The organism is Paraburkholderia sp. BR13439 (genome assembly GCF_040948805.1).
Taxonomy (GTDB): domain Bacteria; phylum Pseudomonadota; class Gammaproteobacteria; order Burkholderiales; family Burkholderiaceae; genus Paraburkholderia; species Paraburkholderia youngii.
Genome location: NZ_JBFPKN010000014.1, coordinates 57,672 through 114,398, shown reverse-complemented (window position 1 = coordinate 114,398; position 56,727 = coordinate 57,672). Strand labels below are relative to the sequence as shown.

At 60.8% G+C, this 56,727-nt stretch carries 50 protein-coding genes and 4 pseudogenes (2 of these 54 running past the window's edge); 24 read left to right on the top strand and 30 right to left on the bottom strand.

The genetic code is table 11. The features are described from left to right. Positions 1–244, bottom strand: partial view of an SDR family oxidoreductase gene (locus AB3X96_RS25870; RefSeq protein ID WP_368591948.1) — the 5' end (the start) only. Its footprint begins 530 nt before the window's first position; the window shows 244 of its 774 coding nt (coding positions 1–244); the start codon lies at positions 242–244; the stop codon falls past the left edge of the window. A gap of 140 nt (positions 245–384) precedes the next feature. Between AB3X96_RS25870 and AB3X96_RS25865 the strand changes: the two genes are divergently transcribed. After that, positions 385–969 (top strand): TetR/AcrR family transcriptional regulator, encoded by a 585-nt coding sequence (locus AB3X96_RS25865; RefSeq protein ID WP_368591947.1) that lies wholly within the window; start codon positions 385–387, stop codon positions 967–969. 152 nt (positions 970–1,121) lie between these two features. Here the strand turns inward: AB3X96_RS25865 and AB3X96_RS25860 are convergent, their stop codons facing one another. From AB3X96_RS25860 to AB3X96_RS25850, 3 genes are all read right to left on the bottom strand, one after another. Then, positions 1,122–1,382, bottom strand: a complete 261-nt coding sequence (locus AB3X96_RS25860; protein ID WP_368591946.1) for an EamA family transporter — start codon at positions 1,380–1,382, stop codon at positions 1,122–1,124. A gap of 101 nt (positions 1,383–1,483) precedes the next feature. Next, on the bottom strand, positions 1,484–2,884 hold the full coding sequence (locus AB3X96_RS25855) for an aspartate aminotransferase family protein (protein WP_368591945.1): 1,401 nt from the start codon (positions 2,882–2,884) through the stop codon (positions 1,484–1,486). Positions 2,885–2,971: 87 nt separating this feature from the next. After that, positions 2,972–3,949 (bottom strand): LysR family transcriptional regulator, encoded by a 978-nt coding sequence (locus AB3X96_RS25850; protein ID WP_368591944.1) that lies wholly within the window; start codon positions 3,947–3,949, stop codon positions 2,972–2,974. A 139-nt stretch (positions 3,950–4,088) separates the two neighbouring features. On the opposite strand from AB3X96_RS25850, the gene AB3X96_RS25845 reads away from it, so the two are divergent. Further along, positions 4,089–6,374, top strand: coding sequence for an NADP-dependent malic enzyme (locus tag AB3X96_RS25845; RefSeq protein ID WP_368591943.1), 2,286 nt, complete (start codon positions 4,089–4,091; stop codon positions 6,372–6,374). A 190-nt stretch (positions 6,375–6,564) separates the two neighbouring features. Beyond that, complete coding sequence (locus tag AB3X96_RS25840) at positions 6,565–6,867, top strand: DUF4148 domain-containing protein (protein ID WP_368591942.1); 303 nt, start codon at positions 6,565–6,567, stop codon at positions 6,865–6,867. Between the two features lie 35 nt (positions 6,868–6,902). Here AB3X96_RS25840 and AB3X96_RS25835 read toward each other — a convergent pair whose 3' ends face one another. Both AB3X96_RS25835 and AB3X96_RS25830 read right to left on the bottom strand, forming a co-directional pair. Further along, positions 6,903–7,637 carry a hypothetical protein gene (locus tag AB3X96_RS25835; protein WP_176111102.1) on the bottom strand — a complete coding sequence of 245 codons (735 nt, stop codon included), beginning with the start codon at positions 7,635–7,637 and terminating at the stop codon, positions 6,903–6,905. Positions 7,638–8,266: 629 nt separating this feature from the next. Further along, positions 8,267–8,428 (bottom strand): DUF1328 family protein, encoded by a 162-nt coding sequence (locus tag AB3X96_RS25830; RefSeq protein WP_129961366.1) that lies wholly within the window; start codon positions 8,426–8,428, stop codon positions 8,267–8,269. A gap of 979 nt (positions 8,429–9,407) precedes the next feature. Here AB3X96_RS25830 and AB3X96_RS25825 point away from each other — a divergent pair. Beyond that, the gene (locus tag AB3X96_RS25825; RefSeq protein ID WP_368591941.1) at positions 9,408–9,986 is read left to right on the top strand and encodes a GNAT family N-acetyltransferase; all 579 of its coding nucleotides are present in this window, start codon (positions 9,408–9,410) and stop codon (positions 9,984–9,986) included. Between the two features lie 19 nt (positions 9,987–10,005). Next, a complete protein-coding gene (gene ligD / locus AB3X96_RS25820; protein WP_368591940.1) occupies positions 10,006–11,976 on the top strand; it encodes a DNA ligase D in 1,971 nt (656 codons plus the stop codon). 326 nt (positions 11,977–12,302) lie between these two features. Here the strand turns inward: ligD and AB3X96_RS25815 are convergent, their stop codons facing one another. From AB3X96_RS25815 to AB3X96_RS25805, 3 genes are all read right to left on the bottom strand, one after another. Then, the gene (locus AB3X96_RS25815; RefSeq protein WP_176111098.1) at positions 12,303–12,704 is read right to left on the bottom strand and encodes a hypothetical protein; all 402 of its coding nucleotides are present in this window, start codon (positions 12,702–12,704) and stop codon (positions 12,303–12,305) included. Positions 12,705–12,786: 82 nt separating this feature from the next. After that, the gene (locus tag AB3X96_RS25810; RefSeq protein WP_368591939.1) at positions 12,787–13,101 is read right to left on the bottom strand and encodes a hypothetical protein; all 315 of its coding nucleotides are present in this window, start codon (positions 13,099–13,101) and stop codon (positions 12,787–12,789) included. After that, complete coding sequence (locus AB3X96_RS25805) at positions 13,098–13,463, bottom strand: hypothetical protein (RefSeq protein WP_368591938.1); 366 nt, start codon at positions 13,461–13,463, stop codon at positions 13,098–13,100. Before AB3X96_RS25805 ends, AB3X96_RS25810 begins: the two co-directional genes overlap by 4 nt. Positions 13,464–13,802: 339 nt before the next feature. Here AB3X96_RS25805 and AB3X96_RS25800 point away from each other — a divergent pair, with 339 nt between their 5' ends. From AB3X96_RS25800 to AB3X96_RS25790, 3 genes are all read left to right on the top strand, one after another. Continuing rightward, positions 13,803–14,246 (top strand): Hsp20/alpha crystallin family protein, encoded by a 444-nt coding sequence (locus AB3X96_RS25800; RefSeq protein ID WP_368591937.1) that lies wholly within the window; start codon positions 13,803–13,805, stop codon positions 14,244–14,246. A 27-nt stretch (positions 14,247–14,273) separates the two neighbouring features. Next, positions 14,274–14,681 (top strand): Hsp20/alpha crystallin family protein, encoded by a 408-nt coding sequence (locus AB3X96_RS25795; RefSeq protein WP_176110731.1) that lies wholly within the window; start codon positions 14,274–14,276, stop codon positions 14,679–14,681. Between the two features lie 137 nt (positions 14,682–14,818). Next, on the top strand, positions 14,819–15,379 hold the full coding sequence (locus AB3X96_RS25790; RefSeq protein WP_368591936.1) for an Hsp20/alpha crystallin family protein: 561 nt from the start codon (positions 14,819–14,821) through the stop codon (positions 15,377–15,379). A gap of 428 nt (positions 15,380–15,807) precedes the next feature. Here the strand turns inward: AB3X96_RS25790 and AB3X96_RS25785 are convergent, their stop codons facing one another. From AB3X96_RS25785 to AB3X96_RS25770, 4 genes are all read right to left on the bottom strand, one after another. Beyond that, positions 15,808–16,305, bottom strand: coding sequence for a ferritin-like domain-containing protein (locus AB3X96_RS25785; RefSeq protein ID WP_176111095.1), 498 nt, complete (start codon positions 16,303–16,305; stop codon positions 15,808–15,810). Between the two features lie 357 nt (positions 16,306–16,662). Next, positions 16,663–16,893 carry a hypothetical protein gene (locus tag AB3X96_RS25780; RefSeq protein ID WP_368591935.1) on the bottom strand — a complete coding sequence of 77 codons (231 nt, stop codon included), beginning with the start codon at positions 16,891–16,893 and terminating at the stop codon, positions 16,663–16,665. Between the two features lie 769 nt (positions 16,894–17,662). After that, positions 17,663–18,280 (bottom strand): TetR/AcrR family transcriptional regulator, encoded by a 618-nt coding sequence (locus AB3X96_RS25775; protein WP_368591934.1) that lies wholly within the window; start codon positions 18,278–18,280, stop codon positions 17,663–17,665. A gap of 183 nt (positions 18,281–18,463) precedes the next feature. Beyond that, positions 18,464–19,927 carry an efflux transporter outer membrane subunit gene (locus AB3X96_RS25770; protein WP_368591933.1) on the bottom strand — a complete coding sequence of 488 codons (1,464 nt, stop codon included), beginning with the start codon at positions 19,925–19,927 and terminating at the stop codon, positions 18,464–18,466. A 95-nt stretch (positions 19,928–20,022) separates the two neighbouring features. On the opposite strand from AB3X96_RS25770, the gene AB3X96_RS25765 reads away from it, so the two are divergent. From AB3X96_RS25765 to AB3X96_RS25750, 4 genes are all read left to right on the top strand, one after another. After that, positions 20,023–20,640 (top strand): TetR/AcrR family transcriptional regulator, encoded by a 618-nt coding sequence (locus AB3X96_RS25765; RefSeq protein WP_176368569.1) that lies wholly within the window; start codon positions 20,023–20,025, stop codon positions 20,638–20,640. 81 nt (positions 20,641–20,721) lie between these two features. Next, complete coding sequence (locus tag AB3X96_RS25760) at positions 20,722–21,837, top strand: efflux RND transporter periplasmic adaptor subunit (RefSeq protein WP_368591932.1); 1,116 nt, start codon at positions 20,722–20,724, stop codon at positions 21,835–21,837. Further along, positions 21,834–24,974 (top strand): efflux RND transporter permease subunit, encoded by a 3,141-nt coding sequence (locus tag AB3X96_RS25755; RefSeq protein ID WP_368591931.1) that lies wholly within the window; start codon positions 21,834–21,836, stop codon positions 24,972–24,974. The genes AB3X96_RS25760 and AB3X96_RS25755 overlap by 4 nt, the downstream gene beginning before the upstream one ends. A gap of 73 nt (positions 24,975–25,047) precedes the next feature. After that, positions 25,048–25,854 (top strand): oxidoreductase, encoded by an 807-nt coding sequence (locus AB3X96_RS25750; protein WP_368591930.1) that lies wholly within the window; start codon positions 25,048–25,050, stop codon positions 25,852–25,854. A 15-nt stretch (positions 25,855–25,869) separates the two neighbouring features. Here AB3X96_RS25750 and AB3X96_RS25745 read toward each other — a convergent pair whose 3' ends face one another. Beyond that, positions 25,870–26,061 (bottom strand): hypothetical protein, encoded by a 192-nt coding sequence (locus AB3X96_RS25745; RefSeq protein WP_368591929.1) that lies wholly within the window; start codon positions 26,059–26,061, stop codon positions 25,870–25,872. A 451-nt stretch (positions 26,062–26,512) separates the two neighbouring features. Here AB3X96_RS25745 and AB3X96_RS25740 point away from each other — a divergent pair, with 451 nt between their 5' ends. Further along, on the top strand, positions 26,513–28,189 hold the full coding sequence (locus AB3X96_RS25740; protein WP_368591928.1) for a methyl-accepting chemotaxis protein: 1,677 nt from the start codon (positions 26,513–26,515) through the stop codon (positions 28,187–28,189). A 135-nt stretch (positions 28,190–28,324) separates the two neighbouring features. Here AB3X96_RS25740 and AB3X96_RS25735 read toward each other — a convergent pair whose 3' ends face one another. Genes AB3X96_RS25735 through rbsK form a run of 4 tightly spaced genes read right to left on the bottom strand, consistent with a single transcriptional unit; the run spans position 28,325 to position 32,859 of the window. Continuing rightward, on the bottom strand, positions 28,325–29,476 hold the full coding sequence (locus AB3X96_RS25735; protein WP_368591927.1) for a LacI family DNA-binding transcriptional regulator: 1,152 nt from the start codon (positions 29,474–29,476) through the stop codon (positions 28,325–28,327). Between the two features lie 58 nt (positions 29,477–29,534). Beyond that, positions 29,535–30,494 carry a dihydrodipicolinate synthase family protein gene (locus AB3X96_RS25730; RefSeq protein WP_368591926.1) on the bottom strand — a complete coding sequence of 320 codons (960 nt, stop codon included), beginning with the start codon at positions 30,492–30,494 and terminating at the stop codon, positions 29,535–29,537. Positions 30,495–30,532: 38 nt separating this feature from the next. Continuing rightward, positions 30,533–31,852, bottom strand: coding sequence for an MFS transporter (locus AB3X96_RS25725; RefSeq protein WP_368591925.1), 1,320 nt, complete (start codon positions 31,850–31,852; stop codon positions 30,533–30,535). Between the two features lie 53 nt (positions 31,853–31,905). Then, positions 31,906–32,859, bottom strand: a complete 954-nt coding sequence (gene rbsK / locus AB3X96_RS25720; protein WP_368591924.1) for a ribokinase — start codon at positions 32,857–32,859, stop codon at positions 31,906–31,908. Positions 32,860–33,026: 167 nt separating this feature from the next. On the opposite strand from rbsK, the pseudogene AB3X96_RS25715 reads away from it, so the two are divergent. Beyond that, positions 33,027–33,266: pseudogene (locus tag AB3X96_RS25715) on the top strand (SAM-dependent methyltransferase); the annotation flags it as partial. A 435-nt stretch (positions 33,267–33,701) separates the two neighbouring features. Further along, the gene (locus tag AB3X96_RS25710; RefSeq protein WP_368591923.1) at positions 33,702–34,508 is read left to right on the top strand and encodes a hypothetical protein; all 807 of its coding nucleotides are present in this window, start codon (positions 33,702–33,704) and stop codon (positions 34,506–34,508) included. Positions 34,509–35,052: 544 nt separating this feature from the next. Here the strand turns inward: AB3X96_RS25710 and AB3X96_RS25705 are convergent. Together AB3X96_RS25705 and AB3X96_RS25700 are read right to left on the bottom strand one after the other, a co-directional pair. Next, a complete protein-coding gene (locus AB3X96_RS25705) occupies positions 35,053–35,445 on the bottom strand; it encodes a hypothetical protein (protein ID WP_368591922.1) in 393 nt (130 codons plus the stop codon). A gap of 560 nt (positions 35,446–36,005) precedes the next feature. Continuing rightward, positions 36,006–36,839 (bottom strand): NAD(P)-dependent oxidoreductase, encoded by an 834-nt coding sequence (locus tag AB3X96_RS25700; protein WP_176122808.1) that lies wholly within the window; start codon positions 36,837–36,839, stop codon positions 36,006–36,008. Positions 36,840–36,995: 156 nt separating this feature from the next. Between AB3X96_RS25700 and AB3X96_RS25695 the strand changes: the two genes are divergently transcribed. Further along, entirely contained in the window at positions 36,996–38,009 is a 1,014-nt protein-coding gene (locus AB3X96_RS25695; RefSeq protein WP_368591921.1) for a LacI family DNA-binding transcriptional regulator, read from the top strand. Between the two features lie 14 nt (positions 38,010–38,023). Here the strand turns inward: AB3X96_RS25695 and AB3X96_RS25690 are convergent, their stop codons facing one another. Then, positions 38,024–39,301, bottom strand: coding sequence for an MFS transporter (locus AB3X96_RS25690; RefSeq protein WP_368591920.1), 1,278 nt, complete (start codon positions 39,299–39,301; stop codon positions 38,024–38,026). 494 nt (positions 39,302–39,795) lie between these two features. Between AB3X96_RS25690 and AB3X96_RS25685 the strand changes: the two genes are divergently transcribed. The 3 genes and pseudogenes from AB3X96_RS25685 (at position 39,796) to AB3X96_RS25675 (ending at position 43,498) form a co-directional block, all read left to right on the top strand. Further along, positions 39,796–41,946, top strand: coding sequence for a hypothetical protein (locus AB3X96_RS25685; RefSeq protein WP_368591919.1), 2,151 nt, complete (start codon positions 39,796–39,798; stop codon positions 41,944–41,946). 843 nt (positions 41,947–42,789) lie between these two features. Beyond that, positions 42,790–43,173: pseudogene (locus tag AB3X96_RS25680) on the top strand (alpha/beta family hydrolase); the annotation flags it as partial. Between the two features lie 58 nt (positions 43,174–43,231). Then, positions 43,232–43,498, top strand: a complete 267-nt coding sequence (locus AB3X96_RS25675; protein ID WP_368591918.1) for an alpha/beta family hydrolase — start codon at positions 43,232–43,234, stop codon at positions 43,496–43,498. A gap of 402 nt (positions 43,499–43,900) precedes the next feature. Here the strand turns inward: AB3X96_RS25675 and AB3X96_RS25670 are convergent, their stop codons facing one another. From AB3X96_RS25670 to AB3X96_RS25660, 3 genes and pseudogenes are all read right to left on the bottom strand, one after another. Beyond that, on the bottom strand, positions 43,901–44,884 hold the full coding sequence (locus AB3X96_RS25670) for an MFS transporter (RefSeq protein ID WP_368591917.1): 984 nt from the start codon (positions 44,882–44,884) through the stop codon (positions 43,901–43,903). 536 nt (positions 44,885–45,420) lie between these two features. Then, entirely contained in the window at positions 45,421–46,746 is a 1,326-nt protein-coding gene (locus tag AB3X96_RS25665) for a hypothetical protein (protein ID WP_368591916.1), read from the bottom strand. A 573-nt stretch (positions 46,747–47,319) separates the two neighbouring features. Beyond that, a pseudogene (locus tag AB3X96_RS25660) lies at positions 47,320–48,498 on the bottom strand (IS3 family transposase). A 44-nt stretch (positions 48,499–48,542) separates the two neighbouring features. Here AB3X96_RS25660 and AB3X96_RS25655 point away from each other — a divergent pair. Next, positions 48,543–48,827 (top strand): autotransporter-associated beta strand repeat-containing protein, encoded by a 285-nt coding sequence (locus AB3X96_RS25655; protein ID WP_368591915.1) that lies wholly within the window; start codon positions 48,543–48,545, stop codon positions 48,825–48,827. Here the strand turns inward: AB3X96_RS25655 and AB3X96_RS25650 are convergent. Together AB3X96_RS25650 and AB3X96_RS25645 are read right to left on the bottom strand one after the other, a co-directional pair. After that, positions 48,786–49,433, bottom strand: a complete 648-nt coding sequence (locus AB3X96_RS25650; protein WP_368591914.1) for a hypothetical protein — start codon at positions 49,431–49,433, stop codon at positions 48,786–48,788. The genes AB3X96_RS25655 and AB3X96_RS25650 overlap by 42 nt on opposite strands. A gap of 68 nt (positions 49,434–49,501) precedes the next feature. After that, a complete protein-coding gene (locus tag AB3X96_RS25645; protein WP_368591913.1) occupies positions 49,502–50,107 on the bottom strand; it encodes a TetR/AcrR family transcriptional regulator in 606 nt (201 codons plus the stop codon). Between the two features lie 129 nt (positions 50,108–50,236). Here AB3X96_RS25645 and AB3X96_RS25640 point away from each other — a divergent pair, with 129 nt between their 5' ends. The 3 genes and pseudogenes from AB3X96_RS25640 to AB3X96_RS25630 all read left to right on the top strand — a co-directional run. After that, positions 50,237–51,160 carry an NAD-dependent epimerase/dehydratase family protein gene (locus tag AB3X96_RS25640; protein WP_368591912.1) on the top strand — a complete coding sequence of 308 codons (924 nt, stop codon included), beginning with the start codon at positions 50,237–50,239 and terminating at the stop codon, positions 51,158–51,160. Positions 51,161–51,162: 2 nt separating this feature from the next. After that, on the top strand, positions 51,163–51,507 hold the full coding sequence (locus AB3X96_RS25635) for a DoxX family protein (RefSeq protein WP_368591911.1): 345 nt from the start codon (positions 51,163–51,165) through the stop codon (positions 51,505–51,507). A 17-nt stretch (positions 51,508–51,524) separates the two neighbouring features. Then, positions 51,525–51,763, top strand: a pseudogene (locus AB3X96_RS25630) (winged helix-turn-helix transcriptional regulator); the annotation flags it as partial. Between the two features lie 341 nt (positions 51,764–52,104). On the opposite strand, the gene AB3X96_RS25625 reads toward AB3X96_RS25630, so the two are convergent. The 3 genes from AB3X96_RS25625 to AB3X96_RS25615 all read right to left on the bottom strand — a co-directional run bounded on the left by AB3X96_RS25625 (position 52,105) and on the right by AB3X96_RS25615 (position 54,638). After that, a complete protein-coding gene (locus AB3X96_RS25625; protein ID WP_368591910.1) occupies positions 52,105–52,797 on the bottom strand; it encodes a Crp/Fnr family transcriptional regulator in 693 nt (230 codons plus the stop codon). Between the two features lie 375 nt (positions 52,798–53,172). Further along, the gene (locus AB3X96_RS25620; protein ID WP_368591909.1) at positions 53,173–53,874 is read right to left on the bottom strand and encodes an MFS transporter; all 702 of its coding nucleotides are present in this window, start codon (positions 53,872–53,874) and stop codon (positions 53,173–53,175) included. 17 nt (positions 53,875–53,891) lie between these two features. Continuing rightward, a complete protein-coding gene (locus tag AB3X96_RS25615; protein ID WP_368591908.1) occupies positions 53,892–54,638 on the bottom strand; it encodes an SDR family NAD(P)-dependent oxidoreductase in 747 nt (248 codons plus the stop codon). A 150-nt stretch (positions 54,639–54,788) separates the two neighbouring features. Here AB3X96_RS25615 and AB3X96_RS25610 point away from each other — a divergent pair, with 150 nt between their 5' ends. Next, positions 54,789–55,670, top strand: a complete 882-nt coding sequence (locus tag AB3X96_RS25610) for a LysR family transcriptional regulator (RefSeq protein WP_368591907.1) — start codon at positions 54,789–54,791, stop codon at positions 55,668–55,670. 415 nt (positions 55,671–56,085) lie between these two features. Here AB3X96_RS25610 and AB3X96_RS25605 read toward each other — a convergent pair whose 3' ends face one another. Then, positions 56,086–56,727 carry the end of a PLP-dependent aminotransferase family protein gene (locus tag AB3X96_RS25605; protein ID WP_368591906.1) on the bottom strand. It continues 828 nt past the right edge of the window, so the window shows 642 of its 1,470 coding nt (coding positions 829–1,470); the start codon falls outside the window, past its right edge; the stop codon is at positions 56,086–56,088.

Genomic DNA, 56,727 nt, shown 5'->3' with positions numbered 1-56,727 from the left:
TGAACTGCTCCCAGATACTGTCCGTTGCTTCCTTCCCGCGGTTCAAGTCCGCTTTGATGGCGACGGCTTTTGCTCCGAGGGCCTCGATCTCGCGAACGGTGGCGTGAGCGGCATCCGCGTTGCTGCCGTAATGCACGCCGATGAGCGCGGCTCCTTCTCGCGCGAAGGCCAGTGCCACAGCACGGCCGATACCACGCGAGCTTCCCGTTATGATGGCCGTTTTGCCTGAAAGTTTTCTAGACATCATTCACTCCTTTCCGAATTGAATAGTGATCGTTATATTAATGACGCTGGAAACACGCTGTCAATGCTTTTTATAGGAATCGCTACAAAATGAGTCACCCCGCCCGAAAACGTGGCAGACCGAGGTTGCTGGAGCGCGACGTGGGGCTCGATGTCGCCGCGCGGCTGTTCTGGGAGCATGGATACGAGGGCACCTCGATAGCTGACCTGACCGAGGCCATGGGTATTCCGCCGCCGTCCCTCTACGCAACGTTCGGCTCGAAGGAGGAGCTTTACAGACAGGCGGTCGACCATATCAGCAAGCGTGAGAACGGGCAGTGGCTGGAAGCGCTGCAGGGAGACATGCCGGCCTACGATGCGATAGCGTTCTACCTGCACGACGCCGCGGCACGCTTTACCGACCCCGGAAGGCCGCGCGGCTGCATGATTTCGACGGCTGTTCTTCAATATGCCGAAAAGAGCGAGTCCGTCGCACGGACGGTCGCCGAGCGGCGGGAGTCCTGGTTCCAGGCCGTCAAGGCACGCTTCGACCGTGCCGTCGCCGAGGGTGAGCTTGTCGCTGAGACCGACACCGAAGCTCTCGCCCGCTTTTACGAGGCGGTTGTGCAAGGCATGTCGGCGCAAGCCTGTGACGGGGCATGCAGGGCAATATTGAAGCGGCTGGCTGATGTTGCGCTGTCGGCATGGCCTCGGCCCCAACCTCGTCGCAAGAAACCGGTTGCGTGAGTGCATTGGTCCGGAATTGTGTAAAGGCAATCTGGACCACGAACCTCAATGCGTCGCTTCGGGGGGCGTCCTTCGACCGGGCATACGTCTCGACAAACCAATCGTCTCCGTTATCGCTCGCGCGTCCAAAGCTGATTGGCAATCCCGGCAATTCAAGCCGGCGATTGCGTCAATCCTATGAATGAACACGCGAAATTTATCCCTCCCATGAAACAGGAAATAAGGAGGATCGGCCAAATCTCGGGGCCGCGGATTCGTGCCACGAAGGGAATGAGAATCGCGGCAATCACGGCAAATCGCAGCCCAGCGAAGAATAGCGGTGGCAGCACCGTGAGCCCCGCTTTTACGACGACAAACTGAAATCCCCACAGCAAAGGAACAAGCAGGGCCGCTGCTATATGAATACCTTCCATTGATAACTGAGCCAATCAGTCCACAAATAGACGCGGGAAATGCGTCGCGCCCCATCGTCAGCAGTTAAGCAGCCAGGCTGCTGATCAGTGTCTGCATGGCATCACGGCACACATGCTTGCGCGGCGCGAATCATTGCCCGAAGGCTCGTCTGCACATCCGTGTCAGTGGTGGCCCAACTGGAGACGCTGATTCGCATGGCGACGCGGCCCTGCCATACTGTGCCGCCACACCAGCAAATCCCCTCGGCCTGAAGACGGTTAATTACGGCGCGCGTCGTCTCCGGGGTACCAAATGAGACGAGCACCTGATTGAGTACGACACGATTCAGGATTTCAAAGCCACTGGCCTCGAGACCCTGGGCAAACATTCGGGCATAGCGGCAGGTACGTTCGACTAGCCCCGCAACGCCATCTCTGCCCAGGTTAAGAAGCGCGGCCCAGATATCCACACCACGCGCTCGTCTCGAGGATTCCGGCGTGTAGTGCGACGGTTCGCGGTCAGTCGCATCGCCCTCTGCCAGGTATGCGGCATTCAACGACATTGCCGCACGCAGAGTGGCAGCTCTGCGCACTAGAACGATGCCATTGTCATACGGTACGTTGAGCCATTTATGCCCATCCGTCGCCCAGGAGTCGGCTTCGGCGACGCCATCCGTCAGAGTGTCGAACTGACGGTTCGCAAGCGCCCATAGACCGAATGCACCATCAACATGGACCCAAGCCCCGGCTTTCCTCGCAAACCGGCATATCTCGCGCGCCGGATCGAAATCGCCGGTATTCACGTTGCCAGCCTGGATGCACACGATCGTTTGCTCATCGAGTTCCGGAAGCTCGCTGACTCGCATCCGGCCCTGGTGATCTGTTGGCACTACGATGACCCGCTCGCGTCCGAGTCCTAACATCGACAACGCCTTGGAGACGGTCACGTGAGTCTCTTTACTGACGACTACACGGAGTTCCGGAGCGCCGTAGAGTCCCTTCGCCTCCACGTCCCAGCCCAGGCGGGATAGCAGGTCGTGGCGTGCTGCTGCCAGCGCCGCAAAGTTCGCCATCGACGCACCCGTAACGAAGGCTCCTCCGATGCCGTCCGGCAAGCCGAACAGGTCGCCGATCCAGCGTAGCGCGACGTCTTCGAGCGTTGCCGCGATCGGCGAGGTCCATCGAAAACACGCGTTTTGATCCCAGGCAGTGGCGAGCCAGTTCGACGCGATGGTTGCGGGCAGCGCCCCGCCGATCACCAAACCGAAGTACCGTCCGCCCGTTGTCGCGACGGTAGCGGGTGACCCAGCCTCGTCGAGACGGCGCAAGACTTCACGTGCATCCAGCCCGGCGTCTGGCAGTGAGTGCCGGAATTCGTTCAGGCCTCGCAATGCGTGGGTAGAAACGTTGACCGGCCTGTCATGCACAGACTGAACATAAGCGAGCGCACGTTGCGCGGCGTCCTGCAGCAGTTCGGCGGTCGGGGGCAGTCCGGCTGCTTTTGCACTTTCGTCGGGTTTCATATGGTTCGTCCCGGAGGTTTAGGCATACGATCATGCGGGCGCAATAGAAACCGGTCACGTTTCTCAAGCAGCGCCTTGCGACCAACGCTACCCGAGCGACGCTGGACCGCTCACTACCTTGGTCTGGTATTGCGCACGCAATGATGCGGCGAAAATCGTATCTATCTCGCGCGGAATACCCGGGCGGGTGAACAGCGCAACGGGTGGCAAGGTCCAGTCGAACGCATAGGGGACAATCGCCACACCCGCAATCCGTACCAGTTCTTCCGCGATGTCTGCCGGCATGATGGACACCGCGTTCTCGTTCAATGCGACCGTCTCGCCAATCAGCCGCGGCGAAAGGCTTTCGACAACGGGAAAGGGCGGTGTAACGCCGGCGTGCAGGAACAGATCGGATATCTGGTCGCGCATCGGAGTTTGCGATGCACCGAGAATCCAGTCGAGTTCGGCGAGTTTTCGCCAGTTCATTGCGCTGCGCGAGAGTCTGGCAGCGAGGCGTCGGGACGCGATCAGACGGGGTTTTTGCTGATGAATTACTTCGAAATGAAGGTCGTCGAGATCGACGCTCGACGATGCCCGTCCGATCACGATGTCGAGCGTATGGTCGCGCAATTGGGACATTAACCCTTCGCTCGTGCCTTCGTGGATGGAAAACGTGAGCCGCTGCGAAATCTGCGACTGCGTATGACGGATTGCCGACGCCAGAGTCTTTCCTGAAATGAAGGAAATCACGCCAATGTGAAACCGCGTTGCGTGACCGGAGATCAGCGCACCGACATCGGATGCGAGGTGGTCGAGATCGTGCAGCATCGACTCGGCGCGTGCGAGGACGGTCGTGCCGAGCGCCGTCGGAATCATGCCGCGCGACGAACGCTCGAACAGCGAGCCGCCGAACATATTCTCCAGTTCAGCGAGGGCATTCGTGATGGCTGGCTGACTGCTTGCCATGTGCTCGGCTACGCGTGTTAGAGAGCCATGTTGCCGTATTTGCAGCAGCAACATGAGATGGCGCATTTTCAGGCGTGCGCTCAAGCGCCTTATCACTTCGTCCGTGTTGAATGACACGATAGTGGGAATCCAGACATAACCAAAAGGTGATGCCCCGATAGTAAAACAAAATAAACCTCGCATGCCTCGTTCCTAGAATGTGTTCCATGACGATCAGCCGGGATGGGCCCGGCGTATACATAGGAGCACGGCACATATGGACAGGACCGAACGCGAGGCAGCCCTGCAGTATCACGAGTTTCCTACGCGGGGGAAGATATCAGTGAGCGCAAGTAAACCGCTCGTCACGCAGCGCGATCTCGCACTCGCCTATACGCCGGGCGTGGCGGTCGCATGCGAGGAAATCGCGGCGGACCCGCGCGAGTCGTTCCGCTACACGAGCCGAGGAAACCTGGTCGGCGTGATTACGAATGGCTCGGCGGTGCTGGGTCTCGGCAATATCGGTGCGCTCGCGTCCAAGCCGGTGATGGAGGGCAAGGCGGTCCTGTTCAAGAAGTTCGCGGGCATTGACGTCTTCGACATCGAAATTACCGAGAGCGATCCCAACAAGCTCGTGGATATCATCGCGAGCCTCGAGGCGACATTTGGCGGCATCAATCTGGAGGACATCAAGGCGCCCGATTGCTTTATCGTCGAGCAAAAGCTGCGCGACCGTATGAAGATTCCCGTTTTCCATGACGACCAGCACGGTACTGCGATCACCGTGTCCGCCGCGTTTCTCAACGGTCTGAAAGTGGTGGGCAAGGACATCTCGAAGGTGAAGGTCGTCACTTCAGGCGCAGGGGCCGCGGCGCTCGCGTGTCTCGAACTGATGGTCGATCTCGGACTGCCCCGCGAAAACGTCTGGGTGACCGACATCGAAGGTGTGGTCTATCAAGGACGCAAGGCCGCGATGGACCCCGACAAGGCGCGCTTTGCACAGGCCACGTCGGCGCGGGTGCTGTCCGATGTCATCGAAGGTGCCGACGTATTCCTTGGGCTTTCGGTGGGGGGCGTGCTGACGGCGGAAATGGTGAAGCAGATGGGGCCGCGTCCGCTGATTCTCGCGCTCGCCAATCCGACGCCGGAGATCTTTCCGGAGAAAGCGCGCGAAGCCCGTGATGACGCGGTCATCGCGACGGGCCGTTCGGACTATCCGAATCAGGTCAACAATGTCCTGTGCTTTCCTTATGTGTTCCGCGGTGCGCTGGATGTTGGTGCGACCACCATCACGCGGAACATGGAAGTGGCCGCCGTTCACGCGATTGCCGGCCTCGCGCAAGAGGAACCGAACGACTCCGTCGCGGCCGCATATGGTGCGTACGATCTTTCCTTCGGGCCGCAGTATCTGATTCCAAAACCGTTCGATTCCCGGCTTATTGTGCGCATCGCACCCGCCGTCGCAAAGGCAGCAATAGAGGACGGCGTGGCTACGCGGCCGATTGCTGATTTCGATACTTACGCGGATCAGCTTCAGCAGTTCGTCTATCACTCCGGCGCGTTCATGAAACCGTTGTTCTCCGCCGCGAAGCAATTCGTGCGCGAGGGTGGGAACTCGCGCATCGTCTTCACGGAGGGCGAGGAGGAACGTGTTCTGAGGGCGGTTCAGGTGATCGTCGACGAGAAGCTGGCGCGGCCGATTCTTGTCGGCCGACCGGAAGTGCTGCTATCAAGAATAGAGAAATTCGGCCTGCGGCTGAAGCTCGGCGAGGACGTCGAGGTCACGAACCCGGAAAACGACGAACGCTTTCACCAATACTGGACGACGTATTGGGAACTGCGGTGCCGCGATGGGATCACGAAGGAAATGGCGCGGGTTGAAATGCGCCGCCGCCTGACGCTGATCGGCGCCATGATGGTGCGACTGGGCGACGCGGACGGGATGATATGCGGGACTGTCGGTGCTTATCACAAGCATCTGCGCTTCATCGACGAAGTGATCGGCAGGAAACACGACGCACAAACTTATGCGGCGATGAATATCCTGCTGCTCGACAAGCGCACGCTGGCACTCGTCGACACACACGTCAACGACAACCCCACGGCTGATCAGATTGCGGAGTTCACGATTGCGGCCGCAGCGCAAATGGCATGGTTGAATCTGTCGCCCAAAGTTGCGTTGCTATCGCGTTCGAATTTTGGCTCGGGCAGTTCTGCATCGGGCGAGAAGATGCGCAAGGTACTGGCACTCGTCAGCGAACAGGCACCCGACATCGAGATCGACGGTGAAATGCACGGAGATTGCGCGCTGGATGAAGCGCTGCGTCAGCGTGTTTTACCCACGTCGCGACTGAAGGGCGCCGCCAATCTGCTGGTCTGTCCGAACGTCGATTCGGCAAATATTGCGTATAACCTGCTGAAGACGGAGGCAGGAAGTAATGTTGCTGTGGGGCCGTTCCTGCTCGGCGTCAATGCACCCGTCAACATACTGACGTCCAGTTCGACGGTTCGTCGGATCATCAATATGGCCGCGCTCACGGTGTTGCAGGCAAATCGCGATTAAGTACAAAGCAACGTTCCTCTGGACCAATGCCAGTTGCCGCTGCGCGCTCGACAACGTGAGCGCGATGCCAGCGCGGTTCAGATGATGGCGGGGCCGTTTTGCCAGTTGCTGCGGTATGAAGGAACGACCTGGCGACGAGGCGCCAGTCGCGACGACGTACTATCATGCAATGAAGGGAAGTCCACGTACTATGACCAAGTCGCTTAAGACAGGATTGACGCTTCCTGCCGCGGTACTTTTGCTCGCTGGCTGTGTCGTCGGCGGCATGCCATATACCGCTCGGCATCTCAGCCCGGCGGAGTGCCGCGACCTGGCGGCGCTCAAAACAAACGCGCCTCCGACCTTGGCACAGCACCAGAACGAACTCGCGGCCTTGAGGAAAGCAGGTTACGACCCGTCGCCGTGGAATGACGACCCGTACTACCCGGATGATCTGCAAGCGGCCCAGCGCCTGGTCGACTATTGGTTCCAAACTGAGTGCCTGCCGCATTGATTGCAGTTGGCCCGGCGTCTTCGGCTATCAACCGCTTACTGCGGCTTCGTCAAATCCTGCCCAATTGCTGCGACGACCGCCTGTTCGCAATCCTTGAGGCCTGTCACCGACTGATCGAACTGGTCGGTCAGCGTGCCGAAGCTGCCATAACGATATTTGGCGTCTGCTTCGATATGAATCGAATTGGCCTTGATGTCCCAGCCGCAAGCGAATGTCTTAAAGTACATGTCCTGCCTGGACTTAGAATCGAGCAGGCGCGCACGGATAACGACCCACGGAATGAAGTCGCTCGTGTCCGGTGGGGATGCATAGCCAAAGGAAGTAATCCACACGTTCAGGATGGCATCCGCGTCGGTCTTGATATCTGAGAAGTCGTCCGACTTGCCATCGCTTGCGAGCTTGACGCTCTGGCCGTGCAACGCAACGATCTGATAGCCGGCATTGGAAAGTCGCGCTGTAAGGCCATCGTCAACAACGGGAGCGAAAACGATTTTTTCGCTCGCCACACGCTGCGTATACGTACTCGTATGATTGGCGTTGACCCCTGCTTGCACCAGTCCACCAATCAATCCAAATGCTCCAGCAGCGCCACCGAAGTTGACCACGCTCTCTCCGCGCGGTTCCTTGACGTCCAACATGGCGATCGTATGGAGCTTTTGTCGATTGCTGGCGGCAAGGTCGGTTTTCGGAAGCGAAGTGCAACCGGTGAGCAGTGTTGTGACGACAAAACCCGCCGCGAGCACGAACTTTGAAAGTGCTTTGGTCTTCATGATTGTGTATCTGTGGATTGAGAGCGTCGACGCCCAGCGCCTTTTTGAATAATGGCCATCCCTGGAAATCAGGGACCGGCAAGCCATTTATCGGCATCACTGGTATGAACTTTAGAACTGCGACGGAGCTAGACCCGCTTTCTGATCCATGAAGACATCGAACACTATTGCGCGTGTCCGCACGCGACAAACAAAGTTTTACACGGCGCGAGAGGCTGTTTCCGGACCGAAACCAGCCATCTATTCGCAGCCTCTCAATTGCTCGTCGGTTTGCGACCGACCTCGTCGTCGTCGAGGATTGCTTTGAGAGCGACGCGGCCTGGCCTCAAGCTGCTACGTCACCGTCCAGCGGTTCGGCAACTTCATGTCCTCGGCCCTGCTGGTTCCGATGCCGATCGGCAGCACCCTAGGCATGGCTCATGGCATGGCTGCATCGCAGTCTTTTGGCCTGGTGATGTTCTGCGTCGCAAGGCGCCATGGCGGGTCCGGGTGAACCTCCCGCGAGGTCGACGGTTATCTCGTCTCACCCAGCAAGTCGGCGCGTTCGCGCTGCTCCCGTATTTGACGTTAGAGGCGTTTTTTGATGTTTCGCACCAACATAACGGCGCCCGCGTTTGCAATGTCTCGTGTCACCGTCGCATGAGGCCCATCACGAGCGTGATGAGGAAAATCACAATGAATATGACGAAAAGTATTTTTGCGATGCTGGCTGCGCCTGCAGCGATGCCGCCAAAGCCGAATGCTGCGGCAATGATCGCAATGATGAAAAATACAAGGGCGTAATACAACATGATGTGTCCTCCTCCCATCGCGGGCAGCTCGCGTTATATGCACGTTTGACGTTTTAGTCACAGCAACTCCCGTTCCTCACCGGATGGAGCAGGCATATGAATGCCACGGGAACGGAATCAGCCAGCTATCGCAGTACTGCGGGATTGCCGCAGGGTGGCGCTTCCAGTCATGGATATGGTCCGACGAATGACCACCGGGTTCATTCATCGCGGCCGGCGGCTTCGAAGTCTCAAGCCCAGAAAATCCTTCCTTTCGCCTTCAGCCGACGGGTTGCGTCGCTGGACGAATGGCTCGGCGTGCCGCTATTCATGCGCACTGAACGCCATGCTGACTGCCAGTTGGGCGTCGATGGGAGTTTGCGGTTGGGCAGCACCCGAGGCGCGGCGACTCATGATGCGTGTCTGGCATATTCGTTGCGCTTCGGGAAATGCCGGCTTGCGAAATCTGGCACCCCACCGGGTATAGCGCAGATTCGCCCCAACGGCGTTGCCGCGAGTTTGCGGCCATTCAAGGGAGGCAAACATGAAAGCAACGAAGACAGTAACCGTCTGGCTTGCATTGGCGCTAGCGTCGGTCGGCGCGGCCTATGGGCAGGGCGGTGGAGGCGGTGGAGGCGGTGGGACGAGCGCTGGTGCTGGCGTGGCGGGAGGAGCCAACGGAGCGGGCCAGGGTGGTGCGGGAATCAGTGCGCCGAACACAGGCGCGACCAGTGGTTCGACTTCCATGTCGAAAGGTTCGACGGCGGGGTCGCCAACCCGACTCCCACAGAAAGGCCCACACGCTAAAGGCGCGTCGGACACGGCTGCATCAGGTGCGCAGTAAACGGGCACAGCGAGGCGATGTCCGATGAGCAGATTCCTCGGGCACTCGTTTTGTCCGTCGCATGTTTGCATCCCGACGGGGACGTATGAGGTTTCAGGAATGACCACTGATGCAACGAAAACAGGCTGAAGCCGAACGCGCGGCAACGGAGGACCAATGACTCAGTCATGCATTGCCATAACCGTCCGGCGCGAGGACCCTGCCTCGCTTGATGGACAAATCCTGCTTGATGAACTCAGCGCCACGCTGGCGGTATTTTCAGGCGATGGCGGGCAGTCGAGGTTTTGTCTCGCCGACTTTCACTCGTCGAATGGAAGGTTTTACGTTGCCCGCACCCTCGTCGGGGAACCGGTTGGATGCGGCGCATTCTGGCATTTCGACTCGCGCACGGCGGAACTCAAGCGAATCTACAGCAGGCCGCATTATTCAGGCGTCGGTAAAGTGATTCTGCAGCAGCTTGAAATCAACGCGTCAGCCGCCGGTTATCAAAGGCTGGTCCTCGAGACTCGCGCGGTAAACAGGCGCGCGATCCGATTTTATGAGCGCAACGGCTTCAGGGCGGTTCAACGGTACGGATCCTATGTAGAACAGTCCGACGCGTGCTGCTTCGAAAAGATGCTCCTTACCGCGGGAGGTGAAGAAGCTGGTTGGCCGACCGGCAGGCAAGGTGGCCCAAATCGATCAACGCGCGAACGGGGTCGTGGCGATGCCGATCGAATTGACCGTCGCCAATGAACCCGAATAGGCTCGTCACATGAGCAGCCGGTGGAACTCCTCGCGCACCCGTCGCGCCCATTCTCCTGTGGGTGAGCCCGGAACGTTCCCCGTTCTGATCGAGCCACAGCTCGCTACGCTGGTCGATCGCGCACCGGCAGGCGGCGACTGGTCGTACGAAATCAAGTTCGACGGTTATCGGATGATGGTCCGCATCGAGCGTGGCACCGTCCAGATTTTTACCCGCAACGGACATGATTGGACTTCACGTATGCCCAGTCTGACCGACGCACTCTCGGTATTGCCGGTCGAGGAGGTGTGGCTCGACGGCGAGGTGGTCGTGTTGGACGCGGCGGGTCGCCCCGACTTCAATGCGCTTCAAAATGCCTTTGACCGGCGCAGCACTGCGGACATAGTCCTATTCGTCTTCGATATCCTCTGGCTGAACGGCACCGATCTGCGTGAACACCCGTTGCGTGTCCGTCGCAAGCTTCTTCGCGCATTGATGGATGAAACGGACGCCGATGTGTTGCGATTGTCGGAAGACTTCGCGAAAGACCCGGTGTCGCTGGTCGCTTCAGCTTGCCGCATGAAGCTCGAAGGGATCATCGGCAAGCGTGGCGATGCGCCATACCGCTCCGGGCGATCTACCGAGTGGATCAAGCTCAAATGCAATCTGCGCCAGGAGTTCGTGGTCGGCGGCTTCACCCGGACCAAAGGTGCGCGCTCAGGTGTTCATTCCCTTCTGCTCGGCGTGTACGAACAGGATGGGTCATTGCGCTACGCGGGCAACGTCAAGCCATACTTGTCCAGTCGCGCCGCCGATGCCTTCCTGCGGCGCGCCAGTACAGTCACCGCTCGCGAAACAGCGTTCTACAACCCGCCCAAACCGGAGAAAGACCGCGACTGCCTCTGGTTGGAGCCGTTGCTCGTCGTCGAGTGTTCGTTCCTCGAATGGACGCCCGCTGGCGAAGTCCGACATCCAGTTTTTCACGCGATCCGGGAAGACAAGGCCGCGGGCTCGATCACCGAAGAGCCGATGATCGCTGTCGAGTCGGACGAACCGGTCGAGTCCGATGCGGGTTCGACTCGCCAGCGTCCAGGGCCGAAAGGAGCCGTGACGATCGGCGGCATTCGGATATCCAACCCCGAGCGGGTCATGGATGAGGTGACCGGGCACACCAAGCGCGACATGGTCGAGTACTACGCTGCGATATCCGAATGGGCGTTGCCGCATCTGCATAACCGGCCGTTGGCGTTGGTTCGCGCGCCAAACGGAATTAAGGGCGAATTGTTCTTCCAGAAACACAGCGAAAAGTTCCAGATTCCCGGCGTCGAAGAACTGCCTGCCGAATTGCATCCGAGGCATCCGCCGCTGCTAGTTGCCAACAAACCGGAGGCGCTGATCGGTCTCGCCCAGATGGGCGTTGTCGAACTGCACTGTTGGAACGCCGCAGCACCCGACCTGGAGCATCCCGACAGGATCATCTTCGACCTCGATCCCGACCCGAACCTGCCATGGAGTTCAATGCTCGAAGCGGCCGAACTGCTGAAGGTCGTACTCGACGAGATAGGTCTGCTGTCATTCCCGAAAACCAGCGGAGGCAAAGGATTCCATGTCGTCGTGCCGTTGACGCGACGTCAGGCCTGGAGTGAAGCAAAGGAGTTCGCGCAGGCGGTCGCCCGTCACATGTCGCGGGTGGTGCCAGACCGCTTTTCGGCGGTTCTCGGTCCGAAAAACCGTATCAACAGAATCTTTATCGACTATCTTCGCAATGGCCGCGGCGCGAGCACCGTTGCCCCTTTCTCGGTCAGGGCCCGTTCCGGAATGGCAGTTTCGATGCCGGTCTCGTGGGACGAATTGCGGCGAGTCGGCCGAGGCGACGAATGGACCATGCACAAGGCGATCGAACGTCAGCGTTCCCTGAGGTTCGATCCATGGGAAGGCTACTGGCGCACGCGGCAGGGAATCACTGCCGCGATGCGCCGCGCCGTGGGCATGAAGCGCTAGCTGCCGCGCTGCTCGGTGCTTTTCAGGCAGCGTGCCGGTGCGAATGCGTCGCTGCGTACTTGAGCGCGTAGTGAGCTCCTTTGCCGCTGGCGTGTCGGGGGACAATGCTCCCCTCCACGCACGTCACTTCGAAAGACCTCGACAAAGGCATTCGACATTTGTCGTGGCCGCCTATACGAAATAGAGAAACTGCCCGAAAGTTCTACGGTTTCATCACCACCTTGATGCAGCCTGTCTGGAGACCCCTATGACGTTGGCTGAAGCGGACCGGTGCGCGCAGCCGACCGCTCATGTGTTTGAGCAGGAGGGCGGCTGGCCTTGGGGCTTCAGTGCGAGTTGCAAAGTCGCCAGCGGGACCCCGGCGGCCGCAGGGCGAACGCCCCACAGTCTTTCAGCTTTGCGCAAATCTGCACCAGGAGTGCTGGCGGCGGATCGGCCGCGACCAGCAATGCGTGGCCGGCACGCCCGTCCTCACTTATGCTCGCTACGAAACAGTCGGCTTGCGGCTCGATGAACCGGTTGACGGCGATTAACCCCCATTCCCCGTGAGCAGCATATTCCGCATGATCCATTTCGTGCGTCGGGAACACCGATTTCGGGGCGCCACGGGAAGCGGCGAGTGAGAAAACGAACACGTCCAACTCGCACAAATCGGACTCAGCGAGAGCTTGGCGTGCGTCAGAAGCATCGCGATACGAGCGGAAGATTGCGCTCAGATACTCGGCCATTTGGCGCCCCGTCCTTTTCTATCGCTTATGCGGGAAGCACGCTCTGTGCCGCGTTCCGACCTCCGGTCCATATCTTCAGCGGCTACGCCAGTCCCCGAACGTCAGCTACATCGCATAGCAGGCGCGGGTGTCTGGGATCGGACACGTCGATCTGGTTCCACGAAATCCGCTGATGCCGCCAGCGCCCCTTGCGCTGCGCCATGTCACGCAACAGCCTTGGCAGCCAACGTACGGCGAGCCGCTCGACCAATGCACTCGGACCGATGTGAAATTCGCTGATCATCCAGGCGTCGTGGTCTTGAACGAGCTTGATTGCCTCGATGCGGCCTAGTGATGAGCCGTCTGGCGTCAGCACTTGTCGACCGACGATCAGATCGATGTTGATCTGCGCCATCATCGCGATGCCGGAATGCGCTCGACGACGTGCTCGCGTAGCCAGCGCTGCCAGTTGCCAAGCGGGGTATCGCGCGCATCCAGGTCCACCTCGATGTCGATCCCCAAGCGACGGACCCGACTCCAGGGAATCCGGTTGACGAGGCCGAGCAGCGACATGCCTTTTTCGATCAGCCCGAACGTGCTACGCCACAGGACAAACCATGCCAGCACCGCAACCGGCGGGGCCCACCATTCATGTCTTACCCCGCTGGCCAGTTCGAGCGATACACTGACGCCTCCAATCTCCGCCGACAGCACCAGGGCGTTGACGATGAGCGTCGTGACGAAGGGGAAAACGGAAGAATTTGATGCCAAACCGGTCACGAATTCCGTCGGCGATCGTATGGCTAGCAATTGCGAGCCTGTCGCGCCCGGTGCATGGGGTCGGAATCCGGAAGCCTTTCGCACCATTCGATCGCCAACGCCCGTTTCTGCCCGGAAACCCCGGCGTGTGAGCCGAACTTCCCGAGGTTGCCGATGCGCGGTAACTCGTGCTACGCGCCTTGAAATTTTCTCCGTGCATACTATTCTAAATTCCGCTCAGGCAGTCGCGCCGGCCATGCGGCGCGCTGCGTGTTTCGATTTGTTTGCCCGCAGCCCGGCAGACGGACTGGAGCGCGTAGGCCGGTTCGTTTCCGTGCTGCATCGAAGGAGGAAACGATCATGAGTGACCTTTACTTCGGAGCCGACCTGTTCAGTGAGTTCGACCGTCTGCAACGGCAGATGGCGAGCCTCTTCGGCGGCTTCCCTTCCAGTATCCGTTCTGGCCGCGCTGGCGCCTTCCCGCAGATCAACATCGGTTCGACCGACGACTCGATCGAGATCGTCGCGTTCGCGCCGGGAGTCGATCCGGCCAAGCTCGACGTATCGCTAGACAAGGGGTTGCTGACCATCAGCGGCGAGCGCGCGAGCTCGCAACTGGAAACCCGCGGCGACGATGTGCGCACCTATGCACAGGAGCGATTCGTGGGCACGTTCCGGCGCGTGGTCGAGCTCCCGCAAAACGCGGACCCTGGCAAGGTCAGCGCGCGGTACACCAATGGATGCCTGATGGTGAGCATCGGCAAAAGCGAGGCATCAAAGCCGCGGGCGATCACCGTTCAGTGAGCGGCTGGCAGAACTACGGAGGACATCATGAACGACACGACTGAACTCGCCAGAAAGGACCAAACGGCGGTGGCCCAGCGCGACGGTGATGCGTCGCAACGTCGGATCACGTTGACACCGCCGGTAGACATCTTCGAGGACAGCCACGGCATCACGCTGTGGGCGGATCTTCCGGGCGTGACCAGGGAGCGGCTGGACGTCAAGGTCCACGATGGCAACCTGTACATCGAAGCAGAGGCGATGGTGCCGACACCGGCGGAACTGCGTCTGCAGCATGCGGAGATCCGTCAGCCTCACTTCGCGCGGGCGTTTTCGATGAGCGCCGACTTCGATGCGTCGAAAATCGAAGCCAATCTGAAGGACGGCGTATTGAAGCTGACGATACCGCGCCGCGACGAAGCGCGACCGCACCGGATCGAGGTGCGTACCGACTGAAGTCGGCCGGGGGAGGGACAGCAGTAGCAAGAAGCTAGATGCTGTCCTCCGGCCACCGCCTTTCGGCTGTCGAGTCGAAGCGGTCGCGGCGCGGAAACCGGAATCCCGTTTCGTCGCTGATAGGAAAGGAGCACACGATGAACACTGATCCGAAAAAATGGAACCCCTTCAAGTTCCTTCGCGGAGGCGCCCGCAAATCCGATGCGGACGACACAGACGGTCGGCGCGCGGATGAGTGGCGGGCCGCATGGCCCGATATTCCACGACTATCTCTTCGCGAACCGTGGCGGGCCGTGGAGGAATTCTTTCGTGATCCATTTGCAGGCGGTGGTGCGATTGAACGATGGTTTGGCGACTTCAGTTCGTCGCGCTTCCAGCCGCGCATCGACGTCGTGGACGAGGGGCAGGTGCTTCGCGTTACTGCAGAACTGCCCGGGATGGGACGCGAGGACTTGAACGTGAGCGTCGAGGAAGGGGCAATCGTGCTGCGCGGCGAGAAGAAGCAGGACGTGCGCAGCGAGGAAGATGGATGCTACCGGTTGGAGCGAGCCTATGGAAGCTTCGTGCGCAGAATTCCGATGCCGGACAATGCCGACCCGGACCACGCATTGGCAAAGTTTGACAACGGCATTCTTACATTGACCGTGCCGAAAACGGAACCGGCACGGTCCGCTAGTCGAACCATCGATATCGGTTAGCACCGACGCCAGAATTGCCCGGCCGCGGGTGACTTTCTGGCTGGCCCGGCCGTTAGCTCAATTGGTAGAGCAGTAGCGGTCTGTGCGCGATCGGGAAGCAGCGTGGCTTTACGAAAACCGTGGCGTTGTTGAAAACCGCGGGCGATTCTTCACGGGCCGTCGAATCCGTGAGTATCTTGACGCATGAGGGGTACACGCAAAGCGGCAGCTTGCGCTTATCAGATTCCACTTGTCGCGTCGATGTCGAATGACCGGTCCGCGAGGCAAATCGTCATGTGGATCAGCATCTTTGACCTGTTCGCTTGCCACGGGGAAGGGGAGCATCCGACCCACGGACGAATGTGATTGGCATGACTCGAAGGTAAATCACAAGATGGCGAGCACAGGCGGACCATTCGATCGGTACGCCTGCGCTGTGTCCTCATGGTTTACTGTTGCATAGCCTCCTTGTTACCGGCCCTTTCCGCAAACTCGGTAAGCTTGAGGTCCGTCGCCTTTTCTTCGTCCAGCGTCTCTTTCAGCAGTTTCACGGCTTCGGTGAAACCCAGTTGCTTGCCAATGGCGCACAGACTACCGTAGGTAGCGATCTCGTAGTGTTCGACCTTCTGCGCGGCAGCCACGAGGCCCGCATCCAGGACCGGACCTTTTTCAATCTCGTCGATCAGTTCCTGTCCTTCTTCTATCAATCCCTCCATCGCGATGCACTTCATTCTCTTCAGGCGGATGTCGCAGGTTTCCACCACCTTGTCGATCCGTTCGACCTGTCCTTGCGTTTCTTCAAGATGAGTCTTGAATGCGTCGCTCAGCGCCGGGTCGGAAGCGGCGCGGGAGAGTTTCGCCAGCGCTCGCGTCAGTTGCTTCTCCGCGCTATAGATATCGGAAAGCATGTGCACGAACAGATCATCGACCGTCTTTCGCTGTGACATTTGTGAGCTCCTAAAAGGTTGTTCGGAGCCCTTAGCGGCGCAACGAGTGTGCCCGAGATCGGCCGACACCCATCCAGACCGGCGGCCGCAAGTGGATCGTGAATGGTCTCGCCGCAGCGACGTTTGCGGGACTCTCGATATGTCTTCGCACAGGTGGAGAGTGCCGCATTCCCTGACCATCGCGAACACCGAAGCATCTGTGGTCTACCGTGGAGGTCGCAAAAACCGCGCAACCGTGCCGGTAAAAGCATCCGCTGCGAAGTACACCGACCCATCGACGGGGGTGCCCTGGACCTTTGGACCGGGGAGGGTGCCGGGAGGACGAGACTTACGTGATGTGAGGGGAATTGCCAACGCTTAGAAGTTGACGTCGAGCCACGCCTTCGCCCATGCCACACCGCGCTCATTCGCGGAAGCTTTGGTGTCGAAATAGCCGATGTCGGTGAAGCGAAAGACCTGGCGATTGTCCACATAGTCCTGAGGGCGGCGCTCAACCTCCACGCGAGCGTGGTAGTGAAAGCCTCTCTTCTCGGGCAACGAACGAATCACCCACTCCCGATGCGTCACCTGCCATGATACGTCGGTCATTCTGACTTATATGGACGCCTCCCCGATTGCCAGGTGCGACCATTCTCCGTAGTAAGTGAGTCTTCTACGCGGCGCAAACCGCGCAACCGGGTTGATACGTTCGACCATCAGCCATGAGCGCTGGAACCCGCATCAGTCGCCTCGCACGTCGTTCTCGCGACTCCATGCGGCGGGCCGATGTTCGATCGCCGTCATGTCCGCCGCGGCTTATGATTTCCACGAGCCGACGCTCATTGGCTGCAGTCATAGTCCTCTCTGGCCTCTACGCTTCGATGCATGTTTCGCAAGCAGTCCATGTGCCTCGGCGGTTCGCATATGCCTGTCCGAAAGACGCGGTCAACGGCGCACACGCGTGCGCGGATTCTCGGTCACCCTCGAAAATGGGGACGTTTGCGCGGGAGGCCTTCCTGGCTACGGGGGGCAAAGATCTTCACGCTGTCCACCTTGCGCCGCGACGCGTTATATCGGCGCGTTTCCGCGATGAACGGGCAGGGACCACGCGACACACTTCGAAATCGGTCCGTCAGCCTACGACCGGCAGTTTCACATGGCGACCTGTTGGGGGGAGGCCGGGCAGGAAATAGTCCATCGCTCGATCACGGCAGAAGCACATCACGAACGCATCGACGATGCGATTGGCAGGAGAGGTTACTGAAATCCAAACTCGATTACGTATGGTTCATCGTACGCGTAGATTGTTGTTTCGTGTCGTCGTCGGGTACGGAATGATCAACCAGCTAGAACGGACCTTGCGCCAATCAAGGTTCACTCAGGACAATGAACTTGTGAACATTCTCGTAAGGATGTTGCTCACAACCGCTTCGGCTGAAGTCTTCGACAGCTCGTTGGGCATGGTAATGGTGAAATAGAGGACGTCGTCCATCAATGCGATCGTGGCAAGTGCCTGGGCGGCACAGGCGCCTGGCACTTGCATGTTGACATGCTTGCAGAACTGCTCGATGAAGGAGACGATCATATCGCGCTGTTCTAGCCAAAGGACGTTCATCTGTTGTCGGAACTTCGCGTCACGCATGGCATGCAGGCGTGCCTCGGCCCACATGACGTAGTTGTTGTCGTCGCGATAACGCTGCGCGTATAACAAGGTGAGCTGCTTTCGCAGGCCCTGGCTGGACGAACCGGCCTCTAACAGTTTCCGCAAGTTTTCCTGGATGTTCTGGTGATCGAGACGAAGCAGTTCGACGAACAGGTCGCTTTTGCTGTCGAAGTTCGAGTAGAACGCACCACGGGTATAGCCGGCCCGGGCGGCGATATCCTCTACGCTCGTGGCGGCCAACCCCTTCCTGGCAATGCTCAAGGCCGCTGCACCGAGCAGGCGTCTGCGGGTCTGCTTGCGGGTTTCTTCCCGGGTCAATCGTTTGCGTGACATGCGATAAGGCGGTGTAGACGAAACGCTGCGCTTCCAATTCTTGATGGCAAGTGACTGGAGGGACCTTTCGACAGGTAGCCGCTCCGCTGCGCGGGCGAAGCGGAGTCCTCATCAACGGCCATCGAAGAACAAAGATTGCCAAATTCCCGGCGCCGCTTTGCATGCTTTCGGCGCGTGCGCTAGCTACCTGGTGGCTACCGTCGCTTCGGATTCGCTGGGTTGCCAACCACCCCCCAGCGCCTTGAAAGCAGCGACTGCTGCGCGGGCTGACTCCGTTTGTGCCTGCACTCGCGCATCGGAAGTGCGTAGCAGGCTGTCGTCGGCTTGCAGGACTTCAATCAGACTGACCACGCCTTTTTGATAGGCTGCAAACGAGGCAGCTCTTGCGCGGCCGAGCGAGTCCACGCCCTGCGTGAGCACAGCAGCCTGTTCCTCGCGCTTGACCAGTGCCGAAAAAGCGTTCTCCACGTCCTCAGTCGCATGGAATGCGGCAAGCCGATAGGCAGCCAGCATCTCGGCCTCCTGACCCCTGGCCTGGCTGATCTGCGCATTGATCCGGCCGAAGTCGAACAAACGCCAGCGCAGACCCAGCAGGCCGGCGGCCTGGCTGGCGCCGCTCGTGAACAGATTGCCGCTGGCCACGGACGTCGCGCTGCCGATCAGCCCACTGAGGGAGACCTTGGGGTAGTACTCTGCGATGGCCACTCCAATACGTGCATTCGATGCGGCGAGGTGTCGCTCGGCCACGATCAGGTCTGGCCGCCGCCTGAGCAACTCGCGCGGCGATCCGGTGGCTCCGATCTGCGGGGGGACGGGGATGTCGCCAGCTTCGAGCAGCTCGGCCCGATGTACGCCGGGCTGGGCGCCGAGCATTACATCCAGTGCGTTCATGGCCGCGTCGAGGCTCGTCTCGAGGACCGGGACCGAGGCCCGGACCTGGGCAAGCGCCCCCTCGGCCTGTCTTACCTGAAGCTCGGCTGCCAACCCCTTGCCATACAGAAGGTTGATGGTGGAGAGCAGATCCTGCTGCGTCTGCACCTGTCGCCGCGCGACCTTCAGACGGGCTTGCAATCCGCGGATGCTGATATAGATGTCGGCGGTCTGTGCCGCCACGGCCAGGCGTGTGGCCGCGGCGCCGGCTTCCGAAGCCTCGTACTCGGCGAGCGCCGCTTCCCGTCCACGACGCAGGCCTCCGAACACATCCAGTTCCCAGCTCGCGCTGAGATTGGCTTCGTACTCGTTGCCGTAGCGGTCGAAACCGGGCGTCGAGTTCAAAACTCGCCCGAGGGGCGTTTCAACGGACTGGTAGACCCTGGCTGCCTGGCCGCTGACATTGCCGGAAGGCAGCAGCGCGGCATTCGCCGCCCCAAGTGCTGCACGTGCCTGGGCGACACGAGCAGAAGCTTGCGCGAGGTCGAGGTTCTGCTCCAGCGCAAGCGCGACGAATCGCGTCAGTTGCGGATCGCCAAACGCCGTCCACCAGGTCACGAGGTCCGCAGTGGCCGTTGCATGCCGATGATCGACCGCTGTCTGGCCCATGAACCGCTCCGGCATCGGTACATCGGGCCGAACGTAATCTGGACCTACCGCGCAGCCTGCCGAAAGGCTGGCGACGATAAGCATGGCGAGGGTGCGTTTGGGCAGCATGAGCTTCTTCCGGGCGACGAGGACGAGTAAAGGTGACTATAATACACTTTAGTCACCTGTTGTCGATTTCTGGGGGCGGCGGTAAGCTAAGAACCATGAAAAATGCAGCCACCTATCCCATTTCGGCCCGCGGCCCAGCCGACCATGACGTGCGCGATCAGATCGTTGCCGCGGCCACCGAGCACTTCAGCCGGTATGGCTACGAGAAAACGACCGTCTCTGATCTCGCCAAGTCCATCGGCTTTTCCAAGGCGTATATCTACAAGTTCTTCGAGTCCAAGCAGGCTATTGGCGAGATGATCTGCGCGAACTGCCTGCGCGAGATCGAAAGCGAGGTCAAAGCTGCCGTCGAAGAGGTCGACCGGCCGCCAGAGAAACTGCGGCGGATGTTCAAGGCGATCGTCGAGGCGAGCCTTCGCCTGTTCTCCCAGGACCGCAAGCTTTACGAGATTGCCGCGTCGGCCGCCACCGAGCAATGGCAGGCGACGCGCGCCTATGAAGAGCGCATCCAGAAGCTGCTTCAGGACATCCTCCAGGAGGGGCGGCAAAGCGGAGACTTCGAGCGCAAGACGCCGCTGGACGAGACCGCAATGGCGATCTACCTGGTTTTGCGCCCGTACCTCAACCCGTTGATCCTGCAGCACAGCTTCGATTACACCGAGGAGGCGCCGGCGAAATTGTCCAGTCTGGTGCTCCGCAGCCTCTCACCTTAACGCGCACCATTTGTGACTATTGACTATATTGGTCACTAGAACCATAATCGGATCCATCATCCTTTCGTCGATGGGTCTTTCATGCTTGCGCGCCGCCTCGCTACCTCAGCCGTCGTCTTCGCCTTGCCGTTTGCGCTGGCCGCTTGCGGCGCAAAAGCACCGCCCGATCCGCGCACGGAGGCGCCGCTGGTGCGTTCCGCCATCGTTCGGGACGCACCGCCTGCCTCGCGCTCATTTACCGGAACCGTAGCCGCCCGGGTGCAGAGCGACCTGGGGTTTCGGGTCTCCGGCAAGGTGCTCGAGCGGCTGGTCAATGCCGGGCAGAGCGTCAGGCGCGGCCAGCCGCTCATGCGCATCGACCCCGTCGATCTGAAGCTGGCCGCGCAGGCGCAGCAGCAGGCCGTCGCTGCCGCGCGGGCACGGGCGCAGCAGACGGCGGAAGATGAAGCGCGCTACCAAGATCTGCGCGGCACGGGCGCCATTTCCGCCTCGGCCTACGACCAGGTCAAGGCCGCGGCCGATGCTGCCAAAGCCCAGCTCAGCGCAGCCGCAGCCCAAGCCGACGTCGCGCTTAATGCGAGTCGCTATACGGAGCTGGTGGCCGACGCCGATGGTGTCGTCATGGAAACGCTGGCTGAGCCCGGGCAGGTCGTCAACGCCGGGCAGACCGTGGTGCGCCTGGCTCACGCAGGACGTCGCGAGGCCGTGATCCAGTTGCCGGAAACCCTGCGCCCGGAGGTCGGTTCCGTCGCGCAGGCTACGCTCTTCGGCAAGCAGGACGTCACGGTTCCCGCCGAATTGCGGCAACTGTCCGATGCTGCGGACCCGCTCACCCGCACCTTCGAGGCTCGGTACGTGCTCGACGGCACGCTGTCCGATGCACCGCTAGGCGCAACGGTCACCATCCAGATTCCGGATGCGCGTCGTTCCGTGCAAAGCGCGCTGAAGGTGCCGCTTGGCGCCCTTTTCGATGCGGGCAAGGGACCGGGAGTATGGGTCGTCGACGGCGAGCCGCCAAAGGTCTCCTGGCGGCCGGTCACGGTCGAGCACGTGGATGACGACGACGTCCGCATCAACGGCCCGATCAAGCAAGGCGACCGGATCGTCGCGCTCGGCGCGCATCTGCTACGCGAAGGTGAACTGGTCCGTGTGGCGGGCCAGGCTCCCGTGACCGCAACCGAGGGAGCCCGTCCGTGAGCGAAGGTCGTTTCAACCTTTCCGCGCTCGCTGTGCGCGAGCGCTCCATCACCCTGTTCCTGATCTGCCTGCTCTCGCTGGCCGGACTCGTTTCATTCTTCAAGCTCGGCCGCGCCGAAGATCCCGCCTTCACGGTCAAGGTGATGACCATCATCACTGCCTGGCCGGGGGCCACCGCGCAGGAAATGCAGGACCAGGTCGCCGAAAAGCTCGAAAAGCGCATGCAGGAGCTGCGCTGGTACGACCGTACGGAGACCTACACAAGGCCGGGCCTCGCCTTGACGACCTTGACCCTGCTCGACAGCACACCGCCTTCGGAAGTGCAGGAACAGTTCTACCAGGCCCGCAAGAAAATCAGCGACGAGGCAGGCAACCTGCCGCCTGGTGCGATCGGGCCGATGGTCAACGACGAATACGCAGACGTCACCTTCGCGCTGTTTGCGCTGAAGGCCAAAGGCGAACCGCAGCGCCTGCTGGTACGCGACGCCGAGACGCTGCGCCAGCGGCTGCTGCACGTGCCGGGGGTGAAGAAGGTCAACATCATTGGCGAGCAGGCGGAGCGGATCTATGTCGAGTTTTCGCATGACCGTCTGGCAACGCTGGGCGTCAGTCCGCAGGACGTGTTCGCCGCGCTGAACGGCCAGAATGCGCTGACGCCCGCCGGCTCGGTGGAGACCAGGGGCCCGGAGGTGTTCATCCGCCTCGACGGCGCGTTCGACGCGTTGCAGAAGATCCGCGATACGCCCGTCGTGGCGCAGGGACGCACGCTGAAGCTATCGGACATTGCCACCGTCACGCGTGGCTATGAAGTTCCGGCGACGTTCCTGATCCGCAACAACGGCGAACCTGCCCTGCTGCTGGGCGTCGTGATGCGCGACGGCTGGAACGGCCTCGACCTGGGTCGCGCGCTGGACCGCGAGGTGGGCGCGATCAACGGCGGGCTGCCGCTCGGCATGAGCCTGACCAAGGTCACCGACCAGGCCGTCAACATCAGTTCGGCGGTCGATGAGTTCATGGTGAAGTTTTTCGCGGCCCTGCTGGTGGTCATGCTGGTGAGCTTCGTGAGCATGGGCTGGCGCGTGGGCCTGGTGGTTGCCGCGGCCGTGCCGCTGACGCTGGCGGTGGTCTTCCTGGTGATGCTCGCAACTGGCAAGAACTTCGACCGCATCACGCTGGGATCGCTGATCCTGGCGCTGGGCCTGCTGGTGGACGACGCCATCATCGCCATCGAAATGATGGTGGTGAAGATGGAAGAGGGCTACAGCCGCGTTGCGGCCTCCGCTTATGCCTGGAGCCATACCGCGGCGCCCATGCTCTCCGGCACGCTGGTCACGGCGGTCGGCTTCATGCCCAATGGCTTCGCCCGATCCACTGCGGGCGAGTACACGAGCAACATGTTCTGGATCGTTGGGATCGCGTTGATCGCATCGTGGGTGGTCGCCGTGGTGTTCACACCTTACCTCGGCGTCAAGATGCTGCCCGACTTCAGGAAAGTCGAAGGTGGCCACGACGCGCTTTATGACACGCCGCGATACAACGGTTTCCGTCAACTGCTGAAGCGCGTCATTGCGCGCAAGTGGCTCGTCGCCGGTTCGGTCGTGGGCCTCTTCGTGCTGGCCGTCCTTGGCATGGCGGTAGTCAAGAAACAGTTCTTCCCGATCTCCGACCGCCCTGAAGTGCTGATCGAGGTGCAGATGCCGTATGGCACGTCGATCGCCCAGACCAGCGCCGCCACAGCGAAGGTCGAAGCCTGGCTGGCCAGACAGAAGGAAGCGAGAATCGTCACCGCCTATGTCGGTCAGGGCGCACCGCGGTTCTACTTCTCGATGGGACCGGAGCTGCCCGATCCGTCTTTTGCCAAGATCGTGGTGCGCACGGACAACCAGGACGAGCGCGAGGCACTCAAACAGCGGCTGCGCCAGGCAATCGCCGATGGGCTTGCCCCTGAGGCGCGCCTGCGCGTCACGCAGCTCGTATTCGGCCCGTATTCGCCGTTCCCGGTTGCTTACCGGGTCACGGGTCCGGACCCGGACAAGCTCCGCGGTATCGCGGAGCAGGTTCAGCAGGTGATGGATGCGAGCCCGATGATGCGCACCGTCAACACCGACTGGGGCACGCGCACGCCCACGCTGCACTTCACCTTGCAGCAGGACCGGCTGCAGGCCGTGGGGCTGACATCGAGCGCGGTCGCGCAACAACTGCAATTCCTGCTCACCGGCGTGCCTGTCACCGTCGTCCGCGAGGACATTCGCACGGTGCAGGTCATCGCGCGCTCGGCCGGCGAGGTCCGGCTCGACCCGGCGCGGATCGGCGACTTCACGCTGGCTGGCGCCAACGGCCAGCGCATCCCGCTGTCGCAGGTGGGCAAGGTCGACGTGCGCATGGAGGAACCGATCATGCGCCGGCGCGACCGGATGCCGACGATCACCGTGCGCGGTGACATCGCCGATGGCTTGCAGCCGCCAGACGTATCGACGGCGATCACGAGGCAGCTTCGGCCCATCATGGACAAGCTGCCGGACAGCTACCGCATCGAGCAGGCTGGCTCGATCGAAGAATCAGGCAAGGCGACGACAGCCATGTTGCCGCTCTTTCCCATCATGCTGGCGGTCACGCTGCTCATCATCATCCTGCAGGTGCGCTCTATCTCCGCGATGGTCATGGTCTTTCTGACCAGCCCGCTGGGACTGATCGGTGTCGTGCCAACCTTGATCCTTTTCCGGCAGCCGTTCGGAATCAATGCGCTGGTCGGCCTCATTGCGCTATCGGGGATAGTGATGCGCAACACGCTGATTCTGATCGGCCAGATTCACCAGAACGAACAGGCCGGGCTGGATCCGTTCAATGCCGTGATCGAGGCAACCGTGCAGCGTGCGCGACCCGTGATCCTGACCGCGCTGGCGGCGATCCTGGCGTTCATCCCGCTGACCCATTCGGTGTTCTGGGGGACGCTCGCGTATACGCTGATCGGTGGCACTTTTGCAGGAACGATCCTGACCCTGGTGTTCCTGCCGGCCATGTATTCCATCTGGTTCAGGATTCGGCCGGGCGATACGACTAATCTGCGCAGAGGCAGGCATGAGCAGGCGCAGCCTGCGAAAGAAATGCCGCAGGATGTGCTCGCTGCCCGGCAATGAACCTTGGTTGCAAGATCAATCGGAGCGGCTGATCCGCTATTTATCCCATTCACCTGCATCGAACGGAACTGCCATGTCGAATTCTAAAGTCGTCGTCGTTACTGGTGTGTCGTCGGGCATCGGACGAGCCACCGCGGAGAAGTTTGCCAGCCGGGGTTGCCGGGTATTCGGTAACGTACGCAACGCTACAACCGCGCAATCGATACCCGGTGTTGTGCTGGTCGAGATGGATGTCCGTAACGACGCCTCAGTGGAACATGCAATCCAGAGCGTCATCGCGGAAGCCACGCGCATCGATGTGCTTGTCAATAGCGCGGGCGTGACGCTGCTCGGCGCGACGGAAGAAACGTCGATTGCCGAGGCTCAGTCGCTATTCGATACCAACGTTTTCGGGATTTTGCGCACAACACGAGCGGTACTGCCGCACATGCGCTCGCAACGTTCGGGAAGAATCGTCAATGTGAGCTCAGTGCTGGGCTTCCTTCCGGCTCCGTACATGGGGCTCTATTCAGCATCCAAGCATGCCGTCGAGGGAATGTCTGAAACCTTGGACCATGAGGTGCGCAAGTTGGGAATCCGTGTGGTGCTTGTCGAGCCTTCCTATACCAGGACCAATCTGGATCTCAATGCACCGCATGCGGCTTCCAAAATCGCAGCCTATGACGATGAGCGCGCCATCGTGTCCCGCGCGATTCAAAAAAATGTCAATGAGGCGCCGGCACCTGATGGCGTCGCAACCACGATTGTCCATTCCGCGTTGGGCGCATGGAGAATGAGGCGCACTCCAAAAGGCCAGGCTTCTCTCCTAAGCAAATTGCGTCGCTTCATGCCTGCCGGACCCGTCGACGCAAACCTGAGAAAGACATTTGGACTCTCGTGAAGTCGCCTACCGATTTCACGTCGCAGCAGCCAGGTTGAAACGCGTCGCTCGCCGAACCGGACCACTCGCGGCCATCGCGACATCGAGGAAGACGGTGCGCTCGGATGGATTGGCGAACGGTCCGGCCTCAGAGCTGTCTTCCTCGTCAGCCCAGTGATAGTTGTTTGCGTGGCTGGCGCGGCTGTTCACATAAAAAGGGAAGCTCATCGACGACGTCCACCGCGGCTGTGCGCCGGCGCTTCGGGATGATGGCGACGTTGGCATGCAGCCTGTCCTCCGAACCGCCCACATGCGCGACCTCGCAAACTCATGTCTGGACTGCCAACCGGATTTAAAAATCGCTTTCGCGAATATCACGATTGATTTACAACGCCAGAGAAAATTGGTGTGGTCTCCTATATTCGCCGATCCTATTTCGTCTGATAAAAACGCGCTTAAACCATATCTAATTCCCGATAGAACAAATCAATATCGCGCCAACGTTTGCGCATTCGATAGGCGGGGCAATCCTGGCTTCAGTTCATTAAGTCTGCCGCCGTAAATGCATATGCGAGGCGCATCAGTTTTCACGGGCGCGGCCGCATACCGGTGCGTGACTCGGGCATCAAGAACGATCGCCCGCATTTACGTGTCTTTCCGTCGAAAATGGAAGCGAAAAATGATCCTGAATAACTTGTCTGTGAAGACAAAGCTTACGGTGGCTTTCGGAGCATTGACCGTTGTAGTACTGGTCGTTTCAGGACTCGCCTTGAAGGAGCTGAACGACGCGAATGACCGCTTTTCCGGCTACATCAATGGTATTAACGCACGGGCCACAATGGCTGAAGCTCTCCGCACCGCAGTTGATGATCGTGCCGTGGCGGTGCGCAATCTGGTGCTGGTCACCACGCCTGAGGACATCGAGCTGGAAAAGGCCGCCGTCATCGACGCTGAACGCAGAGTCGAGGCTAACCTGGAAAAGTTCAATGCCATGGTAGCGGGCGCTTCCGACATGAGCGACAAGGCACGCAGACTCGCGGCTGAACTTCCCAGGATCGAGGCGCTTTACCGCCCCGTGGCCCTGGAAATCAATAGGCTGGCGGTGAGTAATCAGCGCGACGCGGCGATTGCGGCAATTGATACCAAATGCAGGCCACTGCTTTCGGCTCTGATCAAGGCGTCCAACGAGTACGAGGACTTCACCCGTGAACGTGCACAACAAATGGTCCGCCAATCGAGCGATCAATTCGCAACTCAGCGGAATCTGCTGATTGCAATCTGTCTGGCTGCGCTCGTGCTGGCGGTCGTGGCAGGTGCAGTCATCACCCGCAGCCTGCTACGCGCTTTGGGCGCCGAGCCCGTGGCACTGGTCGAAGTGACGCAGCGCGTGGCCGGCGGCGATCTGAGCCCGGTGCCGGGGGCGAACAGTGCGCCGACCGGAAGCGTGCTCGCCTCGATGGGCAAGATGCAGGCTAGCCTCGTTCACCTGATCGGTCAGGTTCGTACTTCCGCCGACAGTATCGCGACGGGTTCGAGCCAGATCGCGTCGGGCAACGTGGATCTTTCCACGCGTACAGAGCAGCAGGCTGCGTCACTGCAGGAAACTGCGGCAAGCATGGAGGAGCTGACGTCAACGGTGAAGCAGAACGCCGAGAACGCACAGCAGGCGAGCTCGCTCTCGGCCAACGCATCCGAAGTGGCGGGACGGGGCAATCAGGTCGTTGGCGAGGTGGTCGATACGATGAGCGAAATCAGGACGAGTTCCACCAGAATCGCGGATATCACTGGGATCATCGAGGGGATCGCCTTCCAGACCAACATCCTCGCACTGAATGCCGCGGTGGAGGCCGCTCGTGCAGGCGAGCAGGGACGTGGGTTCGCGGTGGTCGCGAGCGAAGTGCGCAGCCTCGCTCAGCGCTCGTCCAGTGCCGCGAAGGAGATCAAGGATCTGATCAACGCGTCCGTGCAGAAGATCCAGAATGGGTCGTCGCTTGCCAACGAGGCGGGGAAGACAATGGCGGAGGTGACACAGGCCGTGGCGCGGGTGACCGACATCATGGGAGAAATCGCAGCCGCGTCGACCGAGCAGAGCCGCGGGATCGAGCAGGTCAATCAGGCGATTACGCAGATGGACGAAGTGACGCAGCAGAATGCCGCGCTGGTGGAGGAAGCGGCGGCGGCGTCGAAATCGCTCGAGGATCAGGGCCGGCAGCTGAACCAGGCGGTTTCGTTCTTCCGTCTGGATTCCCAGGCCGCTGCGCACGCAACGGGCGGAGCTGCTGCCCCAGCAAGCGTCCCGGTAGCACGGCTGCGGACCGCGCCGCGAGCACCTCGGTATAGGGCAGCCAACACGTAATCTTGCGCTCGGGAGGCGATAGATGTTGGCGAGATGCGGCTCGTGCGCAACCAAAAAGAGCGAGCCGCGGCACTTCTGAACCGATCGAATCCAGGCACCGCTGTAATGCAACGATGGTGCTGTTCGATCATTGAGCTACTTCGAAGAGCGCGCCTCCGTGCTCCTAGGCTGCAGGACATCAACAACACTCATCCCACGCACGGCCCCGGTTGACCCGCGCACTTTCAATTCCGCCGGCACGGCATACCCTTGTCGCGTCGGTCGTCCATCCAGCGCATCGAGCAGATGCTTCGCGGCGACCGTGCCGATCTCGCGGGTGTTCACATGCATGGTGGTCAGGGGCGGCCGCGCTTCGCGCGCGATCGCGAGATCGTCGAAGCCGGTGACCGAAAGCTGCTCGGGTATCGCGATGCCGAGTTCTTCCGCCTCCCGTAAGACGCCCAGCGCAATATGATCGTTGCCGCAGATCACGGCGGTTGGACGCGGCCCCGGTTGTTGCCAGAGCGCGCGCAACGCCCGCCGCCCAAAATCGAGCGTGGATTCACCTTCGATCAGATGCTCCGGCCGAACCGCGAGACCATGACGTTCGAGCGCGACGCGAATTCCCGCGAGCCGCGCCTGCACGCGGTCGTTATCCCGCGTCGGCTGGATGCAGACCGCGAATGACCGGTGGCCGAGCGCGACGAGATGCTCGGTGATCTGCTCATAGGCCGCGCGGTTGTCGAAGCCAATGCAATCGTGGGGGCTTCCCTCGCGCCACGCATAGAGCACGACGTAGGGCACGCGCCACACGCGCAGCGCTTCGAAGAGTTCCGGCGGATGCGCTTCGCCCACGACCGCGATAGCCTCCACGCCACGCGCGAGCATCGCGTGAACCTGAGAGAGCGCTTCATTGGGGTTGTAGTTCGAACATCCCAGAAAAAGCGTGATGCCGCGCGCGGCGAACTCCGCCTGCATGCCGCTCACCTGCGAGGCGAAGACCTGATCGTCGAGCGTGGGAATCACGATGCCCGCAATGTGACTGCGGGTGGACGCGAGCGCGCGCCCGGCCGCATTCGGAAACCAGTTCAGCTCCAGCGCGGCCTGTTCGACGCGCTCGCGCACGCTGTCGGACACCTTGCCGGGGTCGTTGTAGACGCGCGATACCGTCGCCGTGGACACGCCCGCGCGTTTTGCGACATCCGACAGGACAGGGCGGCCCGCGCCGCGGCGGGCGCGCACGCCGGCCGAACGTCCGGTCGGCGACGGTTCTTCGAGAGTGGAGGCGGAGTCAGAGGAGCGAGGCATCAACGGTGTGATTCGAAAAGAACGCCCGTCATCTTACCCGCGGCGGGATGACGGATGGTCAAAACCCGGCGGCGATGCGCGAACGGAAATGCTCGGTGCCTTCGACGATCCTGTCGAGCACCGCGTCGAGCGCCCAGAAGCGCTCGCGCACGTCGTAGTCGATTGCGCGGCAACGAATCGACTGAAAAGTGCCGATCCGCTGGTGATACATCTTCGCGAGCGCCGGATAGCCGAGCGCCTCCGATACCGCCGCGAGTACGAGAAAAGTCGAAAGCTCGTGTGCGAGCGCCGGATTCTCGTCGGCGCGGTTGCGCAGCCAGTTGTACAGGTCCGGATGAAAGTTCGTGAACACACCGTTGAAACCTGCCGAGCCGGCTTTCATCGCGTCCCACGCGATCGCGGCATTCGCGTTCAGGATCTTCATGGGCGAGCCCTTCGCCAGCGCGACGCGGCGCTTCACGGTGTCGAGATCGCAGCTGACGTCCTTCAGCATCACGAAGCGGCCGGTATCGATGCACATCTTGAGCTCGTCGTCGGACAGCAGGCGCCGGTAAGGAGCGGGGCACTCGTACAGCCCCAATGGAATGTCGGAAGGAAGGCGGCTCATCAGGCGACGCAGGTTCGCCGTGAACGCTTCGGTGCCTTCGCGGCGCGGATCGAGCCGGTTCGTCACCAGCACGATGCCGTCCGCGCCCGTCGCCGCGGCCGCGTTCAGCTCCTCGGCTTGCGCGTCCGGATCGTCGCTGATATGGCCTGAGACCACGACCGGCGCGCGGCCGGCCACGCGCTCGACCACGAAGCGGCCGAGCGCGGCGCGTTCGGCGAGGCTCAGGAATTGCATTTCGCTCGACTGGGCGACCGCGAAGAGCGCGTCCGAGCCATGCGCGAGATACCACTCGATCAGTCGTTCGAGCCCGGCATAGTCGATGGTCCCGGCGTCGTCGAAAGGCGTCAGCATGACGGGAACGATGCCTTCGATCGAGCGCGTCGAGCGCGGCAGGGAAGTGGGGAGGGTCATGTCGGTGTTGTCCTCTTGAGAATTGAATATGACGCTTCTCATGCGTGAGCGCGAGCTGGCGTACCCGGTTCGGTCTCGAACTCGATCGGCTTGCGCACGAGGAAGAGATAGCTCATTGCGCCGACGAAGGCGATTCCCGCGGCCGTCAGCAAAGCCGGCACGAAGGACCACGCCTGCGCGATGTAGCCCGTGAGAATGGGCGCGAGTGCGCCGCCGAGAAAGCCGCCGAAGTTCTGGATGGCGCCGAGCGAGCCGACGCGGTTGGCCGGTGCGGCTGCGGTTGCCAGTGCCCATGAGCAGGCTGATGCTGCATTGGCGAGAAAGATCACGACCGAGATGCAGACGATGGCGATCGTATTGCTTTCGACGAGTGCGGCCGGCACGGTGAACGCCACCATGCCGAGCATCGCGATGACGACCGCGTTGCGCCTGCTCGCCACCGGCGAGGCGCTCCTCTTCGTGATGAGGTCGGAGAACCAGCCTGCGCAGAGCGCGCCGAGAAAGCCGCAGAAGAAGGGCACCGAGGCCGCGATTCCCGTGTGCATCAGAGTCATGTGGCGCTCTGTCGTCAGGTAGCCAGGCAGCCAGGTCAGATAAACCCAGTTCAGATAGACCGAGCCGAAGAAGCCGATCAGCATCCCCCAAGTCGTGACGTTCGAGAACAGCGCGCGCCAATCGGCGAAGCTGAGCTGCTCGGCAGGCTTCGTCTGCGCGGCGTCACCTTTGAGGTAGTGCAGTTCCTCTGCAGTGAGCGCAGAGGGGTTTGGATCACGATAGATAGCGAGCCAGATCACCGCAACCGCGAGACCGAGCGCGCCGGTAACGATGAAGGCCCAGCGCCAGTGAAATTCCACGACGAGCACCGAGAGGCACAGCGGTGCGAGCGCCGTGCCGAGCGGCGACGCGGAATTGAAGATGCCGGTCGGCTTGCCTCGCGCACGCAGCGGAAACCAGTTGCTCACGACGCGCGCCGCCGACGGAAACTGCGGCGACTCGCCGATGCCGAGCACGATGCGCGCGACGACGAACCAGCCGAAGGTGGACACGATGCCGCCCGCGGCCTGCGCGAGCGACCAGATGATCAGGCCGACTCCGAGCAGCCTGCGCGGTCCGATGCGATCGACGAGGCCGCCGACCGGCAGCTGGAAGAGCGCGTAGCTCCAGGAGAATGCCGACAGCAGCAGCCCCATTTCCCCGAGCGACAGACCGAGATCCTTGCGGATCAGCGGATTCGCGACCGCGAGCGTGCCGCGATCGAGATAGTTCACGATGCCACTCACCATCAGCAGCGTCAGCGCCACGATCTGGGCGCGGCGCACGCGCGGAGGTGCCTGCTCGGACACGGGGGTTGGGTTCATGCTGTCGTCTCCATGTTGTGTTGTGGATAGGCTGCGATCCCGCGCAGCCGGGTCTATCGAACCGTTGCCGGGAACGCGGGTTGCGCCTGCACTTCGGCCTGGGTCGGCATGGATGCCTGCGCGCCTTGACGCGTGACGCTGAGCGCCGCGGCCCGCTGTCCGAACTCGATCGCGTCGCGAATGCTGGCGCCGCGCACGCGCTCGGCTGCGAAGCCGCCGACGAAGGTATCGCCGGCCGCCGTGGTGTCGATCGCATCGACGCGCGGCGCGGGCAGGTGACCTTCCTCCCCGGTTGTCGCGTACCAGACGCCCTCGGCGCCGAGGGTGACGATCACCGTCTCCACGCCTTTCTCACGCAGGTGCGCTGCGGCTTCACGCGCGGACGCCGGGCCATCGACGGGCACGTCCGTCAACAAGTGGGCCTCGGTCTCGTTGAGAACCATATAGCTGACCTGCTGGTAAAGCGCGTCCGCAAGCGGCTGTGCCGGAGCCGGGTTCAGCAGCACCGGCGTGCCGAGCCTTCCCGCGATTGAAATGGCATGCCGCACGGTGTCGAGCGGCACCTCGAGTTGGCAAATCAGCATGCCGGCGGCGCCGATGGCGTCTTGCGCCGCATCGACGTGAGCGGGAGTAAGCGCGGCGTTGGCGCCCGGCGAAACGACGATCGTATTCGCACCGTCCGCGGCCACCGTGATGGCGGCGATGCCGGTCGACATGTCGTCCACCATGTGCAGGTGCGCCGTTTCGATGTGCTCGCTGTCCAGACGCGCGCGGAGATGAGCGCCGAAGTCGTCGTCTCCGATGCAGCCGAGCATCGCCACTGAAGCGCCGAGCCGCGCCGCTGCGACCGCCTGATTGGCGCCTTTGCCGCCGGCGAATGTGGCGAACCCGCCCCCGAGCAAGGTTTCCCCCCGCGCCGGCAGACGCTCCGCGTGCACCACGAGATCCATGTTCGCGCTGCCTGCGACGATGATCCGGACCGAGGAGGGTGCTTCGCTGGAGCGCATGTTAGCGCTTACATTTTCAATTGTTTCCAAGGATGACATGCAATGAGGACCGGTGAAGGTTGCAATCCGAAACGTGTTAGCGCTTACATTACCCGCCAAGGCACGACGACGCAATCCAAAAGTCACGACCCTCGGGAAGTCCCCTAAAAAGCTGATGACATATCGCGCCCTTCGATGCTTCCGTCCCGTTCGGCGAGGGCGGGACGCGGGACGCTGCGATCGACGACGCGGTGAAGATGACGCTCGAGGTCGGCCCACTGTCGCGCGCGCTCGCTGATCAGCCCGACGACATCCGCGCCCGCGCGTCGGCCGCGGTTCGCGCCGCCTTCGCGGGCCTCCCCGGCGAGCGGTCGGTGATGATCGACGGCGCGGCGTGGATCGTCATGGCACGCAATCCGGCACGCTGACAGGGATTAACAGGGGAGTCGCCCCCGCTCGGTGGAGCTGGGCGTCGTTGGCCGCTCAGATTGATGTCCCTTCTGGCCGATGAACGAGCGCTCGCGTTGTGACAATCAGATGGCCGGTTGTGAAGCAGAGCCGACTCCTGAGCGGCCTGCCGGCCGCGCATGTGACCGGCAGTTTGTGGCCGGACTGAGTCCGACGGGGCGGGCTCAGTTCGACTCACATGTGCCCTTCGACCCAACGCGATCACTACGGCAGCTTCCAAAGTGGAACAGCCATTCGAACAACGATCTTTGCCCGGAAGTTCTCGGCCTTGCTGCCGTTTGGGTTGCCGAACTGACGAAAGACGGATCGAGCCCGTGCCTACGGCCGCTGTCGCGCGGTCGAGTTTCCCATGCAAGGCTTTGCGATAGACTGCCTTGATCCTGGAGGGGTTTGTCGTGGCTGATCTCAAAACCGTGCTGGTCCGTTCGAACGTCGCTTGCACCCTTGTTTGCATGTCGCTCCTGGCGCACGCCGGGATGTCGGCAGACTCAGCCACTGTTCCCAATGCGATTGAGCCTGAAATTTCCGCCTCTGCAGATGTCCTGTCGACTCAGCCTTTCGTCGGCGACGACCCGGTTGCCATCAGGGACGCTTTGGCGGGCCAGAGATTCAATCCCGACTCGCCTTCGTTGAGCGATCGCATCAGGAACCTGATCCACGTCCCTGTCTTTAAGGCGCCAAGCGAGCTCGACTCGCCGAAAGCCAGTATCGAGCGCGACCTTGCTTTCGTCGTACCTGCGCCCTACGGAATACGATATCAGTCAAAGACGCACCTGTTGACGGTAGACGTAGATCTATCCGACGACAACAAGCCGGGAGCGATCCTACTCAAGAAAACCATTACCGGACAACGCGGTCGAGGGCTGGTGGTGGCGCCAGAGGCGAAGGCTAAGGGGTACATCCAACATATCGATCTGATTGTGCTCAAGTCCGGTGAACGGACCAAAACCAGGGTTCACGGACGCGTGACACTCTCGCAGGCGGCGTTCGACGAAGCGAATGGAGACTTCGCGATTGTGCTGATGTGCAGCATGGCGCCGCCTTACCTGACCGACCGACGCGAACATAGTGATCCCAGCAATGACGAGCCCACAGACATCACGACAAGAACCTCGACCCTTTACACCGACATCCACGCCATCTGGTTGGTGAGCCCGCAGCGGGGTATCGTGCTATCGAAGAAGCTGCGTCTGTCGAAGTAAAGAGCCATGGGCAACGCGTCGCTACACCCTCTCTCGTTCGAACGTGATCGGAGTCAGACTAGTCAAATATCCGAATCGACCCTCCGGTCAGATGACCTTCTCCAAACCGGACAGCCAAATGAATTCAGTTTTTGCGAACCGGATGCCAATAAGCGGCCGTTGGCGACTTCACCCAATCGGCCATGAACGGCCGGTCGAGGTCGTCGTCCAGTTAGGCTGACCGAGGTTTCATCCGGCCTCGCTCGATGGCCGGTTTGCAGCGAGCAAATTACAGAGGGCACTGCCTCGATGCGGCCAAACCGAGCCATTCCGGTATGACCGGCGAGCGTCGGCTTCCCGTCAGACTTCAGACCGAAGAGCGACATTTGAACAGCACGAAGAACTACGCGTTTCACTAATTGAGCGGTCTCGCACTTGCATGGAAGTCGTTCGTGTCTTCGTCGGAGCGAGCAAGGAGTATCCTTCCAGTGAGGCCGACGCATTTCGGTTTCGTCTCCGGAAGTGCAACTGCCTGCAAGGCAGGTTTCAAGCGTCGAGGCACCCTTCAATGGAGAGTAAGCAGGTGGCCGTCGAAGGTTGCAGTGCGGCCAGATGGAAAAAGGAGGCAGGCATGGGCACTTGCAGCGAACCGCATCACGCACACCATGACCATCAACATGGCCCGGGCTGCGGACACACCGCAATCAAGCATGGCGATCACATAGACTATCTGCACGATGGCCATTTGCACCATCCGCACGGCGATCACGTGGACGAACACAAGATCGACGTTAGCGCAAAAAATCCAGACCAATGCACACCAGACTGCGGTGGCCATGAACCGGGCCACATCCACGGCCCAGGCTGCGGACACGACCCAGTACCGCATGGCGATCATGTCGATTATCTGGTTAACGGCCATCTTCATCACCCGCACGGCGACCACTGCGATGACCACGGTCCAGTGGAACTCGCCTGAGCGTTATTGAAGTGGGCGGGTCCGGGAGTACGCTCGCGCCAGCCTGAACCGCTCCACGTTTTCCCGAGGCTGTTCAGCCGGTCCGGTCACTCGCACCTTCTTGACCGGACTGCCCCGCCGTCAGCGCGAGGGCCTGAATGGATCCGCCACCGATAGGACTCTTCCTTTGTTGTCGCTTCAATTCTCGAGCTTCATCTGCGCCTTGCGGTCGACGCGTCCTTGTAACCATGTCGTCGCCGCGGCCGCAATCGAAGTGCCGACTGTGGGCCCACCGGCTTGTGCATACTCGACGACGGTTTGAAGTTGTATGCTGTTTTTCGCGAGTTGGGGAGGCACGATCTTGCCTGTCTGCGACTCCACTACCGTCACAAGCTACTTCAAGTCACGTGCATATTGCCTGCCTTGGCCGTCAAATGGGTCGTGATCTCAAGAGGAGGGCAGGGCGAGTTGCGGCCGATCGGATGAATCCATGCTGGCGTCCTTTACGCGCGGTAACCCGCTTCCTGTATCAAGCTTGTCAAATAGGTGCGAGCGCTGCTTCACCGCTTCGCCTCCATCGGCTCGCCGAGCACGAATGGGCCGCCCTGGAAGCGTTGCGCGGGGTCGTCGTGCGAGTCGCCCGGTGCAGTCGCGGGGAAACGTTCTGCAAACTGCGCAGCGCTGTCGCGCGGGTTGAAGCCGAGGAAGCTGGCTTTCGTATTGTCCCACCACTTGACCGGATTGTTCGACACGCCGTACACGACCACGTGCCCGACGCGGTTCGTGAACAGCGAACACCGCACCAGTTCGATGAAGTCGCGATAGCTCAGATACGTGACGAGCATGCGTGGATTCTTCGGCTCTTCGAACGACGAGCCGATTCGCAGGCACACCGTCTCGATGCCGAAACGATCGTAGTAATACCGCGAAAGCGCCTCGCCGAAGCACTTCGTCACGCCGTAGAGGCTGTCCGGGCGCTGCGGCGCGTCGGTGTCGAGCACTTCGGTGACCGGATGAAAGCCGATCGCATGATTGGAGCTCGCGAACACGACGCGCTTGACGCCGTGCTTGCGCGCGGCCTCATACACGTTGTATGTGCCGGCAATGTTCGCTCCGAGCAAATCCTCGAACGGGGCGTCGATGGAGATGCCGCCGAGATGCACGATCGCATCGACGCCCTCGACGAGCTGCATCACCGCCCGCCGGTCCGCCAGATCGACGATGGTCGTTTCCTCATGTGGCGCGGGTTCGCTGAGCTTCGCGATGTCGCTCACGCGCACGACATCGGCCCAGTTGGCGAGCGCGCCGCGCAACTGGCGGCCCAGGTTGCCGGCGGCGCCGGTCAGAAGCAGACGCCGGAAGGGCTTGAGCGACGCTGTGGTTGTTTGGTTCATCAAAAAAATTCCTGCAAAATGATAGTTTGGAAAACGTTTTCCAAAACGACGGGCGATATGCAGCGCCAATTGTCGAGCGCATCGCCAGCAGGTGGGCGGTATTACCTGGTGGCATTTGCCCGCTGCACGCGTTTCCTGCGACAATCTGTTAACAAAATGGAAAACGTTACCTTCCGCATGAAAAAACTCTTTCCAACGATTCGTGACGTCGCCGCTGCGGCTGGCGTGTCGGTCGCCACGGTGTCCAAGTACATGAACGGTGCGCAGCGCTTCTCCGCGCCGGTTGAGGCGCGCCTGAAGGCGGCGATCGAGGAACTCGGCTACCGCTCGAATCCGCTTGCGCGATCGATGATCACCGGCCGCTCACGCACCATCGGGCTGACCATTCTTGACATCAGCAATCCGCACTTCACGAATGTCGTGAAGGGCGCCAACCGCGTCGCGCTGCGCCACGACTACACGCTTCTGCTCGTCGACACCGACGAAAACCAGGCGCGCGAGCGTCCGCTGATCGAAGCGCTCGCGCAGCGCGTCGACGGCCTGATCGTCAGCTCGCGGATACCCGACGACGAGGCGCAGTGGCTGCTCGATCTCGACAAGCCACTTGTGCTGTTGAGACGTAGCGATGCGCTGCCGCTCCCGAGCGTCGGCATCGACAACCGGCTCGCGACCTACATGCTCGCGCGGCATCTGCTGAACCTCGGGCATCGTCATATCGCCTACCTCGGTTTCGGGCAGGCGCGCATCAACGACGAGCGCATTCGCGGTGCGCGCGAGTGTCTCGAGGAAGCCGGCCTCACGCTCGACGTGTACGACGCTCACGCGCCGACCGCGCATGCAGGCGAGGACGCGTGCTCGCGCGTGATGCTCGGTCCGCGCAGGCCGCAGGCGGTGATCTGCTACAACGACCTGATCGCGCTCGGCTTCATGAAAGAGGCGGCGTCGCTCGGCATCAGGGTGCCGCACGAGCTGTCGGTGACCGGCGTCGACAACGTGCCGTACGGCGAGTACGCAGCGCCCGCGCTGACCACCGTCGACATCCAGAGCGAGAAGATGGGCGAGCTCGCGATGCAAAAGCTCATCGACGCGCTCGCGGGCCACTCGGTGGCCGGGCATTCGACGTTCGAGCCGAGGCTCATCGTCCGTGAATCGACCGCGGCCTGCGGCTGACACGCCTCGCGCCTTCACGCGTCGAGCTTCGCGGGCGTCATGCGCGGCGTCAGCATCTGCATCACGGCCAGGGCGACGAGGTAGGCAAGTGCGCCGATCGCGAACAACACCCAGTAATGGCCGGTGCGTTGCAGGACCTGCCCGATTACTTCCGAAAACAGCACCGCGCCGATCGAGCCCGCCATCCCGCCGATGCCGACCACCGCGCCCAGCGCGCGCTTCGGGAAGAGATCGGACGCCGTGGTGAAGAGGTTCGCGGACCAGCCCTGATGCGCTGCCGCCGCCAGTCCGACGATCGCGACTGCGCCCCAGAGGTTGTCGACTTGTGAGACGAACGCGATCGGCAGCACGCAGCACGCGCAGATCAGCATCGCCGTCTTGCGCGCGGCGTTCACGCTCCATCCTGAGCGCAGGAGCGCCGAAGAGAGCCAGCCGCCGCCGATGCTGCCGAGGGTCGTCATCGCATAGATGCAGACGAGGGGCAAGCCGATGTGCTGCATGTCCATACCGCGCGACTCGTTGAGCCACTTCGGCAGCCAGAACAGATAGAACCACCACACCGGATCGGTCAGGAACTTACCGATCAGGAATGCCCACGTCTGGCGCTTTCTGATCAGTACACCCCAGCCCGGCGCGCGGGCATTCACGTTGGCGGCATCGAGCACCTCGACTTCGTCCTGCCCCTGCTCGAGGGAGCGCGGGTCGGCGGATCGGTAGAACGAGAACCATACGGCCAGCCAGACGATGCCCACCGCCCCGACGATCACGAACGCCGCGCGCCAGCCGAACGCCAGCGCGAGCGGCGGAATGATAGCGGGCGCGAACACCGCGCCGATATTGGCGCCTGAGTTGAAGATGCCGGTCGCAAGCGCGCGCTCGCGGCGCGGGAACCATTCGGCAGTCGTCTTGATGGCGGCCGGGAAGTTGCCGCCCTCGCCGATGCCGAGCAGCGCACGCACCATGGCGAAGCCGGTCACCGAGCCGACCGCCGCGTGCAGGACTGCAGCCACGCTCCATATCAGCATGGCGAGCGCGTACGAAATGCGCGTGCCCAGCCAGTCGACGATGCGGCCGAAGCACAAGAGGCCGACTGCGTAGAACGCTGAGAAGGCGATCACGATGCGGCCGTACTGCACCTGGGACCAGCCGATGTCGTGCTGCAGCACTGGCGCGAGCAGACCGAGAATCTGACGGTCCATGTAGTTGATCACGGTCGCGAAGAAGAGCAGCGCGCACACCGCCCAGCGGTAGCGGCTGGCGGTGCGGGCGAGCCCGATGACGGCAGTTTGCATGTAAGTCTCCGTTGCGCGGCGTCGCTCGTCGCGCCGCGCTATGTGTGATTGATGTCGGGGAGCCCCGAGCCCGCGACGCATAGCACTGCGGGCGGAGTTAGTCACGAGCAGGTCCAGTTAGGAAAACGTTTTTCTAAGATAGAAGATCTGTGACGCTTTTACTAGCCCCGTGGTTTACCTAGTCTTGCGCTTTAGGTAGCAACGGTGTGACCATCCTACCCTGACATTTAGTTAATCGTTTTCTTTGGCGTCCGCAGCAGCCTGAATCACGCCGAGATGGTGCGCGTCGACGGCGATCGAGGGGACGCGGCGGGCGGAATATGGGTCGTTCATGTGTCGGCGCGAACAGAGTGAAACGACGTGAGCGGATTTTCGTAGGGTTTTCTGACTTCCGTGAACTGGTGCTCAGTTGCAAACCCAAGAGAACGAATAGCCAGATACGTTGGTGAGATTGCTAATTTCGGCGTCGATCCACTTACAATCAGGAGACAAAAATGCGTCCATCGCGAAAATCATCCGTTACGTTTGCGTTCAGTGCACTGACGCTTCTTCTCGTCAGTGCCTGCGGAGGCGGCGGGATTGACGCTGTGAAAAATCCGGTTTCTTCTGCCCCTACAGTTTCTCTTCATGGAATTGTCTATGGAGCGACGGATACGAGCGTCCCTTCAGGCGCAGGGGTGCCCATCACCATGATGGGACAGATGAGAGCGCTTTTTGACCTCATCAGGAAGGCACCTGATTTCACGCAAGTGGTCATGGACTTGGGCGACGGCAGCCCGGTGCACGTGCTCGATACCAACACGGGCGATAAATTCCTGCCTGGCAAACTGGCGCTCGGTCTGTCGTACATTTTGATCGATATGAAGGCGAAAGGGGATCCGAAATACGCGGATTACCTCGCGACGTATCAAAAGATAACGACCGCGATGATGGCGCAGACGAGCGGCGCCAGTTACACGTACGCAAATACGTCATGGGGCGAGTACTACTACCTCGTTGCGCTCAATAATTTCAAGGCGCACGGTATGCTCAACGAAGTCTTCAGTGACGCCATGCTGGCTACGCTGCAGAATCGCCTGACCTTCTGCGATATGTTCGGCGCGGATGCAAGCGGCACGAAAAATACGTGCCCCGCCGCAGGTGTGCCGATCGACGTTGCATCGCTTAATACCGCACAGAATTACTATGCGGTTTCTTACGGTATTGCGGGGCTGAGACAGAAACTTGGATGGACCAATCCGACTTTCTCTTCCGCGACCGACCCGGCTGTGGCATCGATGGGCGCGCGGGACGCGCTTCTGTACACACTCACGAATCACATTAGAAGAGACTCGTCCGGCGGTTTTTCCGACGAGGCCTCGAATACACATACGACCTATTTTGATCAGGCACGCTTCGATCGATATAGCACGCTGCTCATTGGAGAAGTCGTTGAGCGAACGTTCGAAATGGGCAATGAGGCCAATCTAACACCTGAATTGAAATCCTATCTGCGCAAGTCAGTCGATCTGATTCTTCCCCAGCTCAACGCAGACGGGCAGGGTTTCAATTATGGCCGCTCCATCGGCCCATACGGCGATACAGCCTTCATGGAAATCCTGACCGCGGCGGCCAATGCAGGCGTGTTGACCGCGCAGGAAATGCAGGTCGCCTATTCGTTCATCTATAAGGCGGCTTACCGCTTTGACACTTTCTGGTACGACCCGACCCTGCCGACGCCGTCGGTGAATATGTGGGTCAAAGGGCGCGGAACCGATGCGTATCGCGGCAAACCTCGAGTCATGGGTGAGAATTTCAGTCTTTTACACCAGTACATGTATGTGAATGCCTGGTGGAACAAACTGGGTTTTGGCGGCAATGCACCCATGGCTGACTCCGACCTGCAAGCCTGGCTGGATGCGAGGCCGCATTACACGCTCACGTGGTACAACTTGCCCACGGATACGGCTCACCCATACAGCGCAGCGCTCATCACGGTGCGCGACGGCAAGCGCATCATCAATCTCAACCTGAACCAGGCACCCGACTACAATTCGTACACGCCCTATTACCCGACGCCGTTCTCCGACAACCTGATTTATGGCACAACGGACCAGGGCTATGCGTTGCTGATTCCGCAAGTTTCCTATAACGGGAAAACTTACATTCCGGTCACGTATTATAGGAACCTGAACGTTCAGGAAAATAACGGCCAGGTGGTCGTCTCTTTCGACACGACCAAGTTCCGGCAGGCCGTTAAGAATGCAACCTATGCCACGGATATCGACCTGCAGGTCCACACGGTCCTAACGTTTGGTCAAGGCACACTGACGCGAGCCGATACGCTGAATTCTGGAACGTTGACCGGCAACATCGCGGTCGAGACGGACTTCACGTCTTTTGCAGATGTCCAGCACGCCACAGCGGGTAGCGATGGTTACTCGGTTCGCTACTCCAATAGTAATGCGACCAGCTATGACACTACGGGTTTTGACAGTTGTGTCCTGTCTAACTTCGAGATGGCGGGCGGGGTCACCAATCCGCTGTCGACAACGCCGATTGGGCAACTGCATTCGAGTTTCGCCTGTACGACGCGCCCCTTCGCACTCAACGCTGGCAGTAGTCGTACGTTCACCTGGACTCTGAAGTACTCCGGTTCGAATTGATCCTGTGAAGTGCGCCGGCCCTTATAAGGGCCGGCGTTGCCCTGCAAGGAAGTTTATTGGCTGAAAAGCTTGGTCGAATTTTCCTGATATGTAATTTGATGTTCAACTTTCCTCTCACACAAAAGGGAGTGCTGTGCCAGTTGGTGAGTCATTCGCAGACGACTCATCGGGATCTGCCTGAAATATTGATGTCGTCCGGCCCACTTCCAGATGCAGTTCGGGCAGCCCAAAGCCCGACGAAGGACTGTTCGTTACTCGAAAGCGGCCAATGGTCCGAGCGGTTCGACGGGCTGCAGTGGGTCGGGTTATGCCTTTTGCACCGCTCATCCGCCCGACGACCGTCGCGCTCGGTTGTCGGGCGCTAGCCGGCCCGCGTTGAGGCAATGCCACCTGCGATCTGCCCGCCGAAGACCGGTCATTGAGATCGAGCGAACGATGCCTTGGATGTCCGAATTGGATGGCGACCTCGACCGACCGCTTGTGGCCGAACCCAGAACTTTCTGCAGCCAGACATGCTCTTCCAGAGAGCCAGATAAATGAACTGCGCTTCGAGAACTTCCTTTGACGGTGATTGCAGTGTCGTAACAGCTGGCTGACAATGATGCAGGCGTGCTATTACGCAGATGTCTCAAAGCGCGGATCACGCTGCGGCCCACAGGTCGGGACTGCGGTCGTCAACCGACACATCGCGACTGCGGCGCCGTTCACGATGGGCGCGCGCTCCATGGATCGGCCGGCAAACTCCGCCTGCGCAATGCCTTGCCGGAGGCCGCCACAAACGCTCCCCGATGCCTCATTGATACAGAATCGGCGCTAAGGCCACAACGACACGACCTGAATACGATGGACGACCCAGAATCGCTTTCCATGGCACTGCCCGACGGCACCAAGGTCTCTGCGCTCCTCCGAGTGCCGGAGGACGCGCGAGCCCTGTATGTCTTCGCGCACGGTGCCGGGGCGGGCATGCAGCACGCCGGCATGTCGTCATTGGCCGACGCGCTTGCGGCGGCCAATGTCGCCACATTGCGCTACCAGTTTCCGTACATGGAGCGGGGCTCCAAGCGGGTGGACTCGCCGGCCGTGGCACATGCTGCCGTGCGGGCAGCCGTCGCAGAGGCCCGCCGGCGGCTGCCAGCCCTGCCGCTCTTCGCGGGCGGCAGGTCGTTCGGCGGCCGCATGACGTCCCAGGCCCAAGCCATCTCCCCGCTCGACGGCGTGCGTGGCCTCGCTTTCGTCGCGTTCCCGCTGCACCCGGCGGGCGCGCCCGGCATGGAGCGGGCACGGCATGGAGCGGGCACGGCACCTGGCAGACGTCACGGTGCCGATGCTCTTCCTGCAGGGCACGCGCGACAAGCTGGCCGAGCTTCACCTGCTGAGGTCGGTAGTCGATATGCTGGGGCCACGCGCCACGCTGCATGTGGTGGACGACGCAGATCATTCGTTCCACGTGCGCGCGTCCTCCGGTCGGACCGACGCGGAGGTCGTGCTCGAACTGGCACGGACGATGTCGGCGTGGTTCTTCGCTGAAGGAGAGTTCGTGCCCGTTACCTGAGCAAGCGCAGGAATGCTTGTAGCAGAGTCGGGACGGCGAGCCGGCGAATTCGCCGTGCTGCACTCCTCAATCCCTTCGCTATCCGCAGATGGTCTGTCGCATAGCCACAATAAGCGACGCCTGTCGCGTCAGCGACGTTTTCCCAGTGCCGAGTGAGTGAATTTGTCAGATCCGCCTGCGGTGATCCGCCTCCGGAATTCGCGGAGGGCATCTGCTTTGATTGGGCCGGCGCCGATCCGTGAGTGACCGCTTAGGGATGCGGGCGGAACCAGACAGGCGGAGCGTCGAACGACGCGCATTGGCCGGTCACTGCCCGACGCGGTCGCCCGAAACCGACCCTCCTCGGCCGTTTAGTGCATCGATCGAAGGCGACGGCTTTCGATTGGATACCGGCCGTTGAGACTAAGCATCAAGAGGCCGCAGAATCGCCCTTCGATGCTCGCCGCTTGCTGGTCGTCTTGCGCGTCGTCGGGTCAACTGGCGTAGCGACAGCGCGTGCAGCAGGATGGAACTCGGCACCACGAAAGCAGGGGTCAGCACATACGGATAAGCGCCGGCGTTAATGCTTGGCACATTCGGAACGATCAACTGGAAGCGGCCGGGCGAGGTTACTATCCCCAAGGTAACCGCGACGGCGAAATCGGCGAGGCCGAAGATGTTCCAGACGAGCGCCGCCTTCCGCCCTTGAACTGTACCGCTCGCCACCGCGATTGCCGCCGGCACGGCGAACAAGCCGGTCAGTACATCGCCAGTTCCCGCTGGCAATGCCACGAGACCTGGCAGAGCACCATGCAGCCAGGCAGCGAGAGCCCAACTGCCGAACACCCGGTAAAGCTGAAGAGCGACCAGCCAAGCCGCCGGCATCACGTCGAGCACCTGACCGACCCGCTTCGAAAACAGCAACAGCGGCGCGCCGATGACCACCGGCAGGATGATCGCCAACGGCAGCAACGGCACCGGTGGGGGTGAGGAGCTCAGGTGAAAGACGCCGTGGATCGCGACGCTCCAGACGATCGCGAACCATAGTGTGTGCGGGATGATGATCGCAAGCCAGGTCGTGCGGCGTTGACCCGGCGTCAGGTCGGTGCCTTCGAGGCCGAGCCACAAGCCGACCGCGATGAACGCCTGGGCAATCAACTGGTGTGCCGTGGTTTGAACGCCACTGTCCGGGATAATCGGTTGCCAGTAGATCAACACAATCCACAGGACCGTGAGCGGGGCGAGCCAAAGCAGGCTGCGCCAGGCGGGGCGTGGCAGGACGATGCCGGCGGAAACAGAGGCGGCGGTCATCACCGGTTCTCCTGGTGAATTCAGGACTTCGTGGCCAATCAGGCCGGTCGCGCGATCGTGTTCGCGCATCGCCATCAAATGCGTGAGACATTGCAAGCTCGTCACTCCTGACTGACACGTTAGGTGTAGCATCAATTTGCGTGAGCGACTATGCCTCACAATGTTGATGGGCTATGAAGCAGAACTTCACAGTCCAGGCAGGGCGCGCTTGATCACCTGAAGCGCCGCCAGGCAGGCGATGGCGATGTCCCGGCACAGGGATGACATGAGACAAAGAGCGTGATGGCCTGCGTGAATTCCACGCATGGGACCGCGTTCGACTAATCCCTGCTGCGTCGTCCTTTCTCCGGTAAAGGGCAGCTTCCGGAAGTGGAGGAGACGCTTGAGTATCCTGCAACCGTTGCGCCTGACGACTGCGTCCGACGACCGAGCGCGACAGTCGTCTCGAACGTGTGCTTGATGCGATCGGCATAAGTCGACCCTCTCCTGCCGTTCGACGTTACTGCAAAGGCGTCCGCTTTCGCAGTCCTTTCCGGCCGCTCGCGCCCGTCCTGGACGACCGCGCTCAATGTACAGCCGGCGGCGAGATCCTGCGTCGCCGTCAGGCGCTCATTCACGCCAGCGCGAAGAGTTCAGGGTGCGTATCGCGATGCGTAACTCGCAGCACGCGCAGCCAACTGTGCTTGGCGTTCCGTCGCAGTGACGTACTTCGTTGTCGTGGGGAGAACGGTCTGAAGATCGCCAAGCTTCACAACCTTGACGGTCGCCGACGGACCCACCGAAGCAGGCGTCGTGGGTAACCCTTGCCAGCGTGGGTTAAGGAAGCCCTGGTGCAGTCCTGCCGTGTCAACCCAGTTGTAGACGCCTGGGTCTTTCGGCGATATCACGAACGTGTACGTGCCATCCGGGTTGGGCACCGCTTGCGCGTTGTTTAGCGTCTGGGTGTGATTGATGTAGTCGGTCGTGATCGTCCATCGGCCATAGGCCGGTGCGATGAAGTATTTTGCCCCACCGATGTTGACGTTAAGGACCAGTGCTTCGTCATCCGCAAGCTGGAATGCAGCATATGAGGCGGCCTGGTTTGCGAGGCGCCCCCCGGTGCCGCCAAGCGATGGCGCAGGAAGCGTGTTGACAGGCTGAGCGTACCCAAGGGTATTGTAGGCAATGAAGGGCGCAGCCGCAGCTGGAGTTTGCAGTGTCGCTGCCAGAGTTGTAGCGAGAGCGTCAGCGGTCTGTGGTTGCGTCGAGACTGACGGGGTCCGCTTTATCGCCAGGCTGTTGAATTGTTGTACTCCCCATTCGTTGATCGTATCGCGCACGAAGATGGATGCGGCTCCCGAGACGAGCTGGATTTGATTGCTGCCCCCGCTTGATAACGAGCTGGCGTTGATGACGAAACTGCCATCTGCCTGTGTGGCGAGCTGGTCGCCGGCGAGGTTGGACAGCGTTGCGCTGGTGCTGCTGTAGAGGCTGAAATTGAAATCGACAGGCTTTTGCGCGTGGACTGTTCCCGTTAAGACGTAGCTCGACGCAGGATCAACCGGGATCTTGCGGTATATGGTGTCCGGGTTATCAAAGGTTGTCCGCGATCCCGGCACGTTCATTCCGTACCAATTGTGCGGGGCTGCGAGAAACGAAACCACCTTCGGGTCGTTGGCATCGCCGGAAGCAAGCGATAGCGCGAAGGCGAATACACTTTCATCTACGGCTTCATCGAGGTTTGTCAACGCCTCATCCGATACGCCACCGGTCGCTCGAGCCGCCGCCAGCCAGTTGGCTTTAAGCGTAGCTTTTGCCGCAACAACGGCAGGCTCCTCAACAACAGCGATTGCAAGTTTCTCGGCTGCCAACTGATCCGAGCTCGCCAAAGGGTTCGGGCTATCCGAAATACTGCCTCCACCGCAGGCCTCCAGAATGAATGGGAGCGCGGCCAAAGCTATCAAACGTCTATTGAACATGTCGAGCGTGTCGAAGTTATTGGAATTTTCGAACGCACAATCTATTAGACGTTAAGGAACAGCGGAACCAAGAAAAACGAATATGGAAAGTCATTTCTCCGGCTATGCGGCGTGCATTCGAACAGATAGCTCGGCGCCGGCGCCATGGCTCGGTCGGGTTTGGCGGGGACGAGACAATCAGTTTCGAGGGGGGAGGTCTCCGTCTGAAAATGACTGGTTGGCACTCGCAAATGGCCACTGATGTGGTTGTTGCGACCGGCGCCTCCTGGCCGTACTGAGTCCGACGGCGGCCGGCTCAGTTCGACCCGGTCTTGAAACGTTGAAAGCTGATACCAAACCCAAGTCGTACCCATACTCTGCGCGAGCACCTGATGCCCGCCAGTTCTCTTCTGTGAGCGAAGGCGAGATGGTGATGCCAACTGGATGATGGAGACCAAATTTCCTGTTCATCTGCGCAAGCCAACGCATGGCTTGAGGGGCTTCAATTGAAAATCATCTAGCCGCCCCCTAACCGATACGGTTGACCATATCCGCGGTGGCGTTGCCCCTGTAACTCAGGACACGCGGATACCGTTAGGTTGATGACACCGCAGCACGCCTGAACTCGCGAGGCGAGCGGTATTTCAGGGCTTTGTGCGGGTGGCATTCATTGTAGTGTTCAAACGCGACAGCCAGGCGCAAGAGCGCGGTTGGTGCGTCAGGCTTGTCCACATAGGCAACGTAATTGTGCTTCATGGTCTTTACGAACGACTCGGCCATGCCATTGCGTGGTCACCGGCTCAAGACCCAGTTCGCGAGCGAAGCTGCGCGTGCGGTGGTCGATGTAGGCCGAGCCGTTGTCCGACAGCCATTCGATGGGTTGCGCGGCCTGTGTCGTACCGAAGCGCTGCTTGACCGCGGTCAGCATCACGTCGCGAACGACATCGCCGCTATGCCCGCCGGTTGTCGCCGCCCAGCTAATCGCTTCGCGGTCGCAGCAGTCCAGCGCGAACGTTTCCCGAAGCGGCGTGCCATCGTCGCACCGGAACTCGAAGCCATCGGAGCACCAGCGGGTGTCGCTGCGGTCCACGGCAACGCGACCATCATGTCGTCGCTTGTCTCGTTGCACGCTGGGGCGACGCAGCAGCAACTGGTTCTCACGCATGACGCGATCCACGCGTTTATGGTTGATGCTCGGCGCACCAGTCATTTCCCGACTACGGCGCAGCAGCGCCCATATACGCCGATAGCCGTACGTCGGCAGATACTCCACATGGGCTCCAATTTCCTCAACCAGCCCAGCGTCATCGGTTACGCGGGCACGACGACCATCGCGCCAATCGGACGGACGAACCCGCTTCACCGCCACAGCAGAGCGCGCCACGCCGAGAACTTCGCAGACCGTTTTCAATGGTCGTCCCCCGGCAGCAAAAGCGAGCGCGTAATCAGGTTTTTTGACCGGCCTCATTCAACAACTTCTTTCAGGATTTCGACCTCCAACGTCTTCTTCCCGAGCAGCCGTTGCAGTTCCTTGATTTCCTTGATGGCAGCGGCCAGCTCAGATGCGGACACAACGGATTCACCGGCCTTTGCTGCCGTCAAACTGCCTTCCTGGTATTGCTTGCGCCAGGCGAACACCTGGTTGGCGTTCACGCCATGCCGACGCGCCACGGCCGACACCGAGGCTCCCGGCTCCAGTGTTTCCTGCACGATGGCGATTTTTTCCTGCGCCGTGCGCCGACGGCGGCGCTCCGGCTCGGTCAGAATTTCGATGCTTTCCACGTAATGACCAGGCTTATTGATAGTCGATACAGGTGGTGGATTCGGCGCTGAGCGCAGGCGTCAACGCGACGCTGGTCGGAGGCACGACATCGACCATCGACACCAACGGCATCGGCGCGACATGGTCCGGCGTGCTCTCCGGAAGCGGAGCATTGACCAAGGCCGGCAATGGGGTGCTCACGATGACCAATGCGAACACCTATACCGGCATGACGACCATCTCTGCTGGCACGCTGGCGTTGACGGGCAGCGGCAGCATCAATCTGACCAGCGGGATGTTAAACAACGGCACCTTCGATATGTTCCTCCACCGAGATTGAATGCATAGGTGCCACCCAGATTGTTGTAGTCGCCGAACAGCGAGCTTCCACCAATCTGCAGCGTGCCACCCGACAGGTTTTATAGGTGCCGTTGCCAGCCGCCGCGAGGTACAGTCTCGACGCGCTGCCGATTGCCAGAGTGCCGCCGGTCTGGTTGATCATCCCGGTGCCCTGGCTACCCGTGGACGTGACGTTCGAGCCGATGAACAGCGCCCCGTTAGCCACGTTGAAGGTGCCGCCGCTCAGGTTGAGCGTGCCGCTGCTCGGATTGCCTTGCGTATTGCGGCCGAGCGTCACGAAGTCGGTGGCGCTGTTGCCGAATGTGACAGTGCCGCCCGACAGGTTGTAGGTGCCAGTACCGCCCTGGTCGCCAATGTTCAGCGACACCGGCGTGCCCGGTGTCCCGAAGACGACGTTGCCTGCGGTTTGCGTCACCGAGCCCGTGCCGCCGAAGTCGCCGACCTGCAGCGCGGAGTTGAACGTGAGCGTGCCGCCGCTCACGTTCAACGCGCCAGACGACGTCGATCCGGGAACCTGGGTCGCCAGCGTATTGCCGAGGCCCAGCCAAAGATAGTCGATGGCGGCGCTGCCGCATATGGACCGCATGATGGCTTCCCGCGCTGCACGCCGCTGCGCTCTGCATGCAGTGGCTCGACAATCTTATGCGGCGCTCCTTAGCGAAGTGCAGCCGTCACCGCCTCGTCAATCTGCAGCGCAAAGCGCGCTTCAACATCGGGCACCGTGTAGCCAATTGACAGTTCCAGATACACGTCGCCTAGCAGCAACTGAACGAATGTAGCTGCTCGCAATGCAGCAGTCGATTCGTCAAATCGCTTTCGCAGAATTTTTGCGGCGAAGGCACGCACGACCTTTGCCCCATTTTCGTAAAACACCTGGCCGAGTTCCGGAAGACGCTCGGCCTCAGCAACGATGGCCCGGTAAAGCCGCAGATAATCCGGCGTGATCAGAATTTGTGCCAACACCCATCCCAACTCGCGCAGCTCGACTTCGGGTGCGCCATCGGATTGCTCGTTCTGAGCACTGGCTAGAACTCCGCCCACCTGAGTGCACATCGAGCTCACCAGACCAACGAAGAGCGCCTCCTTCGACTTGAAGTGGCGGTAGACCGTCTGTTTGCCGACGCCGGCGGCCGCCGCGACATCGTCCATGGTTGCCAGGCCGAAACCCTCGCTTAAAAAAACGGTTTTCGCGCCATCGAGGATGGCAGTCCGTTTGCGGCGTTGCAGCGGGCTCAGGCCAGGAAGAGAGGAAGCGTTCATACGAAATAAATACCAGATCGCCGGGTAGTTGACAAGACTGATCAGTCTCGTTTACCTTCGCGAAAACGAGACTGCTTGGTCTCGTTTGGTGACTGTTCAACTTCGCAGGCAATCGTTGGGGAGAACGCTTTGAAACTATTCATTACGGGTGGTACGGGCTACATCGGGCAAGCGATCGCGCGCAGGGCAATCAGCCGCGGCCATCAGGTGACGGTGATGGTGCGCCAGGACAGGTCGGCGGCTGCCAGCGCGCTGGCACGTCTCGGTGTGAAACTGCATGTCGGCGACCTGCGTGAGCCACAGTCTTTCGCTGTGACTGTCAGTGCCGCTGATGGCGTGGTGCACGCCGCGTCGACCAACGACGCTTCCGCCGCTACTGCTGATGAGGCCGCGGTTGTAGCGATGCTTTCGCATTTGCGTCCGGGCGCGGTGTTTGTCTATACGTCGGGCACCTGGGTCTACGGCAATACTGCGGGAGAATCCGCGACTGAAGCATCAGCGCTGAACCCGACACCACTCGTCGCCTGGCGGCCCGCAGTGGAGCAACATGTGCGGGCGCTAGCAGCGAGCCGTTCGATTGCCGCGGTGATTCTCAGGCCGGCGATGGTGCACGGCTACGGTGGCGGCATCTTCGGCATGCTTGCCGGGATGGTCCGTCAGACTGGCAGTGTGAGGGTCGTCGGCGATGGTCGCAATCACTGGCCGGCCGTTCACGTCGATGATCTCGCCACGGCTTATCTGAGCGCGGTGGAACAGGCGGCAACCGGAGACAGTCGAGTCACGGGACAGATCTTCAACGTGGTCGCGGAAGATGCTGTTGCCGTTGCCGAAATGGGTAAAGCGATTCGGGCCTCGGTCGGCGCCGATCGTGTCGAACTCTGGCCGCTCGACGATGCTCGCAAATCGCTTGGATCGTTCGCTGACGCACTGGCGCTCGACCAGACAGTAAGCGCTCAGCATGCCCGGGGAGTTCTCGAGTGGGAACCCCATGGCCCTGGCCTGATTGCGGACCTCTCTGCACCCAAACACTTTCAGCAAACTAACGGAGCATGACGATGGCGTGGAGCAGTGCGTCTCTCGAATCAACCCTCGCGATGATCGTCGCGGTGCTGTTCACGATTGCTGGCGTGGTCAATCTCGCAAGGCCCGGCGCGGTGAAGCGCGACTTCGCACGCTGGGGCTATCCGGCATGGTTTCAGTTTCTCTGTGGCGCGCTCGAATTGCTCAGTGCGGCACTTCTTCTTGGACAACAAACCAGAGTCTTGGGCTTAACGTTGGCCGGTGCGATCATGATCGGCGCGCTCTTCACGTTGGTGCGAAATCGGGAGCCATTCCGGCATCTCGCCCCGGCGCTGGTCTTTTCGGCTCTGATTGTGGTCACCTTGGCTGCCCGCGGTTGAGGCTTCCCCGCCATGCGCCGCTGCGATTTTCCGAGCTGGAAAGGCTTGTCGAGGGGGCTAACCAGAAGATGCTTATCCAGCAACTCAAGCAGCTAGAGAAGGACGGCATTGTTGTGCGGAAGGTCTATCCCCAGGTGCCCCAAGGGTTGAGTACGCACTCGGTGAATTGGGCGTCGCGTTGGGGCCGTCGATGGAGGCGCTCATTGAATGGGCGGAGATGAGGCGGCGGCTTCGCGGAGAAGCCCCAGGCGGATGATCGCCGTCGGGCATGTGGATCGCCCTGCGTCGGCCATCCCGGAACTCCCATATCAAGGTGGACAGACGGATTCCGAGCTTTAATCACGTGGCGCTTAATTGCCGCTAATAAAACCATGTCATCTGAAAACGTCGGGTGTACGTTTGAAGGCGGATTACAAGAATGAGTTAAGCGTCGCGGGAATCGCTCGAACCGCTGTTGCCAGACAGCGTCGCTCGCCCGAAGGCGAGCAACCACCCAATTCGCTCTACGGTTTCGAAACCTAACCTGCGGACATCACCGTTCCGACGCCGTCTAACGGTACTTCCGTATTGAAGATCTCTACACGCCACTGTGTCCGTTCAGATAACAGAGCAAGAAGCGATTGCTGATCCTTTGGCAATTGCGCGCAATGCAGCGTAGTCCAGAATTGATATCTGATGACGGCCCCGTTTTGCGAGCACGCCGCGTCGCGTAAGTGACGCAAGAACTCGGGAGACTGTCTCGCGGCTCACATTTGCCATTGCTCCAAGCGATGCGTGACTCGGAAGTTCAATTATCTGCTGCTCACTGCTAGCTGCGCCGATGAGGGTCGAAACAATCCAGGCGGACACTCTCGCGGTAGCGCCCAGAACACCTTGGTCCGTTTGGCGCTTCGCCAGGTCCCGAACCAATTGAGCCAGACATCCATTCAATGCGCTCGCAACCTCTGGCTCGCGAAAAATCCGGCGCGCGTCGGAGCGACTGATCAGAGCGACGCTGCTGTCACGGGTGGCGACAATATTGCCAGGCAACGGCATGTCATTGATGGCCGACACAGCGCCGACCATTTCGCCGGCACTGGCCGTACCAATGGGGATCTCATGTCCGTCTTCCGATAATGCACTCACTCGCAGGTGGCCGGCTAACAGCATAACTAAAGGCGAAGCAGTATCGCCCTGAAAACATACATAATCATGCGCTTTGAATTCGCTAATGCGCGCCACCTGCCTTGCAAGGCTGAGTACTTGCTCATTAGATGTTTTGAATAGCGTTTGTTCCCTGAGTCTTTCCATTGTTGCCTTGCAGTACCAGTAAATCTCTTGCAGAAAGAGGCATTTTAGGTGCGACTTTTAAGCATTGTTAAATCCTTTTTTCGATTGGACGTAATTGAATGAAAAGTTTCGAGGAAAAACTGGTGCGCAAACGTTGTACTCGAATTCTCAGAAAAAAATGCCGTCGTTTTTGTGCAACAAACTTTGTTTCCACGGGCGCTCCGCCGTCGTCGACGACGATCGCGGAGTCGAGGCTAGCCTAGAAAAGTTCAATGCCACGGTAGCGGGCGCTTCCGACATGAGCGACAAGGCACGCAGACTCGCGGCTGAACCTCCGGGAATCGAGGCGCTTTACCGCCCCGTGGCCCTGGAAATCAATAGGCTGGCGGTGAGCAGTCAGCACGACGCGGCGATAGCGGCAATTGACAGGCAAACTGGGTGTCCACCGCCTGCGGCGTCGTGCTCTCCCTGTTGGGGCAGGAACCACGGGACAATGAACAAGGCTGCGATCAGGAGAGCCAGCAGCCAGAAAACGAGGTGCAAGGGCCACGGCGCGTATTGAGTGAGTGCGCCTCCGACGATGAGCGCGGCTGCAAAGCCCGCGGCCTGCGCGGCAGTGGCGATCACGGAGGCTCGCCGCGGCGCACCGCCTTCGTTGAATTCGACCATCGCGGCAGTTGACGGGCCGGCCGTCAGGCCAACGCCAACGCCAACGCCCATGAATGCCCGTGCCACGAAAAGCCATGAAACATCGTTCGCGAGCGCGAGGATCAGTGCACCGAGGAAAGAAGCGCCCAGACCGAGCAGCATCGTCGCCCTTCGGCCGATCTGGTCGGAAAGGCCGCCGAACAGGATGAGCACGCTGACAACCACGATCGGGTAGATCGCGAAGATTTCGGCTGTGGTCGTCGGGGTGAGATGCCATTCGCTTGCATAGAGCCGGTACGTCATGGCGGGTGCCGCGCTGGTCCAGAGGGTATGAGCGACCACGCCGGCCGAGACGCAGAAACTGGCCCGGTGTCCAAATGCGGAATGCGTGTATCCACGGGTGCTCCCGCTGTGAATCGCAGGGGCAGTCGGGCAGGCTGTGTGGGTCATGGCCGTCTCCACCGGTATCAGAGCTTCGAGCCGCCATCGACACGCAGCGTGTCACCCGTTACCCAGCGTGCCGCATCGGATGCGAGGAACAGGGCTGCGCCTGCGATGTCGTCGGGTTGCGCCACGCGCTTGAGGGCCTGCATGCCGAGGGTGAAGTCCCGCCCGGCATCGGTTTTGGCGAAGTTCGACATGTCAGTTTCAACAACGCCCGGCGCGATTGCGTTCACGCGAATGCCGCGCTCGCCAAGCGCTGCGGCGAAATGCTTGACCAGTGTGTCGATTGCTCCCTTACTCGCGGCGTAGGCTGACAGATTGCCAACCGAAGCGCGGGCTGCAAGTGAGGACAGCAGGACCACGCTACTGCCCTCGCCCAGCACGGGCAGCAGTTGCTGGACGAGGAAGTATGGGGCGCGCACATTGACGGCGAACAACCGGTCGAAATCCTCTACTGTCGTTTCCGCGATCGACGAGGCCTTCGAGATGCCGGCATTCGCAACGAGAATGTTAAGACGCTCGCCAATCAGCCCGCGTACCTGACGGGCCAGTTCGTGAGGGCCGTTCGCCGCGCTCAGGTCTGCGGCGACCTTGTCGGCAGAACCACCAGACGCACGGATCGCCTCGACGACGGAATTCGCAGCCTTCTCGTCGCTGCCGAAGTGCACGAGCACGCGCGCGCCTGCTGCTGCCAGAGCCAGTGCGGTCGCGCGGCCGATGCCGCGGGAAGCGCCCGTGACGAGCGCGGTCTTTCCTGTCAGGGAGTTCATGATCGTCCTTCCAGCAGATAACTGACGTTGAGGCGAGGGAGGGTTTCGTCCGGCTGATGTGATCGAACGATAGTCGCCACTTGTCCGCGCGAAAAAGACTTTGTAAGCTGACCCCCATACCTGTCAGGCATGACTAAACGGAACGCGTGTATGGAACTGCGTCATCTTCGTTATTTCGTCGCCGTGGCCGAAGAGGGCAGCCTGACCGTCGCGGCGGAACGTCGGCTGTACACGTCCCAGCCGTCTCTGAGCCGGCAGATCAGAGACCTTGAATACGAAGTAGGTGCGCAACTGTTCGTGCGCAGCGCGCGTGGCATCGAACTGACCGACGCTGGCAAGGCATTTCTGGACCATACCCGCCTCGCTCTTGCACAAGTCGATGCGGCGTGCGAGGCAGCGCGGCGGGCGGCGCGACCGTCCAGGCCGACGTTTGCTGTTGGCTTCCTGAGCGGACAGGAAGTGACTTGGCTTGGGGAAGCGACTCGCGTGCTCGCGAGCGATCTGCAGAGCATCGAAATGACGGTTTCGAGCGAGCACTCCCCTGAACTCGCAGAGGGATTGTCGACGGGACGGCTGGACGTCGCTTTCATGCGTGCCGAAGCCAACCGACCCGACCTCGAGTACGTGACGGTCGCACGCGAGCCGTTCGTCGTGCTGATGCCAAGCGACCATCGCCTTGCGGCCTTCGATGAGATCGACGTGCACGAACTGGCGGGTGAATTATTCATAGGCGGCTCAGACGTAGCCGGTCCCATGCGCGGCGCGATCGAAAACTATCTGTCGACAAACGACGTCGCCATCGACCCCGCGCATCGCGTGCACAACCTGACGATGGCGATGTCGCTAATCGCCTCGACGAGAGGCGTTGCATTGCTGCCCTCCTATGCCGAGAAATTGCTGCCCTGGTCGGTGACAAGCCGACCGCTCAAGGGCGAACCGCCAAGTATCGAGCTTGTGGTCGGCTATAACCGGAACAACCGCTCAGCGATCCTGTCGACGTTTCTGTCGCGCATCGACCAGATCAAGCAGTAAGTTGCACAACGGCAGGTTGGACGCGGTAATTCAGATTATCAACTGTTGGGCATGTGGGGCGATGGATGTGCCACTACCTCAACGGTGAATATGTGCTGGCTGTCCCGCTCGCTCAACACTTTAATGATCTCGCAGCGGCCTCCTGATGCACATGCGATCGCCTTGCCGCCTATCGTCTGACCGGCCTGTCGCATCTGTTCAGAGGTGATCTGCCGGGTGCGCTTGCGAACCTGCAACGCGCATCGTGCGATCGTACGTCGCTGGCGCTCGCGCACCTTTCCGCTTCGCGGCCGACTTATGCGAACCCGCACCCCGCGTGCGACGTCAATCGACGCTGACGGTCCTCCCGGACAGCTAGTGATAATCTTTCCTCGCGAGCAGCGGAACGACCCTGGTGAAAAGTGCGTGAGGGGCATTACCGCGAATCCGGCACGGATATTACGCTCTCGACGATGCCGGCGAAGGTCTGGACAGCGGGACGGATGGCTTCGATATCGAGCGCACCGAATCCCAGCAGAAAGCCGTCACGAAATCCCGGATCTCCTTGATTGAACGTGTGCAGCCTGCGAAGGTAAATTCCCTGTTCAAGCGATCGCGATACAGTCGTATCGAAGTCAAGCAGATCACGGATCCTGATTGTCATATGCAGACCCGCCGCGTTCCGTGATGTTTCAAGTGCATCGCCAAAGCACTGGTCCAGACATCGGAGCAATTCCGATTGTCTTGTCCCGTAGATATCGCGCATCCGCCGGATGTGCTTCGAGAAATGCCCGTCCGCAATAAAGTCTGCCATTGCTGCCTGCAAGGAAAGGTGCCCCGGTCTGTATAAGCGCAACGAAGCGGCTGCGAAGGAATCGACCAGGTCGGGCGGAACAACTATATAGCTGAGCCTCATGCCGGGATACATTACCTTGCTTAACGTTCCCATCAGAATGACACGGCCGTTTTCATCGACGCCCTGAAGAGACGGAAGCGGACGCTGGTCATATCGGAACTCACTGTCATAGTCGTCTTCCAGAACGAATGCATCCCACTGCTCAGCGGCCGCACGCAGACC

Excerpts from the sequence above, each read along its gene's own strand:
- AB3X96_RS25860 (WP_368591946.1), bottom strand. The coding sequence starts at position 1,382 with ATGGAAGGTATTCATATAGCAGCGGCCCTGCTTGTTCCTTTGCTGTGG.
- AB3X96_RS25855 (WP_368591945.1), bottom strand. The coding sequence starts at position 2,884 with ATGAAACCCGACGAAAGTGCAAAAGCAGCCGGACTGCCCCCGACCGCC.
- AB3X96_RS25845 (WP_368591943.1), top strand. The coding sequence starts at position 4,089 with ATGGACAGGACCGAACGCGAGGCAGCCCTGCAGTATCACGAGTTTCCT.
- AB3X96_RS25840 (WP_368591942.1), top strand. The coding sequence starts at position 6,565 with ATGACCAAGTCGCTTAAGACAGGATTGACGCTTCCTGCCGCGGTACTT.
- AB3X96_RS25835 (WP_176111102.1), bottom strand. The coding sequence starts at position 7,637 with ATGAAGACCAAAGCACTTTCAAAGTTCGTGCTCGCGGCGGGTTTTGTC.
- AB3X96_RS25830 (WP_129961366.1), bottom strand. The coding sequence starts at position 8,428 with ATGTTGTATTACGCCCTTGTATTTTTCATCATTGCGATCATTGCCGCA.
- AB3X96_RS25825 (WP_368591941.1), top strand. The coding sequence starts at position 9,408 with ATGACTCAGTCATGCATTGCCATAACCGTCCGGCGCGAGGACCCTGCC.
- ligD (WP_368591940.1), top strand. The coding sequence starts at position 10,006 with ATGAGCAGCCGGTGGAACTCCTCGCGCACCCGTCGCGCCCATTCTCCT.
- AB3X96_RS25815 (WP_176111098.1), bottom strand. The coding sequence starts at position 12,704 with ATGGCCGAGTATCTGAGCGCAATCTTCCGCTCGTATCGCGATGCTTCT.
- AB3X96_RS25810 (WP_368591939.1), bottom strand. The coding sequence starts at position 13,101 with ATGATGGCGCAGATCAACATCGATCTGATCGTCGGTCGACAAGTGCTG.
- AB3X96_RS25800 (WP_368591937.1), top strand. The coding sequence starts at position 13,803 with ATGAGTGACCTTTACTTCGGAGCCGACCTGTTCAGTGAGTTCGACCGT.
- AB3X96_RS25795 (WP_176110731.1), top strand. The coding sequence starts at position 14,274 with ATGAACGACACGACTGAACTCGCCAGAAAGGACCAAACGGCGGTGGCC.
- AB3X96_RS25790 (WP_368591936.1), top strand. The coding sequence starts at position 14,819 with ATGAACACTGATCCGAAAAAATGGAACCCCTTCAAGTTCCTTCGCGGA.
- AB3X96_RS25785 (WP_176111095.1), bottom strand. The coding sequence starts at position 16,305 with ATGTCACAGCGAAAGACGGTCGATGATCTGTTCGTGCACATGCTTTCC.
- AB3X96_RS25780 (WP_368591935.1), bottom strand. The coding sequence starts at position 16,893 with ATGACCGACGTATCATGGCAGGTGACGCATCGGGAGTGGGTGATTCGT.
- AB3X96_RS25775 (WP_368591934.1), bottom strand. The coding sequence starts at position 18,280 with ATGTCACGCAAACGATTGACCCGGGAAGAAACCCGCAAGCAGACCCGC.
- AB3X96_RS25770 (WP_368591933.1), bottom strand. The coding sequence starts at position 19,927 with ATGCTGCCCAAACGCACCCTCGCCATGCTTATCGTCGCCAGCCTTTCG.
- AB3X96_RS25765 (WP_176368569.1), top strand. The coding sequence starts at position 20,023 with ATGAAAAATGCAGCCACCTATCCCATTTCGGCCCGCGGCCCAGCCGAC.
- AB3X96_RS25760 (WP_368591932.1), top strand. The coding sequence starts at position 20,722 with ATGCTTGCGCGCCGCCTCGCTACCTCAGCCGTCGTCTTCGCCTTGCCG.
- AB3X96_RS25750 (WP_368591930.1), top strand. The coding sequence starts at position 25,048 with ATGTCGAATTCTAAAGTCGTCGTCGTTACTGGTGTGTCGTCGGGCATC.
- AB3X96_RS25745 (WP_368591929.1), bottom strand. The coding sequence starts at position 26,061 with ATGAGCTTCCCTTTTTATGTGAACAGCCGCGCCAGCCACGCAAACAAC.
- AB3X96_RS25740 (WP_368591928.1), top strand. The coding sequence starts at position 26,513 with ATGATCCTGAATAACTTGTCTGTGAAGACAAAGCTTACGGTGGCTTTC.
- AB3X96_RS25735 (WP_368591927.1), bottom strand. The coding sequence starts at position 29,476 with ATGCCTCGCTCCTCTGACTCCGCCTCCACTCTCGAAGAACCGTCGCCG.
- AB3X96_RS25730 (WP_368591926.1), bottom strand. The coding sequence starts at position 30,494 with ATGACCCTCCCCACTTCCCTGCCGCGCTCGACGCGCTCGATCGAAGGC.
- AB3X96_RS25725 (WP_368591925.1), bottom strand. The coding sequence starts at position 31,852 with ATGAACCCAACCCCCGTGTCCGAGCAGGCACCTCCGCGCGTGCGCCGC.
- rbsK (WP_368591924.1), bottom strand. The coding sequence starts at position 32,859 with ATGCGCTCCAGCGAAGCACCCTCCTCGGTCCGGATCATCGTCGCAGGC.
- AB3X96_RS25700 (WP_176122808.1), bottom strand. The coding sequence starts at position 36,839 with ATGAACCAAACAACCACAGCGTCGCTCAAGCCCTTCCGGCGTCTGCTT.
- AB3X96_RS25695 (WP_368591921.1), top strand. The coding sequence starts at position 36,996 with ATGGAAAACGTTACCTTCCGCATGAAAAAACTCTTTCCAACGATTCGT.
- AB3X96_RS25690 (WP_368591920.1), bottom strand. The coding sequence starts at position 39,301 with ATGCAAACTGCCGTCATCGGGCTCGCCCGCACCGCCAGCCGCTACCGC.
- AB3X96_RS25685 (WP_368591919.1), top strand. The coding sequence starts at position 39,796 with ATGCGTCCATCGCGAAAATCATCCGTTACGTTTGCGTTCAGTGCACTG.
- AB3X96_RS25675 (WP_368591918.1), top strand. The coding sequence starts at position 43,232 with ATGGAGCGGGCACGGCACCTGGCAGACGTCACGGTGCCGATGCTCTTC.
- AB3X96_RS25665 (WP_368591916.1), bottom strand. The coding sequence starts at position 46,746 with ATGTTCAATAGACGTTTGATAGCTTTGGCCGCGCTCCCATTCATTCTG.
- AB3X96_RS25650 (WP_368591914.1), bottom strand. The coding sequence starts at position 49,433 with ATGCGGTCCATATGCGGCAGCGCCGCCATCGACTATCTTTGGCTGGGC.
- AB3X96_RS25645 (WP_368591913.1), bottom strand. The coding sequence starts at position 50,107 with ATGAACGCTTCCTCTCTTCCTGGCCTGAGCCCGCTGCAACGCCGCAAA.
- AB3X96_RS25635 (WP_368591911.1), top strand. The coding sequence starts at position 51,163 with ATGGCGTGGAGCAGTGCGTCTCTCGAATCAACCCTCGCGATGATCGTC.
- AB3X96_RS25625 (WP_368591910.1), bottom strand. The coding sequence starts at position 52,797 with ATGGAAAGACTCAGGGAACAAACGCTATTCAAAACATCTAATGAGCAA.
- AB3X96_RS25620 (WP_368591909.1), bottom strand. The coding sequence starts at position 53,874 with ATGACCCACACAGCCTGCCCGACTGCCCCTGCGATTCACAGCGGGAGC.
- AB3X96_RS25615 (WP_368591908.1), bottom strand. The coding sequence starts at position 54,638 with ATGAACTCCCTGACAGGAAAGACCGCGCTCGTCACGGGCGCTTCCCGC.
- AB3X96_RS25610 (WP_368591907.1), top strand. The coding sequence starts at position 54,789 with ATGGAACTGCGTCATCTTCGTTATTTCGTCGCCGTGGCCGAAGAGGGC.